Raw genomic sequence first — 43,464 nt, 5'->3', positions numbered from 1 at the left:
GCGCGCGGTCTGCTCCGCAGACACGACGCGCCGCCGCTACGCGGCGGAAGACGACAACGCACTCCGTGCGTTGTTCCCGGACTCCGTCCGGGGTTGCCGGTCCACTCCGTGGCCCGGGCAGTCAACTCCGTTGACTGCGGCCCGGATCGCTCCGCGATCCGGGCGACGGGCCATGCTCCGCACGGCCCTTTGGCTGGCTGGGGGTTAGGATGGTCTTGCTAGGGGTGAGGTGACGGGTCGTGAGGACCGAGGGCTTGCTGCTTGATCCTCTGATCTCTTGAGTCCTTGTCAGGGCGAGTTCAGGAGCGACGGGAACCTCGCTGCGCGGGTTGCATGCTACCGGTTCAGAACACTTCTTCAATCGCTGTGCGTCATTTTTGGACTCCAGATACCTTAGGGAATAGGAGGCGACGTCCTGCCCGCTGTCCCTGGGGTCGTTTGACTGCGTCTGTGTTTTCACTGAAAGCGGCATGTCACTGCATCAGGAATCCAGGTCTCCTCGGAGCTTGGAATATATCTGAAGCGGTTTAGGAGAGGAAGTTTCGGTGACGCTGAAGGAGTTGTTTCCGCATCAGGTGGAGGCGGTCGATGCGGTTCTGAGGGCCTTGCAGACGCCCGCGAGCGGGCATCTGCCGTCTGAGGGGCTGCGGACCCAGGTCATCGCCGCGACCGGCTCCGGGAAGACCCTGATCGCCGTCGCGGCCGCCGAGAAACTCGGCGCGCGGCGTGCCCTGGTCCTGGTTCCGACACTGGACCTGCTCACCCAGACCGCGGCCGCGTGGCGGGAAGGGGGTCGTGCGGGGGCGATGGTCGGGGTGTGCTCGCTACACGGGGAAGACTCCGGTGGTGTGCCATGCACGACCGATCCGGGTGAACTCGTCTCCTGGGTGAGGGATTTGGACCGGGTGACGGTCTTCGCCACGTACGCCGCTGTTGGCCTTGGCATTCTCCAGCGCGCCCATGCTGTCGGCCTTGGTGCGTTTGACCTGATGGTCCTCGACGAGGCGCACCGGACAAGTGGGTACGCCGGGAAGCCGTGGGCTGCGGTGCACGACCAGACGAAGATGCCGGCGACCCGTCGGTTGTATATGTGAGGTTCCCCCGAGATGGGGGGTAGGTGACAGACGGTCAGATGAGTTTCATGAGAGGAGCCTGCGCCGAGGAAGTACCCGCTGGAGTTGCGTGAGCGTGCGGTTCGGATGTACCGGACTGCTGAGCCGAAGCCTGTGATCCGCCGCATGGCCGAGGAACTCGGTGTGCACCACGAGGCTCTGCGCAACTGGCGGGCGTGCGGGCGGCTTCGGCCTCTTCGGGCGAGGGCAGGTCGGGCATGGTCAACGACCGCCCATGAGGAACAGGGCCGACGAAGGGTTGGCGAGGCTCTGGGCCAGCTGCTCGCTGCCGGCCGCGATGGTCCGAAGCTCTGCTGCGGTCGTGGCCACCTCTGACTTCGGGTCGCGGCCCTGCTCCATCGTGACCCTGTCGTTGGCGGCTAGCAGTTCCAGGACGTCGGCGGTCTGCTCGAACGCCTGCGGGAGCCGGTCAACCAACGACTTCAGCGCCTGGGTGGCGCCCGACAGTTCGGGTGCCGACAGGTCCTTCCGGTCGTCCAGCACCACGCGGTTGAACTCTTCGATCAGGTCTCGGGCCTGACGCACTAACGTCGCCGGATCCGTCGCCGCCATGCGCTCGCTCCCCACCGCTGAAATAGTGGCCCCAGTCTCCCCGAGCGAGAACGACGTTCTCCCCCGTTACGGCCGGGGCGGGCGGAGCTGGTGCTTACGTGGTCGGTGCGGCACCGGGTCCCAGGGTCCGGCGCGGGGACGGGGGCGCTGCCGGGCGCGTGCCGAGCACGCCTCGGGCTCGCAGTTCGTCGAGGTCGGACAGACGCTCTTTGGGAAGAGCGTCGAGCAGGTCGGCCTGGGCGGCGCGGATGCTGTGCGCGGGAGCCTGGGGGCCGGAGCCAAGAGCGCGGCGGACGGTCACGCCGGTCATCGTACGGGCAGCCACTCGCCGTGTGCCGCTCCCCGTGGCGGTGGTGTCGGACAGACCATGCGGGCGTTCAGTCGGCGTTCCACTCGTGGGCGTGGCCGCCGCGCCATTCGATGCTGGTCGGCGGGCACCGTGAGCTGACCGGGGCGCCGTGGTACCCGTCCCGTCCCGGTGACCGGGTGATACTCACGCTGGAGGCCACCGAGAACGCGCCGCGCACGACGGAGCTGTACGAGGTCGCCGAGGGCGGCGGGGACGGTATGGAGCTGCGCCTGGTCCACATCGCGCCCGAGGGGGGCTGCGGGAAGCTGGTATGCCGGTCCGCCCGAGGTGTACGGGGCCGACCCAGTCGAGACGCCGTGGAGGGAGGCCGGCCCCGACCGGCTCACCATCCTCGGGGGAACCTCAAGGTCGGTGAGAACCGGCGCTCTGCTGCGGCCGGGGTCTTGTGGATCGCCGACGGATGCCCGGGCCGCCGCGCCAGGTTGAACTTTCGTCGTTGACCGTCGCGACCAATGGCTGATGCTGAGCGGGTTGAGGGGTCTTAACGTAGCCGGGTGACTCGTGTGGAATCTACGGCCCTTAAAATATCGGCTCGCCAGGCACTGACGGCGAGGCTGCGTTCGGCGACCCCGCGGCTGGCCACCCCGGGCAGGGCTCTCTGGGATCCCGGAATGTGGTCTCCCTGGCGCATCGTGGGCGAATCGCTGCTGAGCGTAGCGGTCGGGCTGTTGGGGGCAGGACTCGCGGCCCTGGACAACGGCGGCACCGTAGGGATCGCTGCCACCGGGCTGGCGATCGCAGCGCTGTCACTTTTGCGCCGGACGCTGCCCGCGACCGTGCTGCTGGTGACCGCCGTCGGCTCTGTCCTGTTGGGCGGTCTCGCTCCGTTGGTTCTCGTCGCCGCCTGGTCGGCGGGGCGGCGGATCGACGTGGTCGGCAAGACCGTCGGCATCTTCGCCTTCGCATACATCCTCAACCTCGGCCTGGCAGTCGTGCAGGCGCTTCCATACCTGTCACTGCCCCGCCTGGTCTTCAGCGTCTTGTGGCCGCTGGTCGCGATCATCGTGCCCGGCCTGGCCGGCCGCTACCGGTCTCAGCACCATATGCTGACCGACACGCTCCGGGAGTACGACGCCCAACAGCAACGCGAGCGCGCGATGATCGCCGGACAGGCCCGGGCGCGGGAGCGTCAGCGCATTGCGCAGGACATGCACGACAGCCTCGGCCATCAGCTGGTGCTCATCTCGGTGCACGCGGGCGCGCTGGAGGTGGACCGCGAGCTGACCGGACCGCAGCGGGAGGCAGTGGGGGTGCTGCGCGAGGCGTCGGTGGCCGCGATGCACGAGCTGCGCGAGGTCATACAGGTGATGCGGGACAGCACGGAGGCCCCCCACCAGGACCGCACCACCCCGGGCGTCGCGGCCGCTGCGACAGAGGGGACCACTGCGCTGTCGCGCGGGGTGGCGGGCATCGAGGGCCTGGTGGAAACGTCCCGGAGCGCGGGCGCGGCCGTGGAGCTGCGGCACTCCGGCGAGCCGCGCCCGCTCCTTCCGACCGCCGATCACGCGGCGTACCGCATCGTCCAGGAGGGCCTGACCAACGCCCACAAGCACGCCCCGGGCGCCCCGATCACCGTCGAGCTGCGGTATGAGCCGGACTCGCTGGTCGTGGAGGTCGCCAACGGACCCGCAACCGGGATGACGAGCAACGGGCGGGACGTGGTGAGCGGCGGCCAGGGGCTGACCGGGCTCGGTGAGCGGACCCGGCTCATCGGGGGCATGGCGCACGCGGGCCCGACGGCGGACGGCGGCTTCCGGCTGGCGGGCGTGCTGCCGTACACATCGCCGGAAGACGGTATCCCGAGCCCCGAGCCCGGCAACGTGGCGACGACGTTCGTTGATCCGACAGGCGCCTTTTGGCAGCAGACCCCGGGGGGCTCCTTGGACGAGAGTGATCCCGTCATGAACGGGAACGGTCTGAAGGAGCTGGCCAAGGCAATGAGCAGGAAGAACAGAAGCGGCATAGCCATCGGGTGCGGGATGGTGGTACTGATCCCTCTACTACTGGTGATCGCCGCCGTCGGCGTCGGGGGATACGTCCTCCTGGACAAGGCGGAAAAGGCCAAGATCCAGCCGAAGCAGTACGACGCGGTGAGGGTGGGCCAGTCCGAGGCAGAGATCCGCAAGCAGTTGCCCAAGGAGGACCCCTTCCTGACCGACGGCCTGGAAATGGGCGCGCCGCCCGTGCCCAAGGGGGCGAAATGCCTCAGCCTGACTTCCACGGAGCCCAGCAACAATCCGGACATGGAGCCGGTCTTCCGGTTCTGCTTCAAGGACGGCAAGTTGACCGAGAAGAAGTCCTTCGAGGTGAAGAACTAAGGAGTACCGGGCGCTCGGTCAGGGATGATGGCGAGTGACCGCAGGTAGACACTCAAGGACCGCGCAGGAGAGTCATGATCAGGGTTCTCGTCACGGATGACGAGCCGCTCATCCGGGCAGGCGTCAGGATGATTCTCTCCTCCGCCGACGACATCGAAGTCGTCGCCGAGGCGGTGAACGGCCGTGAGGCGGTCGAACTGGCTCAGACCCGTCGCGTGGACGTCGTGCTGCTCGACATCCAGATGCCGGTCATGGACGGACTGACGGCCCTGGCCGAGCTGCACCGGACCGTGCCTGACACGCGGGTGCTGATCCTGACAACCTTCGGGGAACAGCAGAACGTACTGCGCGCCCTGACGGGGGGCAGCGTGGGTTTTCTGCTCAAGGACTCGGCTCCCGCGGAGCTCATGCGCGCGGTCCGGGCTGCCGCGGCCGGAGACGCGTACCTGTCGCCGGGTGCCACCCGCCGTGTCGTGGACTCGTTGGCGTCCGGCCGGAGCGCCCACCGTGCCGAGCAGGCCCGCCGCCGACTGGAGGCGCTGACCAACCGCGAGCTGGAGGTCCTGGCGCTGCTGGGTGAGGGCCTGTCCAACGCGAACGCCGGTCGGCGGATCCATATGAGCGAGGCCACGGTCAAATCGTATGTGAGCCGGATCCTGACCAAGCTGGGCTGCGAGAACCGGGTGCAAGCCGCATTGCTGGCACGGGACGCCGGCCTGGAGCCTGACCACACCGCTCGCTGACGTTGATGCAGAGCCCGCTGCGGGTGGATCTCAATGGACAGCTCCGAGCCTCACGCGTCCCCCAGACCCTCCCGTCCGCTGATCGTCACCGGCCCTCTTGCCGTTCACCTGGTCGATGACGGCGATGACGCCCCGCCCGAGGACTTGGTGTTGATGCTGATCGACGCCCATCGGTGCGGACAATGCCTTCGTCGTCGTCCAATCCTACGAAGACGCCTCACCGGCCCGCTTGACGCAAGTCTGATTCTTCGTCGGCAGTTTGCCGGTGGCCAGGTACCTGTTGACCTCGTCGTCCACACAGGCGTTGCCGTAGCGCCCGAAGAGGGCGTGTCGGTTGGCGCCCTTGAGGGTGAGCAGCTTGGAGTCGGGCAGTTGCTCGTGCAGGGTCACGCTGCTCTTGTAGGTGGTGCGCGGGTCGCCGGTGGCGGCCACGATCAGTACCGGGGCGTCGCGGCGGACCTGGGTGGGTTCCTCGCGGGGGCGGTCCCAGAAGGCGCAGGGGCCGATGTTGTTGGTCATTGGGCCGAAGACCGGGTGCGCGGCCCGGCTGCGTTCGATGTCGCGCCAGTAGACCTCGGGGTCGCGCGGGGCGGCCACGTCCCCGCAGAGGACCGCGGCCTGGACTCCCGACGGTTCGGCCGCGCCGTGCAGTAGGTACCGGAGCGTCGCGGCGAACTCCGGCGAGAGCGGCGTCGGGGCTGTGCCCCGTGCGGCCCTGCTCAGCACGGCCAGCTGCTCGGCGAGGAACGCCCGGGTCGGGTCGGTGTCGTCCCCGATGCTGGAGTAGAGGAGGACCGGCACCTGGGTGTCGTCGATCCGGAAGGCGTGCGAGCCGGTGCCGACGGTCAGTGGGCCGCGGGCGGACGCCTTGAGGACGCGGTCGACGGTGGTGAGTACTTGGGCGCGGGTGCGGCCGAGGCCGTACGCGGCGTCGCGGTCCGCCGCCCACGCGGCCCAGGCGGACAGCGCCTTTTTGTTCGCGCGCTCGGTGCCCTTCGTCAGGCGGGGGCCGTAGTCGGCGGGGGCGACCGCGCCGTCGAGCACGACGCGGTCGTAGCGGCCGGGGAACATCTGGGTGTAGACCGTGCCCAAGTAGGTGCCGTACGAGTAGCCGAGATAGGAGATCTTCCGCTCGCCGAGCGCGCCGCGGACGACGTCCATGTCACGGGCCGTGTTGCGGGTGCTGATGTACGGCAGCACTGAGGCGTCGGCGGTGCGGCACTTGTCGGCAAGGCTCTTCTGCAGGGCGACCTGGCGGTCGAAGGACGCCCGGCTGGTGCCGGCCGAGAACCAGGACGTGCCGACGGGCCAGCCGCAGTCCAGTGGGGTGCTGCGGCCGACGAAGCGTGGGTCGAAGCCGACGATGTCGTAGCGCGCACCGACGTCCTTCATCGCCTTGCGGACGTCCGGCGGTGACTGGACCGAGGGTCCGCCTGGTCCGCCGTTGTTCAGCAGGATCGAGCCGATGCGGTGGCGGGTGTCGGTAGCCTTGAGCCGGGATATCGCGACGGTGATCGTGCGCCTCGCGGGGTGGGCGTAGTCCAGCGGCACGGTGACGTCTGCGCATTGCACACCGGCTTTGTCCAGATCGCGGCCCGTCGTGTCGGCGGGGCCCGTGACGCAGCTGCCCCAGCCGAGGTGTTGCCGGTAGTACTGGTGGAGCCCGGCTGCGGTGCCGTTCTTGGCGGGGGCCTCCGAAGCTGAGGCCAGGGCGGGGGAAGTGGTGAAGCAGGCGGCGAGGGCGAGGCTCGCGGTGGAGGCGCGCCGCGCGGTGGGGCTGAGGATGGTCACAGGTCTCCTTGGGCTGGTGGGTACGGTCGGTGGTGCGGAAGGCGGTGTCCGGGGTTGAAGTGCTCACTGGCCACCTGAGCTGTTCAGTCAGTACGTCGTGACCCGGTCGGGTTCCGGGGCGGGTGCGTTCGCACGGTGCTGCGGGTGGCCGCCCTTGGTGGGCCGCGGGCGGATCGGCCACCAGATGCTCCGTCCGAGGAGTGCGGTGAGGGCGGGGACCAGCACCAGCGAAAGGGCGAGCGCGGAGAGCAGGATGCCGAGCGTCATCGCGAAGGCGATCTGTTCGTTGCCCGGGGTCGTGGCGAGCGAGGCGAAGGAGCCAGCAAGGACCAGCCCGGCCGTCGCGATGGCCGGTGTCGTGTGCTGTACCGCGCGGGCCACGGCGGCGCGGGCCGGGCCCGGCCGCTGCATCTCCTCCCGGATCCGGTCGCTGATCAGGATGTTGTAGTCGGTGCCCAGGGCCACGACGAACAGGAACAACACAAGGGGGAGGGTGAAGTTGACGCCCGGCTTGCCGAGGCCGTGCTGGAACAGCAGTGTGGCGGCGCCGAGGGTGGCGGCGAAGCCGAGTCCGACGGAGAGCATCAGGACCAGCGGTGCGAGCAGGCTGCGCAGGAGCAGCAGGAGGATGAGAGCGATGAGCGCGGCCGCGACCGGGAAAACGGTCTTCAGGTCGTGGTCGACGGCGGTGGAGATGTCGGCGGAGATCGCCGCTGTTCCGCCCACGTGTGCCGTTGTTCCGGCAGGTGTGTGCTGGGTGACCGCTGCCCGCACGGGTCCGGAGGCCAGGTCGCGGGCCTGCTGGCTCTGTGGGTCCGCGGTGGGATAGAGGTCGATCCGGGCGGCGCGGTGGTCCTTGTTCAGGACGGTCCGTGCGACCTGGCCCACGCCCTTGACCTGGGTAAGTGCACGGGAGAGGCCGTTCAGCCGGTCGATGGTGAGGGTGCCGCCGTCAGTGGTGGTGACGAAGACGCTCGTCGGGTCCGACACTCCGGCCGGCAGCGCGCGGGAGATCTCGGTCGCGGTAGCCGCCGCAGAGGTTTTGGCAGCGGCGTTGCCCTGGCCGTAGTCCATGCGGATCCCCATCAGCCCGGCGGCCAGCGTGGCAAGCAGGGCGACGGAGGCGACCATCATTGTCAGCGGTCGTCGTGCGACCAGAGCTCCGAAGCGGGCGGCACGGCCTTCGCTCGGCTCGTGGCCAAGGGCCTTGGAGGGCCAGAACATCTTGCGCCCTGCGGCCGCGAGGAGCGCCGGGAGCAGGGTGAGGCTGCCGAGCAGCATCACCAGGACCGCGACGGCGATCGCGGGGCCCAGCGAGCGGAACTGCCCGAAGGTCGCCACGCCCAGTGTGGCAAACGCGGCCACGATGGTCAGCGCCGCCGAGGTGATCGCGGTGCCCACCCGGCCAGAGACCTGCCCGGCCGCCTCGCGGGCGGACTGCTCCGGCTGGGCGCGCAGTCGCTCGCGGAAGCGAAACAGCAGGAAGAGCAGGTAGTCGATGCCGATGCCGAGCAGGACCACGCTGATCAGATCAGGGGTGCCCGCGTCGAGCTTGCGCCCGGTGAGTATCGCGGCACCCGCGACGGCTCCCCCCGCCACGCCGATGATCATGGCGACCGCGACCAGCGGCAGCAGGGCCGCCAGCACGCTGCGGAACACCAGCACGTTGATCAGCAGGATGAGCCCCATGAGGAGGGCGCCCCCGACCTTCGCGGCGGTCTCGTGGGCATCGGTGGTGTCGACGGTGTCAGCGAGACTCCCGGTGAAGCCGGTGCGCATCCCCGCCTCGGAGAACTGCGTCCGGGCGGCGTCCCGGAAGGCCCGGTAGACGCCCTGGACCCCCTTGTCCGTACGGTTCCCGATCAGCTCGACGGAGAGCAGTTCGAAACTCCGGTCGGGCGCCACCATCGCCGGGGCGATCCGGGGCGTCTGGGAGCGGTCCGGGACCAGAAACTTCGGCCTGTCGTCCTCCCTGGGCATCATCACCCGGCGCTGCGCCAGCTTCGCCGCCTCGGCCTCGACCCGCTTCTGGTCCGCGGCGCCGAGAGCCTTGCCGTCGGACCGGGCGACCAGCATCGTCACCGTGGTGGCATTGGGGTTCACCCCGAACTGCTCCTCGGCGATCTCCAGCGCGGCGGCCGAGTCGTAGCTCTTGGGCAGGAAATCCCCGGTCTGGTTCTGGGTGACACGGCCGATCAGTGTCGGGGCCAGGGCGCTCAGCACGACACCCAGCACCGCCCAGAGGGCAATGACCTTCCACGGGTGTCTGGTGGAGTATCCGGTCAGGGCGCGGATCACGATGTCCTCCGGCGGACGGACTTGCATGCGGACGTCTGCCGGGGGCTCCCGGCCGGTCTCCAGACCATCACTTGGAGGGGCCGGCAAGCGTCATGGCAGCGGATGATCCGGACCGGGGCCCTGGGGCCTGCCCCGGCCAGGGACCAGGACCCTGGTCCCAGGCCCGGTCCCAGGCCTCCAGGGACCTGCGACTGCCGCGGCCGGTGCTGTGCAACCCTGTCCGGGGGCCGGGAGGCCGGACACAGGGAGAACAGAAATGCCCAGCAGCCGACACATCTGGCCCGGCGATGCCCGAATACCGCTGCACATCGACAGCGCCGAGCCGCCGTGGACCCGTAACGACGCACTCGTGACCGCCGGGGCCTGCGCGATGAACCTGCTCAGCTACGTTTTCTTCGACGACCCCGACGGCCGGCACGACGTGAGCGTGGCCGGGTTCCTCCTCCTCGCCCTGGCGGCCGTGCCGCTGCTCGCCCGGCGAAGCCACCCGGTGGCGGCGCTCGCCACCGTACTGGCACTCGACGCGACGGCCACCCTGACCGTCCCGCTGCCCAGCCACTTCGGTGCCGTCCTGCTGGTCGCCCTGTACTCGGTCGCCAGGGCCTGCACCGGCCGGGTGACGACGGTCGCGGCCGCCGCGACGGTGTCGCTGACGCTGCTGAGCCAGAGCCACGGCCGGATTCCGACCTGGCAGGACGCCATTGCCTCGCCCCTCTCCACCCTGATCGTCGTCGGCACCGCCCTGGCGATCAACCGCTGGCAGCGGGAGGTGGCGGCCAACCGCAGACTCCTTGCCGAACGTGCGGTGGCCGACGAACGTCGCCGCATCGCACGGGAGTTGCACGACATCGTGGCCCACCACATCACCACCATGCAGCTGATGGCCGGCGGAGCCCGGGCCAACCTCGCCGAACCGGACGTGGTCCGGGACGCCCTGGTCACCCTGGAGTCCTCTGGGCGGCTCGCGCTGCGCGAGATGCGCCAGCTCCTCGACGTGCTGCGGGCCGGGGACGAACCGGAGTCCGCGCCGTCGCTGCCCCAGCCCGGCGTCGAAGACCTCGACCGGCTGGTGGCCGAGTCCCGCCTTGCCGGACTGCCGACCGAGTTCAGCGTCCACGGGCCGCAGCGCCCGCTGCCACCGACCGTCGGCCTCACGGTATTCAGGATCGCCCAGGAGGCCCTCACCAACACCCGCAAGTACGCGGGAGCCGCCCGCGCGTCCGTACACCTGACGTACCACCAGGAGCGGGTCACCATCGCGGTACGGGACGACGGCGGGGGCGCACCGCCGCAGGAGGAGGCGTCGGCGGTGGGCTCGGGCGGCTACGGCCTGATGGGCATGCGCGAGCGCGTCGCCCTGCATGGCGGCACCCTCACCGTCGGCCCGCAGACCGACGGGGGGTTCGCAGTGGTGGCGGACCTGCCGCTGACCACGGACGAGGCGGCCGAGGCGGCCGTCCAGCACGAGGGGGCACACCGATGACCGGGACCCGGCCGGACACACCGAGGATCAGGGTGCTGATCGTGGACGACCAGCCGCTGGTCCGGCGCGGCCTGTCGCTGATCCTCTCCCCCGACCCGTCCTTCGAAGTGGTGGGAGAGGCCGAGAACGGCGCCCAGGCCGTTACCCTCGCCTGCCGGCTGCGCCCCGACGTCGTGGTGATGGACATCCGGATGCCCGTCCTCGACGGGGTGGGCGCGACCGGGGAACTCGCCGCCACCGTGCCCGACTGCCGGGTCCTGGCCCTCAGCACCTTCGACATGGACGAGTACGTCGTGGGTGCCCTGCGCGCCGGAGCCTGCGGGTTCCTGCCCAAGGACAGCTCGCCGGAGGACCTGAGCACGGCAATCCGCACCGTCCACGCCGGCGAGGCCGTCGTCGCGCCGCGCCTGCTCACCCGGCTGATCTCCACCTACGTACGGGCCCCTCACGGCGCGTCGCAGCCACTCCCCACCGACCTGGGCGAACTCACACCCCGGGAGGTCGAGGTGTGGCGTCTGATGGCCACCGGTCTCGACAACGCCGCGATCGCCCACGACCTGGACCTCAGCGTCTCCACTGTCAAGAACTACATCACCAGCATCTTCAGCAAGCTCGACGTCCGTGACCGCGCCCAGGCGGTCATCGCGGCCTACGAATCGGGCCTGGTCACCGCCCGCGCAACAGCCGGCAACCCGCCCACGTTCTGCCCCCGCACGCGTCGTTGAGGGCGGCACCGCCTGCCCGGCTCCATGCTTCAGCACCATGCGGGCCGGAATCCGGGTCACCCGCTCGTGAGCGGGGATCCCTGTCTTGTGCCGGGCACCCGCTGGGTGAAGCCGACCTGGGTCTTGAGGAGTGCGCCGCCACCGCCGGCGCCCCGGCCCGCCGAACCCGGTGCGTCGGACACTCAGGAGGGCGCTGGAGAGGCTGTGGTGGTGAGGCTCGGCAACGTGGATCGACAACGCGCGGCGGCGGAGCGACAGGCTCACCGAGCAGCGGCGGGCGGACCTCGATGCGCTCGGATGCGCTGGTAGCGGGTGCCGGTCGGCACGACGTGCAGGGAAGGGTCGGTCCGCAGGGTCCGCCTCTTCCTCTACGTCCGCGTGATCAGGGGTCTGATCCGCCCGGCCAACGGGCCGTCCCATAGTGTTGCCCCGCGCAAGTTCGTGGAGGGTGCCGGAGGACGAGCCTGGACGCGTCGGTTGTGTCAGGCGAATGCGAAATGCGCGGCGGCTTCCGGGGGCGTGGTTGCTTGGCGGCGTCCGGGAACGTCGTGGACGGCGGTTGCGCCCTCGGAGCACAGTTGGTCGGCGGCGGCGTGTCGGGCCATGATCGCGGCGTAGGCGCGGATGTCTGCGGCGGTGATGTCGGTGCGGCCTCGCTTCGCGTGCTGCTGGAGGAGGTCGGCGAGGTCCGGGTTGAATCGCAGTATGGTCACCGGGGCGTTGAAGCGCCTGGCGATGGCGATGAGTCGTGCGCGCGGCTGTGGGGTGACATTGGTGGACTCGGCGACTGCGCTGGTCCGGTCGCGAGCCTGGCGACGATTCTGCGGTCGCGTTCCTCGAAGATCCGAGCGTCCGCCGCGTCGGAGTCCGCTTCAGCGGGTGAGGTGACGAAATGAGGAACATCTGCGATGGCAGGGGTCCTCTCCCGTCGCCGGGCTGCACGGAAAGCTGGTGGGCATGAAGCGGGGTGACATAGAGTCATCTGTGACGCATGGGGGGGCAGGTCGGCGATGACCGGACGTATGGATCCACAACACATCGGTCCGTACACGGTGCTGCGCAGGCTCGGCGGCGGCGGAATGGGTTTGGTGTATCTCGGCGTCGGCGGAACGGGGAGCGCCCACGGGCTCGCGGCCGTGAAGGTGATCCGCCCCGAGTACGCCGAGGACCGGCAGTTCCGGCGCAGGTTCGCCCACGAGGCGCGGGCCTCGGCACGGGTCTCCGGCCCCGGAATCGCGTCAGTGCTGTCCGACGGGGTGGACGAGAATCCGCCGTGGCTGGCTACCGAGTTCGTCCCCGGCCCTTCACTGGGCGAGGCCGTCCGTGCGTACGGGCCGCTGGAGGTGCGCCGGCTCGGTCTTCTCCTGGCGGCGGCCCTGCGGCGGATACATGTGTCCGGGCTGGTGCACCGTGACCTCAAGCCGTCCAACGTGATGATGGGCGGCGACGGCCCGGTGATCATCGACTTCGGGATCGCCCGCGCGTGCGAGGACACCCGGCTGACCCGGACCGGTGTCATCGGTACGTCCGGATACATCGCTCCGGAGTACCTGCAGCACGGCCGGTTCGACGCCCGTTCCGACGTGTTCGCGCTCGGCGCGGTGCTGGCGTTCGCGGCATCGGGGCAGTCGCCGTACGGCACAGGCCACCCGGCGGCCGTCGATGTCCGGGTCCTGTCCGAGGACCCGGACCTGACGGGTATCGATCCGCCCGTGGCCGATCTGTTGCGCGCCTGTCTGGCCCGGGACCCCGCCGAACGCCCCACACCGGCAGGGCTGGAGACCGCGCTGGCCGGTCTGCCCGGCGGTGCGCCGCCCTGGCCCCCGCCCGCGCTCGCCGCGGAGATCGCCCGCCGGACCAGGGAGGCCGCCGAGCAGGTCAGGTATGAGCCGACAGTGGTGGACCCGGCCTCCGATCCGCTGCACGGCGCCCGGACCCGTACCGCAGCACGGCCCGCGCCGCCGGTGCCGCGACCGCAACCGTCGTCGCAGCGGAGTCCTCGGCCGGACCCGCCCCTCCTGCAGCGCTTTTCTCCGCCGGCGGGCTCCGCTCGCCGACGGCTGCCCCGCCGAAAGCTGCTGCTCGGCCTCGCGGCGTTGTCGGCGACCGGAGCCGGGGCCTACACATTGGCCGGAGTCTTCCAGGAGGAGCAGCCGGACCCGCGTCAGAACTGGCGCTTCGCACCGGGGAGCGAGATGGGCAACGCGACGATGGCGGGTGGCACGCTCTATCTCGGGAGTTACAAGAACAGCAACCTGTACGCGGTCGACGCGGCCACCGGCCGCCAACGGTGGGCTTACACCGCAGAGAGCCACATGGCCGACCAACCCGCGGTCCTCGGTGGCACGGTCTTCGCGGCGAGCTCGGAGGGCAAACTCCATGCGGTCGATGTCGCCACCGGCAGCCGCCGCTGGTCCGTACTTCTGGCCAGTCTCGGAGGGGTCTCAGTGGCGGCGGGCGACAAACTCGTTTACGCCCGCGCCACAGACGGCTACCTGTACGGCTTCGACCCCGCCACCGGCCGCCACCGCTGGCGCTTCCAGACGGGGGAGGGCATGCCCACGGGTCGGACCCCCGTCGTGGCAGGCACCGTTTTCGCCATGACCAACAATGGCATGCTGCACGCCGTGGACGGCTCCACGGGCAGGCCCCGATGGAAATTCTCCGGCACCGGCGACACGACCACCGGCTCGCCCGCCGTCCACGGCGGTACGGTCTGCCTGGGCACGGAGGAGCACTGGGTGCACGCCCTGGATACCGCGTCGGGCCGACAGCGCTGGAAGCGCCGACTCGGGGGCAGCATCAATGACGTCCATGTGCAGGGCAACGCCGTCTACGTCCACTGTCAGGACCGGTTTCTCTACGGCCTGGACGCGAGGACGGGCAAACAGCGCTGGCGGTGCGAGATCGGCGCGGGCACCGAGGGAGTCGCCGTCGTCGGGGACACCGTCTACGCGGGGAGGTCCCATCCGAGCAAGCTCCTGGCTCTCGACTCCCGTACGGGAAAACCGCGCTGGGAGGTGCCGCTGAGGGATCCGTCCGCCTTGCCGTGGAGCGAGGACGAAGCCCGGATTTCCTCGGAGATCCACATCAGCGGCCGCAACGCGTACTTCACCGCTCTCGGTCTGTACTCGTTCCGCATCGATTCCTGACTCGCCGCGGCTACGCCGCCCTCCAGGCCTCCGCATCCGTACCGGCCCGTCCCACGCCCCGTGAGCTGACCACCCTGCTATCGCGAGATCATCAGCCGGTTCTGCGTCACCCACGTTCAAGTCACGCCGGGAGCAAGGCGCTTGACTTCCCGCAGGGTGGGGGCGGTCTCAATGCTCTGGATGCCAGGTAGCCGGCTGATGCGCTGGTCGATGTAGTCGTACAGGTCGGCCGGGTCCCGGAAGATGCCGCTGGCTACCAGGTTGGACGTGCCGGTGATGGCTGCGGCGAAAGCGATCTGCGAGTGGGTGGCAAGGGTTTCCCCCACGATGCGCAGGTGCGCGGGGGCAACGTTCAGCCAGATCCGGGTGGCCATGTGGTAGCCGAGGAGCTGCGGATCGAAGTCGACAGAGAGATTCAAGGCACCCTCGCCGCGGAGGCGGTCGAGGTGGCGTTGGACGCTGGACGGGGAGCGGTCGGCGGCCGCGGCGAGTTCGGGCAGCGTTGCACGGCCCTCTCGGGCCAGCTCGGTGAACAGAATGTGATCGGTTGCGTCCAAGCTGAGCGGGGCGACGGTGGATGAGCCGGAATCCACCGCAGCTGCAGTGCCTTCCGGCTCGAACCGGGTGGCGTGCCAGGTGCTGGTCGCACCGACGAAGATGCGCATCATGCAGTGAGCGCTGACGGAGAGCACCCGCGGGGTGCGGGGGAGCTTCTCCAGCAGCAGTACGTTGCGCTCGTCAGCCGTACGGGCGTTGAGCGCGCAGTAGAGCTCGGCACCGCCGGAAGCGAGGGTGACCCAGCTGGTATCGGGACGGCGGGCGAGGGCGTCGGCGATGGTTCCGACGGTGTCCGGGGTGCAGTGCAGGCGCAGCAGCCACCGGCTCAGGCCCAGACGAGAGGAGACGGGCTGGCCGACGATGCGCAGTCCGAGGGCGCGCAGCCGTTGGTATCGGCGGGCAACGGTGCGTTCGGAGACACTGCGGTCTCGCGCAATGCGGCTGAAAGGGGCGCGGCCGTCGAGCTGGAGGGCCCGGAGCAGGTGCTGGTCGAGGTCGTCCATGGTGTCGTGATCCACCGGTACACCTCATTTCTTCGCCGGATGATCCCGAATTCAAGCGTACGGCTTGGGCCGGAACGGGACGGACCTGGATGGTCGACCAGGTCATTGTCCGCCCGGTCCGGGAGTTGGGAATCCATGCGTATCTGGGGTCCGTTGGCCGCCATCTGCCTGGGCACGTTCATGTTGCTCGTCGACGTGACGATCGTGCTGGTGGCACTGCCGGCCATATCGGAGTCGCTGGGCTCGTCACTGTCCCAACTGCAATGGGTAGCCGACGGGTACGCGCTCGCGGTGGCGGCCGCCCTGCTGGGCGCCGGGATGCTGGCCGACCTTCACGGTCGACGCCGGATGTACGCGGGTGGGCTGGTCGTCTTCGCGCTGGCATCGGTTGCCTGTGCACTGTCGCCGGGCATGGCCGTACTCATTGCCGCCCGCATCGTGCAGGGACTGGGTGCTGCGGCGATGTTCACGACCACTCTGTCCCTGATCAGCACCCTGTACTCGGGCCGCCGCCTGTCCCTGGCCTTCAGTACCTGGGCGGCCGTCGCCGCCAGCGCTTCCGCCCTGGGACCGGTCCTGGGCGGCCTGCTCACCCAGACTCTGGACTGGCGATGGATCTTCTACGTCAACGTCCCCGTTACCGTGACCGCCCTGATCACGACCTTCCGATACATCCCCCGCACCGCACCACCGGTGCGGGACACCTCACGGCGCCTGGACGTCCCCGGCCTGGTGCTGTTCGCGATCGGCGCGGGTGGGTCCGTCTACGCCCTGACCGAGGCACATGTTCGAGGGTGGGCATCGGCAGGGACGCTGGTGCCACTGGGAGCAGCGCTGGGCGCTTTCGTCGGCTTCCTGCGAGTGCAACAGCTCCGCCGTCACCCTCTGCTGGACCTGTCGCTGTTCCGCCGGCCCGCGTTTACCGCTGCGATGCTCACCATTGCGGTCGGCGAGGGCACCGTCTACGGGATCATGCCGTACACCTCCCTGTGGCTGCAGTCCGTGCAGCACCTCTCCCCGCTCGCCGCCGGTCTGGTCGTGCTGCCGCACGCGGCGGCCGCCGGTTCGGTGGCGGTGCTGGGTGCAGGCCGGAGACTCAAGCCCTCCCCTCGCCTGGGCGCCGCTCTCGGGCTCGCTCTCGCGGGTCTCGGGGTCGGCGCCGAGGGCTTCCTGGGGCCGGAGTCGGGCTGGCCTGTCCTGGTGGGTGGCCTGGCCCTGAGTGGGGTCGGCATGGGCCTGATCTTCCAGGTCGCCGCAGCTCTCGCGCTGGGCTCCGTCCCGGCTGAGCACGCGGGTACCGCCAGTGGTATGTACAGCACCTTCGAACAGCTCGGCTACGCCCTCGGAGTAGCTGTCTTCGGAGCCCTGGCCGTCTCCGCCATGACCACATCCCTCCACAGCAAGGTTGCCGATCCCCTCGTCACCGCGCAGACCCTCTCCGGCGGCGGCGCCGATAGTCTCCTGGCCCACACCCCGGCCACTCAGCGCGCCGGTCTGGAGCACACACTCCATGCCGTGTTCGCCACCGGGCACAACACCCTTGCGCTCTCGGCCGGTGCCGTGGCCCTGGCCGGAGCCGTTCTCGTGCTGTGGCTGTCCCGACAACCTCAGGAACAACACCCCGCAGCCGCAGGCGAAACCACCACTGGCGCTCAGCCGGCCACCTCCGCCATCGAGTGAGCCCGGCGGCACCGAGTCCCCGCCAGGCGATCTGCGACACAGCGCACGGAGCGCACATCTCCTGACTCACACAGAGATCGCCATATTTCCACCGGCCGTTTCAGCATCACTTTCATCCAGGCCCTGACCATCGACGTCAAAGAAGGACGAACCATGGCCACCACCTCGATTCCCGTCATCGACCTCAGCCGCTGGACGTCGAATCACAGCGCAGACCGGGAGCGGCTCGCCGCTCAGGTCGACCACTCCCTGCAGTCCACCGGCTTCCTGCTGGTGACCGGACACGGCATCGAACCGGATCTGCCAGGCCATGTACGCGCCGCGGCATACGACTTCTTCCACATGCCCCAGGCAGCCAAGAAGCCCTACGACCAGAGCCGACGTGGCTGGATCGGCCGGGAACGGGTGACCACCGCTCGCTCCGAAGGCACCCTCACCCCGCCGGACCTGCTGGAGGTCTGGTCATGTGCCGTCGATTCCTCCGCACGGCCCGGCAACGCACAGCAGATGCCCTGCGACTGGCCCGACGAAGTCCCCACCCTGCGCCCGCTCGTCATCGCATACACCGACCGGATGCGCACCCTGGCCGACACACTTCTCGAAGTCATGGCGACCGCGCTGCGTCAGCCAGCCGACTTCTTCACCCGCCACACCAAGCGCCCGCACTGGGACTTCACGATCAACTGGTACCCGGCAGCCCATGAAACCGGCACCGCCGCTCCCGGCCAGTTCCGCGTCGGACCGCACACCGACTTCGGCCTCATCACCCTCCTGAACCGGCAGCCCGGCAAGGGCGGCCTCCAGATCTACGACGACGAAGTCGGCTGGCAGGACGCGCCCTATGAGCCCAGCGCCTACACGCTCAACATCGGCGATCTCATGGCCCGCTGGAGCGGAGACCGCTGGCGGTCCGGCCGCCACCGCGTTCTGCCGCCGCCCCCCGAGGCCCCACAGGAAGAACTCACCTCGCTGGTCTACTTTCACGCCTGCGCACCCCACACCGATATCACCTCGCTACACCGACGCAGTATCCACCCCTAGCGAGTAGCCGGGAGGGATCTCACCGGCGCTGTCACGTTGTTGGGTGTGTGAGTGCCTGATGGTGTGTCGGGTGTGGTGGGGCCGGGTCCGGCTCCGTGCTCAGGCTGCGGCGGGCAGGTCGGCGACGCCGGTGACCTGGTCCCAGATGGCGAAGCGGATGGTCATCTCGGTGCGGTATTCGGGGGCTGTCATCAGGTGGCGGTGGGGTCGGAAGTGGGGTGAGATGCCGCTGAACGCGGACAGGAACTGCTGGGCTCCGCCGGCGCTACGGAAGCCTTTCATGGCGCGTTCGCGCTGCCGGGTGGGCTGGTGGCTGTTCTCTGCCCGGTTGTTGAGGCCCTTGTGGGAGCGGTGCTCGACGGAGGGCATGACCTCGCGGTGGGCCGCGCCGTAGGAGCGGAGCTTGTCGGTGACGATCACCCTCGGCACCGAGCAGGTTCTCTTGAGCAGTTTGCGGAAGAAGCGCCGGGCCGCGGCCTTGTCCCGGCGGGACTGGACCAGGATGTCGAGCACGTTGCCGTCGGCGTCGACGGCCCGCCACAGGTACTTCGTCTCTCCGTTGATCTTCACGAAGACCTCGTCCAGGTGCCACTTGTCGCCGGGCCGGGGCCGCCTCCGGCGCCGGCCGTTGGCGTAGGCCTGCCCGAACTTCGCACACCAGCGGCGGACCGTCTCGTGGGAGACGGCCACGTCGCGCTCGAGCATCAGCTCCTCGACCTCGCGGAACGACAGCGGGAAGCGGCGGTACAGCCACACACAGTGGGCAATGACCTCGACCGGGTACCGGTGTCCCTTGTACGACGGCGATGCGCTGTCCACGGACGACCCCTCCCAGCATGACCAACCAGAAGATCATCCCACCCGGTCAGTCAACGTGACAGTGCCGGCCACTCTGAAGACGCTCAATCAGCGCGTTTCTGCTGGCGGGTTCGACTTCTTCCCTGCGTCGATGTTGTCTGCGGGGACACGTCCGCGTTCCGGAACGTTGTAGCCGTGATCGCGGGCCCTGGTGCGGACGTCCTGGGTGTGGAGGGTGGTATTTGGTTCGGTGGCGGGGTGGTGCGGCTGCGTGGCCGCGGGTTGGTGGGGGGCTGCCCTGGCGGGTGTGAAGACGGGGCCGTGGTCGAGGAAGTCTTCGGGGAACATGGGGATGGTGGCTCGGCCGCTGAGCACGGTGGTGAGGAAATCGGTGAGGTTGCCGTCGTGGGTGTACCAGCGTGTGCCGCGGGCTTCGTTGACGGCCACGTGCCAGGTGTCGGGCGCGTTGGTGGGGTCGGTGATCCAGAAGAGGTACTCGCCATTGTCGGTGACGCCGATGGCGAACAGGTCCTGCGGGTCACAGGGGGCGGATGGGTCGCCCTGGGCTCGTGTTTGTTCGAGCTGGGTGCGGACGGCGGCGGGCATGGGTCCGGTGAGGCTGACCCATTCTGTTGCCCCTGCGGGGTGGTAGAGATGGAGGTAGCCGCAGAAGGTTCCGGGTCCGTAGGTGTCGGCGATCTCTTTGTAGTCGGAGGGCAGGCGTACTCCGAGGATGCCCTCCACTTCCGGCCAGTTGCTGGGGGGCGGTGTGGTGGAAGGCGGCGGAGAGAGCTGAGTGAGGTTGCTGATAAGGGTCATGGGACTAGTCCTCGGCGGTGTCTCTGCTGCTGGCCATGAGCGGGATTGTCCAGGATTTCATCAATGATGACGTTGCCCTTATATCGAAGGCCTCGAGCTGTATGTATTGGGGGACGGAGTCCTTGGGCGTGCAGATCATTAACTCGTCTTCTTGATCTTGCTTTGATTGTGGTCGGAAGCGAAGAACGTCGTGACGTCGGCTGGTGTGCGGAAGCGGGCGGTGGAGGCATTGATGTGCTGGCCGTGTGCTTCGAGGAGTGGGCGGACTTCCTGACTCGCTCGGCAGATGGTCATGGCAGTGACGCCGAAGAGTTGGCCCAGGAGGTTCATAGTGGCGAGTTTGCGCAAGTGGAGCACGGTGGCCAGGATCCGGTCGGCCGGGGTGAGTTTGGCTTTGGCGCCTGTTCCGGGGGCGACCAGACGCTCGTGGCCGCGACGGCCGCGGAGCACTTCCTCGCGTTGAAGCTCCAGCGCCGGCGTCAGGGTGTCGATGAGTTGGCTGAGTTGTTGACGGGTCATGCCGGTCAGCTCAGGGTCCCGCAGTGAACGCCGCGTGAGGCGATCCGGCCTGTTCGTTGGGGGCTGGTCTGATGTGCTGTTGTTCTCCGTCGCACCCAGAGGATGCTGGGGGTGCAGGGTGTAGTTCCAGTCGCTGTGGAAGCGGTGGCGGGTGATCGGCATAGGGCTGTGGTGCGGGCTGCGACTGATCACCGGCATCCTGCAGGACGCCCGCATCCGGAAGGGAAGCACCCTTGTCGAGTCGTGGCGCTCCGATCCCGAGCGCCGGCAATTCGGTTTGCCGGCACCGTACGCCGAGTTCGTGCGCATCCCGATCGGCTCATGGTGGATGCGGCTGCTGACGCCAGCGACCGTCCTCGGGCTGCTCTTCCTCATGGGCGGCGCGGCGAACATCGGCAGCGCGACCGCGTCGGACGAGCGGCGCTTCTTCATCGGCTTGGCTGTGGTCGCCGCAGCCCTCCTGCTCTCCAGCATCATGCTTCGGCTGGTCGTCGGCCGGCGATCGCCAGCACCCATAACCTACTCAGCGAACTGCAGGGTCCGAAAGCAGCCGAACAAGCCCAGTGATCCACAGGTTGTCGCCTGCGGTGTCGCAGGTGGCTGATCAGCGGGAGGCGACGTGAGACGACGGATCGGACGGACGGCGGCGGCAGGGGCGGTCGCCGTTGCCCTTTTCAGCAGCTTCGGCTGCCAGGTGAGCAGCGTGCCCAAGGAGGGCCCGCTCGACGGCAGGGGCGGCAACTCGTCGTTCAGTCCAGCGGGCGCGGAGAAGATCGCGAGTACACGGAAGGCCCACCTCGACTGGAGCAGCGGCCACCTGCTCAAGTCCGAGGTGGGCCTCGCCTCCGCCGACGACAGCGCCACCTGGGCCTCCACCCACGACCGGCAGCACCCGATCGCGGTCACCATCGATGCACCGCACGGCTCGGTCGCGCTGCGAGCCGACGACATCGCCGTCGAGGACTACCCGGGCGACTCGGAGATCAGGAGCGTCACCCTGCGGCTGCACCCGCGCGACAACGACGCACTCGTGGCGGAGCTGCGCGCCGGCGTCGCGTTGTACGGGCTCGAGGGGGGCGTGGTCGAGAGCTGGATCTCCTCCTTCGCCAACGACCCACAGCGCACCTGCACGCGGCTGGGCTGGTCGACCCGACCGGGCACCAGTACCGGCCTGGACGTCGGCTACACGATCCAGTGCGACTGGGACGGCCCCGAGCAGATCCGGCTGGTCCTGGTCGACGTGGGGCCGAGCTGAGCGGTCGCGGGCGTCAGCTTGAGCACGCGGAGCGACGTCCTGTTCGCGGCGGGCCTCCACGGGCTCCAGGATCTCCGCGAGATCCCGGCCGACCGAGGCATCCTGCCACGGTCGCATTGCCCGCTCCAGGGTGACCAGTTCCCGCCGCATCCTGGCCGACCGGGTCTCTACCGCGATCGTCGCTGCGGCTCGGGCAATCTCCACCGCCTGGTACGGCTCACGCGCAGCTGCCGCAGCTGTCGCCTGGCGGGCCATATATACCCCGCGGTCGCGGCGAGCGGTCTCCGACACGATCTCAAATACCTGTGACCACAGGCGGCCCGCTTCTGCGCCGAGCCCCAGAGGGCATCTGCCCGCGGTACTGCCGGACCGCCCGCTGCCGATTACCCACACCCACGCGCAAAACCTCCAGCTCAGGGGGTGTTGCGACGACCGGTTGAATCCGCCCAATACACGAGCGCCGCGTTCGCCGACGCCTGCGAACGAGCCAGCGCCGCGCGACCAGAAGCATGAGCGCGGTCGGCAGCTCGGCGGACAACGCCGCCGCGGAGAGCTGGAACGCGTCCATGAAGAGGGAGACGCTCAAGGGCGCGAAGGCGTGGCCCACTGCCCGCCACGCCAGGCTCGCGGCCTTCCGCTGGGCCAGCCGCTACAACACCCGACGCCGCCACTCCCGCCTCGGACAACGCTCCCCGATCGCCTACGAGAACACCTTCTTCGAACCCTCAACTACACTTCCCCAAACCGCATATCCCCGTGTCCAACGTCCGGGGTCAAGCCCCCGGATGACAGGGAAACCGTCATGTCCAGCTCGGCGGGAGGCCGCGGAACAGGACCTGCCACGGCAGGCACCTCGCCTCGCGGCCGACCCAACGTCCTGGCTCGCCAGCTCCAGTCACGGCCTGGAGCCTGACCCGCTCCCGCGCAGCTCTCTCGGCGTCGGTCAAGCCCCCGCCCTGCGGATATTTCACCTCATCAGGACTACCGAAGCCACCTGCCTGCTGTCCGACGAACAGCCCGACATCACCCGATCAAGGTCAGTAGCAGAAGGCATCCAGGGGGATGCAGCCGAGCATGAGGCAGATACCGAATCAGAGGCCCGCGACGGTGTTGCCGGGGCGCAGAACGACGGCTTCGCACACCCGTGAGAGCCTAGGACGGTGAAAGCGAAGTGCGCTCCCCTGGGCGATGAGCGGCGCGACCGCGGCCCCGAGCTGCCACCGACCCGCAGCGTCCTGATCACTGGCGGCCTGGTGCGCGTGTCGGGCGCAGCGGCCGTGGGCTGCGGGGCGCTGTTCGGTCTGCTTCCCGTCCTCGCGCTCATCGGCAGACTCGGTCTCCCCGACAACCCGCCAGGTTTCGTGCCGGTGTTCGGCGGCCCGCTCATCGCTGCGGCGCTGGGCATCGCCGTCTTCCTGATCGTGCTCGGCTATGCCCTGACCCTCCATCAGCTGGCGCTCGCCGGCATGTACGCACCAGCTGAGGACTCGTCGGCGCTGAGGAATGCGGTAGAGGTGCGTGGCCGCGTCACACGCACGCCGTTCTTCCCGGCGGTCGTGACGAGCATCGTCATCGGCTTCCTGCTCCTGGCAACGGCCGGCATCCTGCTCGCCGCGTCCGCCTGGCCGACGGTGGCGCTCACCCTGCTCCTCTCAGGCGTGCTCTGCGTCCCGGCCGTACTCGCTCTGATCGCCGCCGACCGACGGTGGAGCCGTACCGCGCCTGAGCGCCTTCCCGCACGGGCCCTGGGCGAACAGGGCCCCGCTCAGCTCCTCCTCGGCGACGCCGACACTGAACTGCGGCGGCAGGTCAAGGCCCGAGAGCGCGCCGAGGCCACCGAACTCGACCATGCGACCAGCCCCGTGCTCGTCACCCTCGCCATCGCGAGCCTCGCCATGATGAGCCCCTCACTCTCACCCACGGCTGCCATCTGGAGACAGGTGCAGCTGGTCGGCGTCGGACTCGGCGTCCTGTGCCTGCTCGTACTGCTCGGCATCAGGGTGCTCCAGATCCGGCGACTGCGACGCACTCTTGTACGGGTGCGCCGCGGGGGCGCGGACGTGTCCGACATCGACCGCGCGCACGCGATCACCGCGACGACGGCCCAGGCGTCCGAGCTGCACGCGGCGACAACCGTCTGGGCTCTGCTCGGCGCCGCAGTGCTCGGCACTGTGGTCCACCGGACCGCGGATGTCGCGCCGGTACTGATCGTCGCCGGCGTCTGGGCGCTCGGCTTCGCCGTGCTCATCGCGCTGTCGATGCGTTCGGACGCTGCCGCCCCAATGCTCCGGGAGGAGTTCGGCTACCGGCTCCCGACCAAGACCTCCGGAAACGACAACACCTGGCACTGAGATGCCGTCGCCAGCCGACGAGCAGCCAGAACAGCTCTCAATTCACGCTCGTGACTCGGCATCGGACCGTGGTTCTGCAGCATCCCGAAGCCGCCCTTGTTCAGTGGGGTACGCGGGGCGCAACTCGCGTTGCGGGCTTCCCTCGTGGAATGCGGGGCGTTCCCGGCACGGCTCGGCGCACACGAACCCTTCAGAGAACTGATCGCGGGAGTAGAGGCCGCACTCGATCTCCGGGCACACCAGGCCGGTACGCTTTCCCGTCACGCCGCCTATCTCCACCAGCGGACCACGGGAAGAATGGGGAGACTGACCCCTCACCACCGCGAAACCCCAGGTCAAAATCACAATCTGAGATCTCTACCGAACCCGGGGCGGTTCAGGGCCTCCTGCGCCAGACCCAGGAGTTCCCGCCCAGGTCCGAGCACCGCGAGGTCTGTCCGGGTCACCGGACGGTGAAGCCGGCTGCCTCGGTGTCCAAGGTCGTGGTGCCGTCCTGCGCGGTGGCCAGGACGGCGACGTGCCAGGCACCGCGCGGGGACGACGCAGCGACGGCACTGGTGACCTTGGCGGTGTAGGTGCAGCGCACGGCGTCCTTCCCGGAGGGCTTGCAATCGGCCGACTCCACTGCGGCCATGTCCTTGGCGGTCAGACCCTTCTTGGCGAAGGACGAGTTCTGCGGCCAGGCCAGTACCTTCACGCTCTTGACACCGGAGGACGCCGTGACTTCGGTGGCGAAGGCCAGCGCGCCGTCCCGGTCCCCGTCGGGAGCGGTGTAGCGGGCGGCGCTGTGCGTCAGCGCCGGAGCCGGCTCTGCGGCCTGGGCGAAGGCGAAGGCACCGGCACCGGCACCGGCTCCACCGAGAAGAACGACACCACCAACAACGGACAGAGCAACACGTCGGGACATGGGATTCTCCGTGACTGTCTCAGCACTGAATCGGGTCGGCGCCGCTCTGATGCGGCGCTGCACCGATACTCCCCGCGCGAGGATTCGCCGGACATGGGCGCGCGTACTCAATCCGACCTGAGTGGTCGGTCAGGGGATTTTGGGGTACGGGCGTGCAGCTCGGCGTGCACGGGGGCGATGGACATCTCCTCGGCGGGCGCGGGGGGCGTTGCGGCGTGGTCTGCCTCTGCGGCTTTTGTTGCCGTGTACTCCTCGGCGCCGGCTGTACGTCTGCGTCGGCCGGTCTGGTCGGTGAGCCGGTGGCGGATCTCCGGTGCGTGGGGGGAGGCCCAGATCTGGATGAGGTGCTGTTCCAGGACGGTGTCGTCCTCCTCGGCGTGGATGTCGCCGACCGCAGATGCGGCGTCGCGTCCCTGGGCGTGGATCCGGAACCTCCACCGCTGGTACGCCTCCTCGTCTCCGAGAAGGGGCGCTTCTGCCAGGTCTTCGGAGAGGGGGTCGCCGACGAGCGGTCCCTCGGTCCGGAAGTACAGGCTGATCTCAACGACTTCGCCCCAGCCTTCCACGCTCAGGGGGGGGCCGGGTAGGCGGTCACGTCGAAGGCGATGTCGACGTGACCGTAGGAGGTCCCGGTCAGGACGGTTGCGTAGGTGGACTCCGCGTTGGTGGAGACGAGCCCGTTGCCCGCGAGAGTGCCGTCGATGTCCTGGCCGGGTTCTTCGGCGTCCGTGTCCAGCAGAACGTACTGGTGGTTCGACACCTGAACACGGGCAGCGCCCTGAACCGTCATCGTCTCTCCGTCCTCTCGGTCCTCCGATCGCCGTGCTGCGGCCCGCCCACCCGGACAAGGTGAGCGAGCCGCGGCACGGCGTGTGCGCTGCGGGTCAGACCGCGACCCAGAAGCCGTCCTTGTTCACGAGACGCTCCTGCTTGTACACGCATCGACGTCCTCGTCAACAACGCCGGCTACGGCTCCTACGGCGCCATGGAGGAGGTCCCCCCGGACGAGGCCCGCGCGCAGATCGACGTCAACCTTTTCGGCCTGGCCCGCATGACCCAGCTCGTCCTGCCCCACATGCGCGCCCAGGGTTCCGGCACCGTCGTGAACATCAGCCCGGTGGGCGGCCGGTTCGCCACCCCGCTGGGGGCCTGGTACCACGCCAGCAAGTACGCCGTCGAGGGCCTCAGCGACGCGCTCCGCCTGGAGCTGAAGCGGTTCGGCATCGACGTCGTCGTCCATGGGCCTGCTCGCCGTCGGCGAACTGCGCGGCGCCGGTCGCGAGGTGGACGCCGAGGCCCTGGCGCGTATCTCCCCGGCCCGCAGCTCGGTGGTCAACTACTACGGCTCCATCACCGTCGACTACGAACACGAGCTCGCCCAGCTCGACGAGCGGGGCCACGGCCCCTGCGAACCGTGGCAGTGGCCGAGCCCGGATCCAGGTTGTAGCGGCAATCAGCCCGCAGAGCCCGGGCCGCCTTGTTTTCCGGTGTCAACCGCTGACGGTCGTCGTGCGCGGGTCGCCTTCTGGGCCCAGGACGCGGCGCGGTTCTCGTATAACTGCCGCAGCCCGACAAGTAACGCTAAGTAACTATCGCTCGACGGCCCGTCTCAGGGCAGCCCCGGGAGGCAAAACAGCCCCGGGGCCAGCCCTGAGGACCGGTCACTTTCGCCAGAACAGATGGTGCGTCACCCCGCTCGGGCTGGGAACGACCTCCAGGTGGAACCGGTCGAGCAGCTCATCGGGGGACTCCCAGAGTCGTACTCCGGATCCGAGCTTCAGCGGCGAGACCGCCACGTGCAGGGTGTCGACGAGGTCGGCGTCGAGGAACTGCCGGATGGTGGTAGCCCCGCCGCCGAGTCGGACGTCCTTGCCCTGCGCCGCCTCCCGGGCCTGTTCGAGGACCGTGGCAGGGTCGCCGTCGACGAAGTGGAACGTGGTGTCGGAGAGAGTGAACGAAGGACGCTTGTGGTGAGTCATGACGAACACCGGGGTGCGGAACGGGGGCTCGTCACCCCACCAGCCGCGCCACTCGTGGTTGTGCCAGGGCCCGCGCTGGGGACCGAACTTGTTGCGGCCCATGATTTCGGCGCCGATGTTGCGGGCGTAGTCCCGCGTGAGGTAGTCGTCGAGACCCCGGCTGCCCCCGGGGTCGGTGCGCATGGGCCAGCTCGCCGTGGCGCCGGCCCAGGCGAACAGCCTCTCGGGCTCGACATGACCGAATGGCCTCTCGAGGGTCTGGTCCTCACCGGCACCGATTCCGTCACTCGAGACGTTGAAGTTCTGGACTCTCAGTAGCTGAGCCACGTGTTCCTCCTGTGATGGCAATAACAATGGTGAGACTTGGATCGTCACCGTGAGGTCGGAGCCGATCGACGGATCTTGACCCGTACCGGCAGAATCATCTGATCTGCTGAACCCGACACCGGCATGTCAAGAGCGGTCGGCCCGCGACGACCACCCGTTGATGGGGCCCGACCGGGCGCCACGACGGTGAGGAGTTGGACATGAAGTTCCTGCTGATCATGCACATCAACCCGGCCATCATGGAGGAACTGACCGAGGCCGAGCGCCAGGAGATCATGGAAGGCCACGGCGAGTTCATGAAGACGCTCCGCGAGTCCGGCGAGATGATCAGCACCGAGGCGCTGGCCGACCCGTCCCAGAGCTCGGTGGTCCGCGTCCGCGACGGGGTGCCGGTCATCACCGACGGTCCCTACCTGGAGGCCAAGGAGTTCCTGGGCGGCTACTACCTGGTCGACGTCGCGAGCAGGGACCGTGCGCTGGAGCTGGCCGCGATGATCCCGGACGCCCGGTTCAACGGCCTGGGCATCGAGGTCCGCCAGGTGATCTTCTCCGGTGGCCCGACCGCGTGAGCGCCGACGCCACCGTCGAGGGCCTGCTGCGCGCGCTCGCGCCACAGGCCCTCGGCGCGCTGTTGCGCCGGTACGGGCAGTTCGACCTGAGCGAGGACGCCGTGCAGGAGGCGCTGCTCGCTGCGGCGACACGCTGGCCGACCGAGGGCGTCCCCGACAACCCGCACGGCTGGCTAACCACGGTCGCCGGCCGCCGCCTGGTCGACCAGATTCGCAGCGAACAGGCCCGGCGCCGACGCGAGGACGAGGTGGCCGCCCGGGAGCCGGACCGGACATCGCCCGGCCCCGGCGAGGACACCCCGGCCAACCGGGACGACACGCTCACCCTGCTATTCCTGTGCTGCCACCCGGCGCTGAGCCCGGCCTCGCAGATCGCGCTGACGCTGCGCGCCGTCGGCGGCCTGACCACCGCGGAGATCGCCCGCGCCTACTTCGTGCCGGAACCGACCATGGCGGCCCGGATCAGCCGGGCCAAGCAGCGGATCAAGGCCACCGGCAGCGAGTTCACCATGCCGGTCGGGCAGGATCGGGCGGAGCGACTGCGGGTCGTGCTGCACGCGCTGTACTTGATCTTCAACGAGGGCTACACCGCCAGCTCCGGCGACCGGCTACGGCGCGACGACCTGGCCGCCGAGGCGATCCGGCTGACCCGCCTGCTGCACCGGCTGCTGCCGGACGAGGGAGCGGTGACCGGCCTGCTGGCCCTGATGCTGCTCACCGACGCCCGCCGGGCCGCCCGCACCGGCCCGCACGGCGAGCTGATCCCGCTCGACGAGCAGGACCGCTCGCGCTGGGACCGCGGTCGCATCGCCGAAGGCGTCGCACTGGTCACCGACGCGATGACCCGCTCGACACTCGGCCCCTACCAGTTACAGGCCGCCATCGCCGCGCTGCACGACGAGGCGCCCAGCACCGACGAGACCGACTGGCGTCAGATCAACACGCTGTACAAGATCCTGGAGCGGCTCTCGCCGAACCCGATGGCCAGCCTCAACCGGGCGGTGGCGGTCGCCATGATTGACGGACCGCAGGCCGGCCTGGCCCTGCTGGACAAGCTGGCCGCGGACGACCGGATCACCGACCACCACCGGCTGCACGCGGTCCGCGCACACCTGCTGGAGATGGCCGGCGATCATCCGGCGGCCCGGGAGTACTACCACCGCGCCGCCCGCGGCACCACAAGCCTGACCGAGTGCCGCTACCTGGAAACCCGCGCCGCCCGACTGGCGCCCCGTCCCGCCTCCGGCTGACTATCCCCGCGCGACCCCGGCCGGGACTGCCACCGCGCCGCCCCGAGGGCCTCAAATGTCCGGAAACAATCGTCTGCCGACACTTCGGTCCGTGATCACGAACCCGCAGGTGGGCAGTGTCGGCAACCCGCGTCGGAAATCAACGTCGGAGAACGGTTCTACGGTGTAGTTTCCGAATACTCATCGGCTACTGCCGCACATCGACGGCCGACCAGAACCCCGATCATCAGATCGACGCACTTCTCTGCCACGGCGTCGACCGTGACAACATCCATGTCGACGTCGCCAGCGGCGCGAAGGCGTCTCGCCCGAAGCTCGACCTCGTCATGCAGCTGCTACGCGAGGGCGACACGCTGAAGGTGACCCGGCTCGACCGACTCTCCCGCTCCGTGGTGCACCTGGTAGCCCTCGGGGCCGAGCTGCGCGAGCGCGGCATCGGGCTGCACGCGATCGAGCAGGGCATCGACACAACCACCATGGAGGGCCGCGCGATGTTCGGGAGGCTGTTCGTGCTCGCCGAGCTCCAGCGCCAACTGATCGTGGCGAACACGAACGACGGGCTCGCCTCCGCCCGCGGCCGGGTTGACGGACGTCGGCCGAAGCTCACCGCCGACCAGGCCGCGCTCGCCCAACGGCTCTGCGACGAGCAGGAGGAGACCGTCCAGCAGATCGCCGACATGTTCGGCGCCCCCGCTCCACGGCGTACGGGCACCTCGACAAAGCCAAGACCGTCCCCCGCCAACCCAAGAAGACCATGGTCATGGAACCCTGACCGTTTGTTTGCGGCTGGTGAACCCACTACTGCTCGATAAAGCCACCTGCCCGTCTGCCCCCGAACGCGACGGACTGCCTGTGGAACTCCGGAAGTTGAGGCGAGGTCAGGACCGCACCTCGTGGAACCGCTTCACCACCTCGCCCGCGCTCACCGCCAGTACCACCACCGCCGTCACGGTATAGAAGGACTGCGGGGTCTGCCAGCCACCATTGACATCGGCCAGAAAGACCGGATTGAACAGCTTCTGCTGGTACAGGACCCACACCAGCGGTAGCGCGAAGGCCGCCTCGGCGACGACGCTCCAGACCGCCAGCGAAGGCGTCCGCACCCGCACGGACCGGATCACGTCGAGCGTCACGAGGCCGGCGAGTCCGGCCAGGATCGGCCAGATCCATCCCGACCACAGATCCGGGGCGAGCACGTCGAGGTGGGTGCCGCCGTCGGTCCGGTACGGCCGCGCGGTGTGCTGCCAGACGATCAGGGCGATCAGCAGCGCGTGCCATGCCACCCGGGCGTAGACCGCCGGGTCGCGCTTCTTCGGCGCGACGTGGTCGGGGAGATCGTCGGGCGTCCAGGTCCTGCCGATCGCGCCGGGCCGCTTGCCGGAGCGCTCGATCAGGGCGAACACCACGGTGAGCCAGGCGAGCATCTGGGCGCCCACGACGAGTACCGCCTCGACGGCCCCGCCGATCACCTCGCCGATGCCTCGGCCGTCCAGCACGTCGAGCACCGCGCCCAGGATGGTGACTGCGGGCAGCACGGTGGACAGCAGGACCGTGAGAAGCCGTGTGTACGTCGGGTAGAGGCCGGCCCCGATCAGTGCCAGCGGTCGGTCCGCGTACCGCGCGGCGAGCCGGATCGGGTCGCCCATCTCGGTGAGCACCTCGCGCTCGACTGTCTCCGGGCCGGCTGGGTCGCGGGCCTCGACGGCGTCGGCGATCGTGGCGCGCAACTCGTCAGCCACGTCGTCGCGTTGGTCGGCCGGTATTCGCCGGACCACCTCCACCACGTAGCGGTCGGTCAGTGTGCCGGTACCGGCCACCTGCGACTTGTTCAACGGTCCCCCTTGGTCAGTCGTGATATCGAGGTGCAGAGGTCCTGCCACTCGCGCAGCAGTCCGGTGCGGACCCGGGCGCCCTCGGGGCTGACCCGGTAGAACTTGCGCGGCCTGGACTCCTCGGTGTTCCACTCGCTGATGAGCAGCCCCTGTTTTTCCAGGCGGCGCAGCAGCGGATAGAGGGTGTTGCCGTCGACGGAGACGCCGGCTTGGCCGAGGGTTTCCAGGAGCGCATAGCCGTATTGCGGCTCCTCCAGGAGTGCCAGGCAGGCCAGGACGACCGTGCCGCGACGCAACTCCTGGGCCTGGCTGAGGATCAGTTCATCGGTGCCCACGCATCAAACGTTACTGTGCGCCGCACACTAATGTCACGTCGCAGTTCCGGAGACGCGGTCGGTGTCGGGGCGGAGCCTCTCGCCGCCCGGTTCGACGGGATCCCGCCGAGCGATGTCGCGTACTGGCACCTCGAACCGGAGGAACACGGCGCCCGGCCGGGCCCCAGACCGGCCCGGCGCGCGCTCAGCCGCTGGGTCTCGACGATCTCTCCGACTCGGTGGAGCTGCTGATCAGCAAGGTGGTGACCAATGCGGTGCGCTACGCGGAGCGGCCGGTGGCGCTGCGGCTGCTGCGCACCGACGTGCTGCGCTGCGAGGTCGGCGACGACTCCCCGCAGCTGCCCCGGCAGCGCCGGGCGCGTGACATGGACGAGGGCGGGCGCGGCCTGTTCTTGATCAACCGGATGGCCAGACGGTGGGGGCGACACGCCTCTCGACCGGCAAGGTGGTCTGGTTCGAGCTGAGCCTGCCATCAGATCAAGTACTTCGGCGCAGTTGATGCGTTGATACACGGGGCCCGGCTCCAGCTGAGCCATCAACTCCCGGTTCACGGCCGCGCTGCGGCAAGGTCTTCGCCACCCTCGGCTCGTTCGGATCGGAGGTCAAGGATGTGCTGCTGTAGCTCCGTAACCTGGCAGGTGAGCGTTTCGACGTCGGCGGGGGCGCCGAGACCGGAGGCCTCCCAAGCCGCCTATTCGACCTGGTGGACCCGGTGGACGCCACCTACCGGCGCCGGATGAACCGCCAGCTCACCGTCCAGGAGTCCCGCCACACCCTGGCCCGCGCGATCTGCCACGGCAAGCGTGGCCACATCCAGCAGGCGTACAGGGAGGGCCAGGAGGACCAGTTGGCCAGCCTCGGGCTGGTGCTGAACGCCGTGGTGCTGTGGAACACCCGCTACCTGGACGCCGCTGTCGAAACCCTGCGGGAGCTGCCCGCCGACCAGCGCGAGCACGACGTCCTGGACGAGGACTTGGCCCGCCTGTCCCCACTCAAAGGGCCACCTGAACGTCCTGGGCCGGTACGCCTTCACCGCCTCTCAGCCGGAGAACGGTCTGCGTCCGTTGCGCGCCAGGAGGCAGGCTTTCTGTCACCGAGGTCGACGGCGGAGGCGGCGTACCAGGCAGGGGTAGCGTTCCGGCATGACGTCAGCGATGCTTCGGTTCCCGTCGTATCCGATCCGTGGCGTGTGTGTCCTGCATCAGAAGCAGAACTGCGCGCCGCATTTCGCGGAGATAGAGGTGGATTTCGAGCCCGCAGCCGAGGGCTTCGCCTTCGAGGTAGCCCAAGAGCTGACGGTGGAGTACGAACCTGCCGAAAGCCTTCCACGCTTTTTCGCCGCTGCCTCTGCGGGGATCGAGGAGCAGCTGAACTTGCCCGAGCACGGAGTTGTGATCGCCACTCGGGTGGTGCTGCGGCGTGCCCGCGCCGATGCGTTCGGCTCTCACGAACTGGCGTTCAAAGTCGCGGGCTACCTTGCCGCCCGCAAAGCTTTGGCGTGCAGGTTTCCCGCGACTCCGAGCTCTGTTCCTCGCGACGGCTGGTAGCTCAACCTCACTGTCAGCCGGAACTCAGTGGTCCGTACGGCCTGCGCCCGCCCGTGGCCGAAGCAGGTCCTCGCGCTCAGGATGGATCCCCATGGCCGGCGAGCCGAGTACTGATCGCCGTCTCAAGCTCAGTCATCGTGCGACAAAAGACGGTCTCCAGATCGACATCAAAGCGGCGGGCCAGGATGAGCACCGACCACAGACAGTCCGCGAGCTCGTGCTCCAGTGCCGCTCGCCCGCCCGGCATGTCCCAGGCTCCCTCTTCGGCCATGACCAGCTTGGCCAGGTCACCGACATCGCCCATGAAGCCGAGCATGAACTCTTCCCGCGTCCAGACCCGCCCCCGTTCACGCAGGTTCAGCCGGTCGTACAGATCATGTACCCGCATGGCCTGCTGCTGCAGTTCATCAAGCCTCATCCACGCCTCCCGACGGTCCGCTCGGAACCTGCCCCAAACCGGGGCGCTCAGCCACACCGATCCAGCCCCGTCTGGGGCCTGCAAATCGGGATTTCAACCAGGGCCCGGCTGCTGGCCACCGGCGGCGACCGCAAGACCGACGCCAAGGATGCCCTCCACGTCGCCCAGGTCGCCCTCTTCCGCCACGACCTGCGCCCCGTCGCGCCGGAAGACCAGACCACGATCCTGCGGCTGCTGACCGAGCGACGAGACGACCTGCTCCACGAGCGCACTCGCGTCCTCAACCGGCTCCACGCCGTCCTGCGCGATTTTCTGCCCGGCGGAGCACGCCGCCGGGCAACACCAGACGACGAGCAGCACATATGACCACCCGTCATACCCGTCTGCTCTGGGGACATGAGGTGGCATCAGCCCCTACCCCTTCTACCGTCGCACCTGAATAAGCGCGTGAGTTCCACTCGTACGCCAGGCAGCCCCGGACCGTTCGAGCGCGTCCAGTGCTCCCTGCTCCAAGCCGACGATGACGTCGGACTTCAGAGTCCGGAGCGCCGCGACGGACCCCGGGAAGTACGCGGTGAGATCCGTGAAGGGCACCATGACGTCCCACAGCTGGTCGCCCACCAAGCGACGGTAGTTGAGGTCTCCCTTCAGGATGGTGAGCGTGGTGCTCTCGAACTCGCCGCGAAGGTCCTCGGGCATCTCCTCGTACGGCAGCGGAGCGCAGAAGAACGAGTGGGTGCGGACCTCCATGCTTCCTGTCGCCATGGCTTTCCATAGCCGGCCGCCGATCCGGCCGGCTTCGCCGGGTGCCTCGATGAGGCGGCGGAGGCAGTCGACGACGTCAGCCGTCATCGCGTCGGAGACGTAATAGGGGTCGGGCTTGACGTGAAGCACGACCTGTTCGGCATGGCGCTGTTCGAGAAGGTGGTCGATGAGGATCAGATCCGGGATGAGCTCTCGCCCCGCGTTGTCCGCCACCACGGCGGCGGTGGAGGACGCTCCGGCGGGCAGAAGCTGCCAGAGCACGGCGCTGTCGTCGGCGACCAGCGCGGATGCAACGGCGTCACCGACCGCCGGCTCCCCCGCCAAGACGCGGAAGCCGAGGTCCGCGCGGTTGCCCCAGAGTGAGGCGTGGAGCAGTGCCGCAGCCCGCTCGTCCGCCGGTGCGCTCGCGAGCGCGTCCAGGGCCCGCAGCTCCTCCTCCACGGAAGCGCCTCGCAGTTCGGCCTGCTTGAACGGCGCGAACGGATCGACTCCCCGCCATGGGCCGGGGCCGAAGTATCCGACCGCGCCGAGGAGCCTGCGGTAGAAGTAGCTCTCCGCCCACAGGAACGGGGCGTCGTACCACGAGCGCCCGAAGTGCTCCTGCCCCCAGTCCGCCCAGCGCTCACGGTCGTGCTCCGTGGGGGCGAGCGGTTCGATGACACCGTTGGTGATCTCGTCCAGCAGGGCGTCGAGGGCCTCGTGCTGTCGGTGGCCGTACGGGAAGGCGTCTCGTAGCTGCTGGATGAGGGCAGGGTGGCGCTTGGCCAGCACGCCTCAGGCGAACGAGCCGGGCACGTTGCTCAGGACGACCGGCGCGCCAGTCACATCGCCCGAGGTGCGGGAGGTCTTCTCTGTCATGGTGTCCAAGCCCTTCGCATTTCACTCACGTGTCCATGATCCTCAAGGACGCGACGTCGACCGAACTTCCCACCAGCAACACGGCCCGTCGCGGGTACGAAGGCTGCGCAGTTCTGGCAAAGAGTTCAGCGCACTCGCTGGCGAAGGAACAGAGCTGATCCGCGACCTGCCGGTACTCGTGCGGATCCTGCACCGTGTTCGGCGTGGCAGCGGCCCACTGCTGCCACAGGCCGCCGGCGACAAGGGTATGGGGCTGCTCGCTCAGTCCCAAGGACGGCATCGAGGTGAAGCAGCGTGCTGAGAGCCTCGCTCTGGTCCCAGCGGAGGTCGGGTTGAGGTAAGTAGCGATCAAGGCAGCGGCACCGAGTCCGGTCACAGCACCAGGGGCAACCACTCCCACCCAGGCGGTTACAAGCTTGACCTGCGTACCCGTGACGAGGGCCGCTGCGTGACCAACTGGATCAAGGCCACCCAGCGCAAGGGCGCCCCGCGGGGCACCGACGCCCGCTGGCACGGCACCCTCAACGGGATCTCCGCCGAGTACGTCTACGAAGTCCCGCGCAGCGGCGGCATCCACTGGGACATCACCCTCATCTAATCCTCGCCCTCGCCCACCGGTGCGGGGCAGCCGCCACCGCACCCTCCCGCTCTCTTCTTCCCGGCTCCCGGGTCGCGCCATGCCTCTGCGCGGCCCGGCCGGGCCCACACGACACGAAATAGGGAACAACGCCGTGAACCGCGCTCCCCGCACTTTCTGGGCCACCCTCACCACGACCGCCCTCGCCGTCGCGGCTTTCGCCACGCTCGGTACGCAGGCCCCTGACACCGCTACCGCCAGCAGCAGTGATCCGGCAGCCTCGGCCGCCCGCTCCGCCGCCCCCGCCGCTCCCGCTTCCCGAAGCCAGCGGCAGTGGCCGACCCTGCGCACCGGCGCCCAGGGCAGCGCGGTCACCGCGCTCCAGCAGCTCCTGACTGCCCACGGCCACTCCCTGACGGCCGACGGGTCCTTCGGAGGCCTTACCGCGGCCGCCGTCCATGCCTTCCAGAAGAGCCAGGGCTTGCAGGCGGACGGGGTTGTCGGTCCTGCTGACCCACAGCACAACAAGGCGTTCGCCCCGCTGCAACAGGGCGAGGCACCAGGGCCAATACCCCCAGCCCGGACCCGCCTGTCCCTGCGGGCGGGTCCGGGTTCGGGGCATTCCAATAGGCCCTACAGCAGGACAGCGCGGGAGACACGGTCCAGGGCGCGCACCAGCTCAGACCTCCGGCCAGGGGGTGTCCTAGGCCGGCACCGCCGAGGACGTCGAGCTGCACACGGTGCTCGGCGCGGCCGGCAGATCCTCGTCGGCTCGGCCACCGGTCCCAAGGGTCCGCCGCGGGGACGGGGGCGCAGCCGGGTTGGATCCGAGCACGCCTCGGGCCCGCAGTTCATCGAGGTCGGACAGGCGCTCTCCGGGAAGAGCATCGAGCAGGTCGGCCTGGGCGGCGCGGATGCTGGGCGCGGGAGCCTGGGGGCCTGCGCCAAGGGCACGGCGAACGGTCACGCCGGTCATCGTACGGGCAGCGCATCACTAGCCGCCCCGGGCCGCCGGGATCGTGGTCCAGGAGCAGCGTGCCGGCCCTGGCCTGCGGTGGTCGGGTCTGTGGTCGGCCTACGCCAGCCTGTGGTCGGGCCACGTCGGCCCGACCACAGATCCGACCACCGGCCGCCTGGGCCCCCGTGACACCGCTCGCCGCCCGCCGCCGTCGCCGGCCCGTACGACAACGTCGAGCGGTTCACCCACATCCACATCGGCATCCCGACCACGTACCGCCCGGCCGCGCGAGCGCTGGCCACCCTCGGGCCAACCAGCTTCATGAAGTCGACCGCGCGGCGCGCCACCAGCTCGGGATCGATCGGCGGCGCGGCCGGGCCGGCGGTGCCGTTCGGAACGAACGTGACACCGACCCTGCCGCCCTCGCACCAGACGCGGTAGATGGCGCCGTCCTCGGGCGTCTTGCCGTGCCAGGTCAAATTCTCCGCCGGGGGCTGCGGGTTCCGCCCTCTCGTACGTGCACCTGGGCGCCGAGCCGCCCGAGCCCCGGGTGCCAGCGGACTTTGCCTGGTCGGTGTAGTACTTCTCCTCGAACTCGATCGGGTTGAGGTAGCCGAGCCGTTTCTGGATGCGGCGGGGGTTGTAGAAGCCGTCGATGTATTCGAAGAGCGTGAGGTTCGCTTCGGCCCTGGTGGCGAGGACGCGGCCGCGGATGCACTCGGTCTTGATGACCATCCACAGGTTCTTCGCCAGGGCGTTGTCGAACGAGTCGCCGACCGAGTCCATGGACGCCTGGATACCGGCCCTGACCAGGCGTGTTGTGAGCTTCACGGACTCAGTTCACCCGCCCACGACCGGGCATCAGGCAGTTCCCCACCAATGAGTACACCAACGACCGACCTGCCCAACCATCACCACAAACACCGTTGTAGTACCAGAACGTCGCCCGATACGTGTCGGGACGAATGGAACGGAAGCGGGGTGGCCCAACCGACGCGTCCCGGCACACTATTCGAGTGACCTTTCGATTGATGCCCGGCGCCGGGCTCGTTCTCCCAGCGAACGCAGGCGTCCTGCGATTCGGCATGACCGAGCATGCGGCGCAGTGGACGGCGTCAACTCTGGCGGACATCCGCGCCGGCGGGTGGACGTGCGGAGCGCACTGGACCTTCTTCTTCGTTCACTGCGACATCCTGGTCACGGCCTATGCCTGCACGGCTTGTGCCGATCAGACCATGAGGCACTTGATCGTCGAGCGGACCGAGCGCGTCCCGGACCGGGCCGCCGACGTTCCGGTCGCCTTCGGCGACTTCGACCTCTTCGGCTACCCCATCCATGAACTGACCGAGGTCCTCGACCCGTCGGACCGCAAACTCCTACTGCCCGCAGACGTCAACCCTCAGAGCACGCACTACCTGTCCGCCGTACGCCTCGACGCCTGTGAAAGCGACCGCTGCTAGGTCGTCAGCTCGGGCTCTGGGTCCGGCGACGGCGCACGATGAAGAGCATGCCCGCGCCCGTGGCCACCGCTGCGGCAGCCGCGCCCGTGATGGGCAGCGTCGAGGAGCCGGTTTCTGCCAGGGTGCCGCCGTTCGTCGTGGTCCCGTCGTCGCCGGCCGTCGACGACCCGCCGCCCGAGCCGCCCGAGACATTGGCCGAGCCGCCCGTCGAGCCAGTCGGTCCCCCACCCGTGACGTCCAGCGTGATGTCGGCCTTGTCGTTGGCCTTGTTGGGGTCGAATGGCCGTGGCTCGGTGCTCAGGGCCACCTGGCCCTTGGCGTTCGCCACCCGCTTGTCGATCTTGAGCTCGAAGGTGTAGGTCTCTTGGCTGCCCTCGTTCAGCGACCGCATGCCGCAGACGTACGCCACGCCCTTGGCCTGGCAGAACTGGCCGCGCTTGACGACCGACGTTCCGGCGGGAGGCGTGATCATGACGCTGACGGACCGTTCCCCCGGTTTGGTCAGGATCCAGGCGGGCCCGGAGTTGATGAACTTCACCTTCATCTTCACCGTGTCACCGACGCTTCCCTTCAGCGCGGCACCCGTCACCTGGTAGTCGGCCGTGTTGACGGAGCTGACGGGCACATTGACAACTCGTGCGGTCCCCTCGCTCCCGGCCTGTCCCTCGACCAGTTTCACCGCCGGCGCGGTTCCCGCCACCGGCTGGGTGCCGTTCTCGTCCGCTCCGGGATCGACGTCCCAGACATTCACTCGCAGCTCGTCGTTGAGCGCTCGGTCCAGTGCCTCGACGCGGAGAGGCATCTCGGGCGTGTAGACGGTGCCCGGCTCCACCACTTGGTCGAACGCGCACACCGCGATCCATCTCTCGGGCATCTCGTCGTAGGACCGGACCTGCTGTGTCCGGCAGTTGGAGGGAACCTCCGCGAAGTCGAGTCCCCGGGTGACGCCGTAGGAGACCCACACCTTCTCGGCCGCCCCGGTGCCCTTGTTCGCCACGGTTGCCGACAGATCGAAGCTGCTCCCAGGTTTCACCCCGTTGACCGGCTCGATGCCTCCAATGACCAACTCGGGTGCGGTTTCATCGCCGAAGGCGGCAGGAGCCGCAGCCAGTGCGATCAGGCCGGCAGCGCTGAGGGTGGCAGCAACGGCGCGGGAGGCGCGACGGTTGTGCGGGGGAATCGGCACTGGAGAGATCCTCTGCTGGGGCGCGGGAAATCGAGCGGTGACTTCCAGGAGAAAAGTTTCCGGTCACTAGACTCTTATCGAACTCGATCGGTTGCGTGGCCGGTGCCGCCTCCGCCTTGCGATCGCATCCACCGGAGCCCGGCCCGATGTCGACACTGACCACCAGCGCGAATCCGGGAGTGCGCTTTCTCCCTTACCCGGAGGCGATCGCCGAGATCACCAGCCTGCTCGCCCCCGGCGACAGCCGGCGCTGATCGTCAAGTGCCGGCGAGACGCCAGAGCGAAGTGACCTCAGCGGCACGGGCGTGTGGAGGAGATCCGCGGTGTCCCCCGCTCGTGGACGCCGCGGCCGAATGAGCACGGCCAAGGGCCGGCGTCCGCCTTCCCCGGCAAGGTGGATCTTGCAGGTCAGACCACCCCGGGAGCGTCCCAGCCCTCGTCGGGGCGGTACTGCCGGGGCGTCGTTCTCTTCCCGGCACCCGTGGGGATCTTCCGCGCGCTCCGGCCGCAGGCCGGTGAGCCCGGTAGGAGGTGGAGTCCACGCTCACCATCGACCAATCGATACGGCCCTCCGTGTCGGCGTCGGCCGGGACAGCCGCGAAGACCTTGCCCCCCGTGCCATCCGCCGACCAGCGCATGCCTCTCGTACATGGTCTTCCACTGGCCGAAACGCGCAGGCAGATCCCGCCAGGGCCCCCGGTGCGCTGCACTCAGGCCACCGGCGGCCTGGTCATTGGCAGCACGACCGCCCCGTTCGGGGGCGGAACAATGCGTCCGGCCGCTTGCACGCTCGTCACGGTGTCCCAGCGGCCTCGGCGTGGAGCAGCTCGATCAGCTGGGGGCGGTGCAGCCTCGCAATGGGTTCCAGCAGGTCAGGATGGCGCAGCAGCGCGCCGGCTTCGGTGTCGTGCGCGCCCGGGTCGACGAGGCGCTGCAGGCCGGCGATTTGGTGGTCAGCGGCCGCGTGGTCCTGGTGTGCTCGGATGGCGAGGGCGCGGTCGGCCAGCAGGCAGGCAGCCCAGCTGACGACGGTCTCGTCCACCCAGGTCCGCCAGGCGGTGCCGTCGCGGTCCGGGTCGCATCCGGTGAGCCAGTCCAGTCGGTCGGCTCCGCCCGGGCCGCACAGGTGGAGCAGCTGTACATCGAGGCCGGTCGGGTAGCGCAGATGGGCGGCGAGAGTGGCGGCCTGCAGGGCCTGGGCCTCGGCCAGGGCGTAGTTGAGGGCGCCTGCGGGCGGCGGGTAGGCGTCGAGGAGCCATCGAGTGCAGGCGGCTATGACGGGTGTCAGATCGTTGGGCACGGCGATCGGTTTCCTGGGGAGGGTGCCGGCGCCCTTCCGTCCGGTCGGGTGCGCGAGCTGGTGCGCGGGGCGGCGCTGCCCCGTTCGTGGCCGACCAGCATAGGTGGCGCCTGCCAGGAAGGCCCATGACCTGGCTCACGCCCTGCCCGTGCGCCCCCGGGGCCGGGCCGCACACCTGCGCGGCCCGGCCCCGGGGGCCTGGGTCAGGATTTGCCGCGGCCGGTGACGAAGTCGCGGGCCCGGTCGACCAGGCCGACACCCGGGGCGAGGAGCTTGCTGGCCATAGGAGTGCTTGGCGCGGAGGGGTGCGGCCGGGTGGGCGCCATGGCTTTGGCCTGGCGGATCTTGTCCCCGAGGTCGTCCAGCTGCTCTGGGGTGCAGGCGCGGCGCAGCATCGGGAAGATGTTGTTCTCCTCGTCCTGGACGTGGGCGGCGACCTCATCCATGAGCTGCTGCAGCATCGTGCTCATCTGCGGGTCGTCGGTGTCTACCCTCTCCAGCTGCTTGAGGATCTTCTCGACCCGGCCGTGGTCGGCGATCTCCTTGTCCGCGAGCCGGTCGCCGCCGTCGATGTGCTGGCGGACCGCCGGGTACAGGTACTGCTCCTCGGCGACCGAGTGCCGCACGAGCTCGATGGTGACCTCGTCCACCTGGTCCCGCAGCTGCCGGCCGCCCGCGGTCATCGCCTGGATACGGCCGAACATCTCCTCGACCTCGCGGTGGTCGGTCATCAGCTCGTCGATCACGTTCCCGCCTTGCCCCATCGCAGATCCGCCTCTCTCATCCGGGGCGGGTTCTCCCGCCCAGCCCATAGGTATTCCCGCCCGGAACGCCGCGCCCGCCCAGCCCGCTGGGGCCTTACCCGATCGGCCCCACCGTGCACGGCCCGGCCCCCGGGCTTGTGCGGGTCCAGTGGGGCCGCGCGGCCCCGTTTGTCCAGCCACCTGGCGGGCAGCCGCCTGGGCGGCTGTTTCGCCTGGCTGGCGCCGGCCCCTGGACGGAGAGCGATCAGATGACCACCAATCCCGGACCGGCCGAAGGACGCCCGCACACGCCGGCTGTTCACGAGAACCCGCACAGCCCCGGACCGCTCCCGACGAACGCGACGCCAGGTCGACGGCCCTGAAGGCCTTCCGGGCCCCCGATCCGGACGCTGACCACAGGCCAGGGTGTGCGCGTCAACGACACCGACCACTCCCTCACCGTCGGCGACCGCGGCCCGCCCTGCTGGAGGAGTTCCATCGGCGCGGAGGCTCACCCACTTCGACCGCGAGCGCACCAAGCGCAACCTCCATGGTCGTTCGAAGATGAATAAGTAAGGAGCTCGAACACCAGTAGGAGGCAGTGATCATGGGCACCGTTCCCGTGCCGCCCGATCCCGACATCACATCGGTCCCGCCGCCTGAACCCCCATCGCCTCCGGGTCCGCCGGAGCCGGTGGAGCCGCCGGAGCCGGTGGAGCCGCCTGTGCCGCCGGATCCTCCGGCGCCGCCCGGGTCGCCCACACCACCGCCTGAGCCACCCCGCCCGGATGGCCCGGAGGTTCCCGGCCCCGAACCGGAGCCGGGGCGGCCGCGCCCATCGGAGCCGCCCGACTGAACGCAGGCAGATTGACGCAGGTGGGCCGGGCGGGCGATGGCAGCTGCGGCGGCGAGCCATGTCGGGGTGGGCTGCGCGACGAACTGACTGCGGGCGCGTTGGGAGCCGACTCGGTCGGCGGGAGTGCCTGGCTGGGGGTGGCCGTCGTCAGGCGCCGGTCAGGGTGAAGAGGGCGCCATGGTGAGGGCGGGTGGGGGCGGTTTGCCTGGGCCGGCACACCGGCCGGCCGAGTTCGTCGAGCGTCTCGGGCGGGTGGGTGGCTGCGAGTCTCGGGAACAGTTCGTGTTCTTCCTCGCGCACGTGGGAGACGACCTCGAACTTCAGCTTCGCGATCGTGTCGTTGAACCGCGGGTCGTCGACGCTCAGGCCTTCGAGGTCCTTGAGCATGCGCTCGGCTCTGGCCTGATCGGCGATTTCCGCGGGACTGCTCGTGCACGGCCGTGATCTGCTGCGTCAGCTCGGCGTCACGCACTGCGCGGGCCGCGGGGTGCCGGTGCGGCAGGCATAGAAGGCGGCTCGCGAGACCTTGAGCAGTTCACACGCACGCTTGACGCTGTGACCTGCTGTTTTCTCCGCCTCGATGAACGGGTGCACCGTCACCGGGTCTCCTTCGCGAAGAAAGCCGCGGTCCGCTTGAGGAGCTCCACGTCCTCCCGCAGCCTGCGGTTCTCCCGCCGCAGTGCGGCCGGTTCATCGCGTTCGCTGCTGGTCAGGCCGTCCCCCTCGCCGGTGTCGACCTCGGCCTGCTTGACCCAGTCCCGCACCGCTGTCTCGGTCAGGTCGAAGTCCTTGGCGACCTGACCGGAGCGGTCACCCCGCCAGCGCAGCTCTACTGTCCCGGCCTTGAACTCCGGCGTGAACGAGCGGCAAGGGCGAGGCCTCTTCTTCCCCATGCTCTCCATGATGGCCATCATCCTTCCGGGGCCGAAGCCCCTGATCTCTGATGTCCGTCAAGGGGAATCAAGCCCAGTCGGCCCATGTCTCTTCGTCAGCTGCGTCCTGGGGAGCATCCTGCCGGGACGCGCCATCGGGTGCGGGCCCGCCGTGCTGTTGGAGCACCTGCAGCAGGGGCTGGAGTTGCTCGCCGGACAGCGGGTCGCCGGCTGCGGTGGCGATGCCGTACCGGTCCTGCAGCCAGATAGCGAAATGCTCACTCGTCGGCTCGGAGTTATAGGCGGCGAGCCAGGCCTGGTAGGCGTCGGCGAGCCGCCCGTCGGCGCTGGCATCGCCCGGTGCAGGTTCGGGCGGCCGTACGACAGCTGCTGAACTCGCCCGGGATGACGGTTTCGGTTCTCCAGCACGCAGCTGTGCGAATTCCAGCTCTTGTGCGGCAGGGGCCTCAAGGGCGGGACTCTGCCTCTGCTTCGGGACCTGAGCGGCCGGGACCTGAGCGGCCTGGGCCGGGGCCTGGGACTGGGCCGGGGGGAGCAGGGCGGGTTCGATGCCCGCGGCGGCGAGGCCGGCCGGGGCGGTCTCGGCCAGCGGGACGCCGTACTTCGCCAGGCGCA

44 protein-coding genes and 10 pseudogenes are annotated in these 43,464 nt (G+C 69.2%); 25 read left to right on the top strand and 29 right to left on the bottom strand.

Features of this window, described 5'->3' with window-relative positions; genetic code table 11:
- The first annotated feature begins 545 nt into the window (after positions 1-545).
- Positions 546-1,094, top strand: a complete 549-nt coding sequence (locus ACIRJP_RS35550) for a DEAD/DEAH box helicase family protein (protein ID WP_404183548.1) — start codon at positions 546-548, stop codon at positions 1,092-1,094.
- 75 nt (positions 1,095-1,169) lie between these two features.
- Positions 1,170-1,448, top strand: a pseudogene (locus tag ACIRJP_RS35545) (transposase); the annotation flags it as partial.
- On the opposite strand, the gene ACIRJP_RS35540 reads toward ACIRJP_RS35545, so the two are convergent.
- On the bottom strand, positions 1,335-1,685 hold the full coding sequence (locus tag ACIRJP_RS35540; RefSeq protein WP_404183545.1) for a hypothetical protein: 351 nt from the start codon (positions 1,683-1,685) through the stop codon (positions 1,335-1,337). The pseudogene ACIRJP_RS35545 and the gene ACIRJP_RS35540 sit on opposite strands and share 114 nt — an antisense overlap.
- 94 nt (positions 1,686-1,779) lie before the next feature.
- Positions 1,780-1,986: a hypothetical protein gene (locus ACIRJP_RS35535; RefSeq protein ID WP_404183542.1), complete on the bottom strand. Its 207-nt coding sequence runs from the start codon at positions 1,984-1,986 to the stop codon at positions 1,780-1,782.
- Positions 1,987-2,666: 680 nt separating this feature from the next.
- Between ACIRJP_RS35535 and ACIRJP_RS35530 the strand changes: the two genes are divergently transcribed.
- Positions 2,667-4,373 carry a sensor histidine kinase gene (locus ACIRJP_RS35530; RefSeq protein WP_404183539.1) on the top strand — a complete coding sequence of 569 codons (1,707 nt, stop codon included), beginning with the start codon at positions 2,667-2,669 and terminating at the stop codon, positions 4,371-4,373.
- A gap of 74 nt (positions 4,374-4,447) precedes the next feature.
- Positions 4,448-5,116, top strand: coding sequence for a response regulator (locus tag ACIRJP_RS35525; RefSeq protein ID WP_404183536.1), 669 nt, complete (start codon positions 4,448-4,450; stop codon positions 5,114-5,116).
- A 204-nt stretch (positions 5,117-5,320) separates the two neighbouring features.
- Here the strand turns inward: ACIRJP_RS35525 and ACIRJP_RS35520 are convergent, their stop codons facing one another.
- Together ACIRJP_RS35520 and ACIRJP_RS35515 are read right to left on the bottom strand one after the other, a co-directional pair.
- Positions 5,321-6,907: an alpha/beta hydrolase gene (locus ACIRJP_RS35520; RefSeq protein WP_404183533.1), complete on the bottom strand. Its 1,587-nt coding sequence runs from the start codon at positions 6,905-6,907 to the stop codon at positions 5,321-5,323.
- An 87-nt stretch (positions 6,908-6,994) separates the two neighbouring features.
- On the bottom strand, positions 6,995-9,232 hold the full coding sequence (locus ACIRJP_RS35515; RefSeq protein WP_404183530.1) for an MMPL family transporter: 2,238 nt from the start codon (positions 9,230-9,232) through the stop codon (positions 6,995-6,997).
- Between the two features lie 229 nt (positions 9,233-9,461).
- Between ACIRJP_RS35515 and ACIRJP_RS35510 the strand changes: the two genes are divergently transcribed.
- Both ACIRJP_RS35510 and ACIRJP_RS35505 read left to right on the top strand, forming a co-directional pair.
- A complete protein-coding gene (locus ACIRJP_RS35510; protein WP_404183527.1) occupies positions 9,462-10,688 on the top strand; it encodes a sensor histidine kinase in 1,227 nt (408 codons plus the stop codon).
- On the top strand, positions 10,685-11,413 hold the full coding sequence (locus ACIRJP_RS35505) for a response regulator (protein ID WP_404183524.1): 729 nt from the start codon (positions 10,685-10,687) through the stop codon (positions 11,411-11,413). The genes ACIRJP_RS35510 and ACIRJP_RS35505 overlap by 4 nt, the downstream gene beginning before the upstream one ends.
- A gap of 482 nt (positions 11,414-11,895) precedes the next feature.
- Here ACIRJP_RS35505 and ACIRJP_RS35500 read toward each other — a convergent pair.
- Positions 11,896-12,174: pseudogene (locus ACIRJP_RS35500) on the bottom strand (ATP-binding protein); the annotation flags it as partial.
- Between the two features lie 249 nt (positions 12,175-12,423).
- Here ACIRJP_RS35500 and ACIRJP_RS35495 point away from each other — a divergent pair.
- Entirely contained in the window at positions 12,424-14,565 is a 2,142-nt protein-coding gene (locus ACIRJP_RS35495; protein ID WP_404183521.1) for a PQQ-binding-like beta-propeller repeat protein, read from the top strand.
- A 116-nt stretch (positions 14,566-14,681) separates the two neighbouring features.
- Here ACIRJP_RS35495 and ACIRJP_RS35490 read toward each other — a convergent pair whose 3' ends face one another.
- Positions 14,682-15,641: an Lrp/AsnC family transcriptional regulator gene (locus tag ACIRJP_RS35490; RefSeq protein WP_404183518.1), complete on the bottom strand. Its 960-nt coding sequence runs from the start codon at positions 15,639-15,641 to the stop codon at positions 14,682-14,684.
- A gap of 24 nt (positions 15,642-15,665) precedes the next feature.
- On the opposite strand from ACIRJP_RS35490, the gene ACIRJP_RS35485 reads away from it, so the two are divergent.
- Both ACIRJP_RS35485 and ACIRJP_RS35480 read left to right on the top strand, forming a co-directional pair.
- On the top strand, positions 15,666-17,306 hold the full coding sequence (locus ACIRJP_RS35485; protein WP_404183515.1) for an MFS transporter: 1,641 nt from the start codon (positions 15,666-15,668) through the stop codon (positions 17,304-17,306).
- A 153-nt stretch (positions 17,307-17,459) separates the two neighbouring features.
- Entirely contained in the window at positions 17,460-18,347 is an 888-nt protein-coding gene (locus ACIRJP_RS35480; protein WP_404183512.1) for an isopenicillin N synthase family dioxygenase, read from the top strand.
- Between the two features lie 99 nt (positions 18,348-18,446).
- On the opposite strand, the gene ACIRJP_RS35475 is transcribed toward ACIRJP_RS35480, so the two are convergent.
- The 3 genes from ACIRJP_RS35475 to ACIRJP_RS35465 all read right to left on the bottom strand — a co-directional run bounded on the left by ACIRJP_RS35475 (position 18,447) and on the right by ACIRJP_RS35465 (position 20,645).
- On the bottom strand, positions 18,447-19,166 hold the full coding sequence (locus ACIRJP_RS35475) for an IS6 family transposase (protein ID WP_404183509.1): 720 nt from the start codon (positions 19,164-19,166) through the stop codon (positions 18,447-18,449).
- An 87-nt stretch (positions 19,167-19,253) separates the two neighbouring features.
- The gene (locus ACIRJP_RS35470; RefSeq protein WP_404183506.1) at positions 19,254-19,964 is read right to left on the bottom strand and encodes an SMI1/KNR4 family protein; all 711 of its coding nucleotides are present in this window, start codon (positions 19,962-19,964) and stop codon (positions 19,254-19,256) included.
- Positions 19,965-20,102: 138 nt separating this feature from the next.
- A complete protein-coding gene (locus ACIRJP_RS35465) occupies positions 20,103-20,645 on the bottom strand; it encodes a transposase family protein (RefSeq protein WP_404183503.1) in 543 nt (180 codons plus the stop codon).
- Here ACIRJP_RS35465 and ACIRJP_RS35460 point away from each other — a divergent pair.
- The 4 genes and pseudogenes from ACIRJP_RS35460 to ACIRJP_RS35445 all read left to right on the top strand — a co-directional run bounded on the left by ACIRJP_RS35460 (position 20,635) and on the right by ACIRJP_RS35445 (position 24,089).
- Positions 20,635-21,087, top strand: coding sequence for a hypothetical protein (locus ACIRJP_RS35460; protein ID WP_404183500.1), 453 nt, complete (start codon positions 20,635-20,637; stop codon positions 21,085-21,087). The two genes, ACIRJP_RS35465 and ACIRJP_RS35460, sit on opposite strands and share 11 nt — an antisense overlap.
- 15 nt (positions 21,088-21,102) lie before the next feature.
- Positions 21,103-21,738, top strand: coding sequence for a hypothetical protein (locus ACIRJP_RS35455; RefSeq protein ID WP_404183497.1), 636 nt, complete (start codon positions 21,103-21,105; stop codon positions 21,736-21,738).
- Positions 21,739-22,179: 441 nt separating this feature from the next.
- Positions 22,180-22,445, top strand: a pseudogene (locus tag ACIRJP_RS35450) (integrase core domain-containing protein); the annotation flags it as partial.
- A gap of 453 nt (positions 22,446-22,898) precedes the next feature.
- Positions 22,899-24,089: a hypothetical protein gene (locus tag ACIRJP_RS35445; RefSeq protein ID WP_404183494.1), complete on the top strand. Its 1,191-nt coding sequence runs from the start codon at positions 22,899-22,901 to the stop codon at positions 24,087-24,089.
- Positions 24,090-24,531: 442 nt separating this feature from the next.
- Here the strand turns inward: ACIRJP_RS35445 and ACIRJP_RS35440 are convergent, their stop codons facing one another.
- The 3 genes from ACIRJP_RS35440 to ACIRJP_RS35430 all read right to left on the bottom strand — a co-directional run bounded on the left by ACIRJP_RS35440 (position 24,532) and on the right by ACIRJP_RS35430 (position 25,786).
- A complete protein-coding gene (locus ACIRJP_RS35440) occupies positions 24,532-24,996 on the bottom strand; it encodes a DUF5707 domain-containing protein (RefSeq protein WP_404183492.1) in 465 nt (154 codons plus the stop codon).
- A gap of 107 nt (positions 24,997-25,103) precedes the next feature.
- Positions 25,104-25,562: a hypothetical protein gene (locus ACIRJP_RS35435; RefSeq protein ID WP_404183489.1), complete on the bottom strand. Its 459-nt coding sequence runs from the start codon at positions 25,560-25,562 to the stop codon at positions 25,104-25,106.
- Positions 25,563-25,564: 2 nt separating this feature from the next.
- Positions 25,565-25,786, bottom strand: coding sequence for a hypothetical protein (locus tag ACIRJP_RS35430; RefSeq protein WP_404183486.1), 222 nt, complete (start codon positions 25,784-25,786; stop codon positions 25,565-25,567).
- A gap of 195 nt (positions 25,787-25,981) precedes the next feature.
- On the opposite strand from ACIRJP_RS35430, the pseudogene ACIRJP_RS35425 reads away from it, so the two are divergent.
- Positions 25,982-26,185 (top strand): annotated as a pseudogene (locus ACIRJP_RS35425) (SDR family NAD(P)-dependent oxidoreductase); the annotation flags it as partial.
- Positions 26,186-26,234: 49 nt separating this feature from the next.
- A complete protein-coding gene (locus ACIRJP_RS35420) occupies positions 26,235-26,585 on the top strand; it encodes a hypothetical protein (protein ID WP_404183554.1) in 351 nt (116 codons plus the stop codon).
- Between the two features lie 72 nt (positions 26,586-26,657).
- Here the strand turns inward: ACIRJP_RS35420 and ACIRJP_RS35415 are convergent, their stop codons facing one another.
- Positions 26,658-27,302 (bottom strand): dihydrofolate reductase family protein, encoded by a 645-nt coding sequence (locus tag ACIRJP_RS35415; protein ID WP_404183483.1) that lies wholly within the window; start codon positions 27,300-27,302, stop codon positions 26,658-26,660.
- 200 nt (positions 27,303-27,502) lie between these two features.
- On the opposite strand from ACIRJP_RS35415, the gene ACIRJP_RS35410 reads away from it, so the two are divergent.
- From ACIRJP_RS35410 to ACIRJP_RS35400, 3 genes are all read left to right on the top strand, one after another.
- The gene (locus tag ACIRJP_RS35410) at positions 27,503-27,871 is read left to right on the top strand and encodes a YciI family protein (protein ID WP_404183480.1); all 369 of its coding nucleotides are present in this window, start codon (positions 27,503-27,505) and stop codon (positions 27,869-27,871) included.
- On the top strand, positions 27,868-29,121 hold the full coding sequence (locus tag ACIRJP_RS35405) for an RNA polymerase sigma factor (RefSeq protein WP_404183477.1): 1,254 nt from the start codon (positions 27,868-27,870) through the stop codon (positions 29,119-29,121). Before ACIRJP_RS35410 ends, ACIRJP_RS35405 begins: the two co-directional genes overlap by 4 nt.
- Before the next feature lie 116 nt (positions 29,122-29,237).
- Positions 29,238-29,933: a recombinase family protein gene (locus tag ACIRJP_RS35400; RefSeq protein WP_404183474.1), complete on the top strand. Its 696-nt coding sequence runs from the start codon at positions 29,238-29,240 to the stop codon at positions 29,931-29,933.
- A 66-nt stretch (positions 29,934-29,999) separates the two neighbouring features.
- Here the strand turns inward: ACIRJP_RS35400 and ACIRJP_RS35395 are convergent, their stop codons facing one another.
- Positions 30,000-30,953 carry an HAAS signaling domain-containing protein gene (locus ACIRJP_RS35395; RefSeq protein ID WP_404183471.1) on the bottom strand — a complete coding sequence of 318 codons (954 nt, stop codon included), beginning with the start codon at positions 30,951-30,953 and terminating at the stop codon, positions 30,000-30,002.
- Positions 30,950-31,288 (bottom strand): PadR family transcriptional regulator, encoded by a 339-nt coding sequence (locus ACIRJP_RS35390; protein ID WP_404183468.1) that lies wholly within the window; start codon positions 31,286-31,288, stop codon positions 30,950-30,952. The genes ACIRJP_RS35395 and ACIRJP_RS35390 overlap by 4 nt, the downstream gene beginning before the upstream one ends.
- Before the next feature lie 78 nt (positions 31,289-31,366).
- On the opposite strand from ACIRJP_RS35390, the pseudogene ACIRJP_RS35385 reads away from it, so the two are divergent.
- The 3 genes and pseudogenes from ACIRJP_RS35385 to ACIRJP_RS35375 all read left to right on the top strand — a co-directional run.
- Positions 31,367-31,787 (top strand): annotated as a pseudogene (locus ACIRJP_RS35385) (ATP-binding protein); the annotation flags it as partial.
- Positions 31,788-31,979: 192 nt separating this feature from the next.
- A pseudogene (locus ACIRJP_RS35380) lies at positions 31,980-32,421 on the top strand (Tn3 family transposase); the annotation flags it as partial.
- A 9-nt stretch (positions 32,422-32,430) separates the two neighbouring features.
- Positions 32,431-32,835, top strand: coding sequence for a hypothetical protein (locus tag ACIRJP_RS35375; protein ID WP_404183465.1), 405 nt, complete (start codon positions 32,431-32,433; stop codon positions 32,833-32,835).
- A gap of 76 nt (positions 32,836-32,911) precedes the next feature.
- Here the strand turns inward: ACIRJP_RS35375 and ACIRJP_RS35370 are convergent, their stop codons facing one another.
- Positions 32,912-33,253, bottom strand: a complete 342-nt coding sequence (locus ACIRJP_RS35370; RefSeq protein ID WP_404183462.1) for a MazG nucleotide pyrophosphohydrolase domain-containing protein — start codon at positions 33,251-33,253, stop codon at positions 32,912-32,914.
- Between ACIRJP_RS35370 and ACIRJP_RS35365 the strand changes: the two genes are divergently transcribed.
- Positions 33,212-33,619: a transposase gene (locus tag ACIRJP_RS35365; RefSeq protein WP_404183459.1), complete on the top strand. Its 408-nt coding sequence runs from the start codon at positions 33,212-33,214 to the stop codon at positions 33,617-33,619. The two genes, ACIRJP_RS35370 and ACIRJP_RS35365, sit on opposite strands and share 42 nt — an antisense overlap.
- Before the next feature lie 57 nt (positions 33,620-33,676).
- Here ACIRJP_RS35365 and ACIRJP_RS35360 read toward each other — a convergent pair whose 3' ends face one another.
- From ACIRJP_RS35360 to ACIRJP_RS35350, 3 genes and pseudogenes are all read right to left on the bottom strand, one after another.
- Positions 33,677-34,789, bottom strand: coding sequence for a damage-control phosphatase ARMT1 family protein (locus ACIRJP_RS35360; protein WP_404183457.1), 1,113 nt, complete (start codon positions 34,787-34,789; stop codon positions 33,677-33,679).
- A gap of 112 nt (positions 34,790-34,901) precedes the next feature.
- On the bottom strand, positions 34,902-35,147 hold the full coding sequence (locus ACIRJP_RS35355) for a hypothetical protein (RefSeq protein ID WP_404183454.1): 246 nt from the start codon (positions 35,145-35,147) through the stop codon (positions 34,902-34,904).
- A gap of 25 nt (positions 35,148-35,172) precedes the next feature.
- A pseudogene (locus tag ACIRJP_RS35350) lies at positions 35,173-35,280 on the bottom strand (hypothetical protein); the annotation flags it as partial.
- A 44-nt stretch (positions 35,281-35,324) separates the two neighbouring features.
- On the opposite strand from ACIRJP_RS35350, the gene ACIRJP_RS35345 reads away from it, so the two are divergent.
- Both ACIRJP_RS35345 and ACIRJP_RS35340 read left to right on the top strand, forming a co-directional pair.
- Positions 35,325-35,474 (top strand): hypothetical protein, encoded by a 150-nt coding sequence (locus ACIRJP_RS35345; protein WP_404183450.1) that lies wholly within the window; start codon positions 35,325-35,327, stop codon positions 35,472-35,474.
- Between the two features lie 79 nt (positions 35,475-35,553).
- A pseudogene (locus ACIRJP_RS35340) lies at positions 35,554-35,952 on the top strand (peptidoglycan-binding protein); the annotation flags it as partial.
- A gap of 204 nt (positions 35,953-36,156) precedes the next feature.
- Here ACIRJP_RS35340 and ACIRJP_RS35335 read toward each other — a convergent pair.
- Both ACIRJP_RS35335 and ACIRJP_RS35330 read right to left on the bottom strand, forming a co-directional pair.
- Positions 36,157-36,420, bottom strand: coding sequence for a hypothetical protein (locus tag ACIRJP_RS35335; protein ID WP_404183551.1), 264 nt, complete (start codon positions 36,418-36,420; stop codon positions 36,157-36,159).
- Between the two features lie 108 nt (positions 36,421-36,528).
- Positions 36,529-37,242 (bottom strand): IS3 family transposase, encoded by a 714-nt coding sequence (locus tag ACIRJP_RS35330; RefSeq protein ID WP_404183447.1) that lies wholly within the window; start codon positions 37,240-37,242, stop codon positions 36,529-36,531.
- 254 nt (positions 37,243-37,496) lie between these two features.
- Here ACIRJP_RS35330 and ACIRJP_RS35325 point away from each other — a divergent pair, with 254 nt between their 5' ends.
- Positions 37,497-37,871, top strand: a complete 375-nt coding sequence (locus tag ACIRJP_RS35325; protein ID WP_404183444.1) for a hypothetical protein — start codon at positions 37,497-37,499, stop codon at positions 37,869-37,871.
- A gap of 4 nt (positions 37,872-37,875) precedes the next feature.
- On the opposite strand, the gene ACIRJP_RS35320 is transcribed toward ACIRJP_RS35325, so the two are convergent.
- From ACIRJP_RS35320 to ACIRJP_RS35285, 8 genes and pseudogenes are all read right to left on the bottom strand, one after another.
- Positions 37,876-39,057: a hypothetical protein gene (locus ACIRJP_RS35320; RefSeq protein WP_404183441.1), complete on the bottom strand. Its 1,182-nt coding sequence runs from the start codon at positions 39,055-39,057 to the stop codon at positions 37,876-37,878.
- A 292-nt stretch (positions 39,058-39,349) separates the two neighbouring features.
- A pseudogene (locus ACIRJP_RS35315) lies at positions 39,350-39,810 on the bottom strand (transposase); the annotation flags it as partial.
- 40 nt (positions 39,811-39,850) lie between these two features.
- Positions 39,851-40,357, bottom strand: coding sequence for a hypothetical protein (locus tag ACIRJP_RS35310; protein ID WP_404183438.1), 507 nt, complete (start codon positions 40,355-40,357; stop codon positions 39,851-39,853).
- 203 nt (positions 40,358-40,560) lie between these two features.
- On the bottom strand, positions 40,561-41,121 hold the full coding sequence (locus ACIRJP_RS35305) for a hemerythrin domain-containing protein (RefSeq protein ID WP_404183435.1): 561 nt from the start codon (positions 41,119-41,121) through the stop codon (positions 40,561-40,563).
- 982 nt (positions 41,122-42,103) lie between these two features.
- Positions 42,104-42,343, bottom strand: coding sequence for a hypothetical protein (locus ACIRJP_RS35300; RefSeq protein WP_404183432.1), 240 nt, complete (start codon positions 42,341-42,343; stop codon positions 42,104-42,106).
- A 66-nt stretch (positions 42,344-42,409) separates the two neighbouring features.
- Positions 42,410-42,556 carry a hypothetical protein gene (locus ACIRJP_RS35295; RefSeq protein WP_404183429.1) on the bottom strand — a complete coding sequence of 49 codons (147 nt, stop codon included), beginning with the start codon at positions 42,554-42,556 and terminating at the stop codon, positions 42,410-42,412.
- Positions 42,553-42,849: a transposase gene (locus tag ACIRJP_RS35290; protein ID WP_404183426.1), complete on the bottom strand. Its 297-nt coding sequence runs from the start codon at positions 42,847-42,849 to the stop codon at positions 42,553-42,555. Before ACIRJP_RS35290 ends, ACIRJP_RS35295 begins: the two co-directional genes overlap by 4 nt.
- A gap of 67 nt (positions 42,850-42,916) precedes the next feature.
- Positions 42,917-43,464: pseudogene (locus ACIRJP_RS35285) on the bottom strand (hypothetical protein); the annotation flags it as partial.

The organism is Streptomyces sp. NPDC102437, from assembly GCF_044765565.1.
Classification (GTDB): domain Bacteria; phylum Actinomycetota; class Actinomycetes; order Streptomycetales; family Streptomycetaceae; genus Streptomyces.
Note: the sequence above shows the minus strand (reverse complement) of the source record. Positions and strands in the feature narration are given on the sequence as shown.

Coding starts and splice junctions, on each gene's coding strand:
- ACIRJP_RS35540 (WP_404183545.1), bottom strand. CDS start 1,685: ATGGCGGCGACGGATCCGGCGACGTTAGTGCGTCAGGCCCGAGACCTG.
- ACIRJP_RS35530 (WP_404183539.1), top strand. CDS start 2,667: ATGTGGTCTCCCTGGCGCATCGTGGGCGAATCGCTGCTGAGCGTAGCG.
- ACIRJP_RS35525 (WP_404183536.1), top strand. CDS start 4,448: ATGATCAGGGTTCTCGTCACGGATGACGAGCCGCTCATCCGGGCAGGC.
- ACIRJP_RS35515 (WP_404183530.1), bottom strand. CDS start 9,232: ATGCAAGTCCGTCCGCCGGAGGACATCGTGATCCGCGCCCTGACCGGA.
- ACIRJP_RS35510 (WP_404183527.1), top strand. CDS start 9,462: ATGCCCAGCAGCCGACACATCTGGCCCGGCGATGCCCGAATACCGCTG.
- ACIRJP_RS35505 (WP_404183524.1), top strand. CDS start 10,685: ATGACCGGGACCCGGCCGGACACACCGAGGATCAGGGTGCTGATCGTG.
- ACIRJP_RS35495 (WP_404183521.1), top strand. CDS start 12,424: ATGACCGGACGTATGGATCCACAACACATCGGTCCGTACACGGTGCTG.
- ACIRJP_RS35485 (WP_404183515.1), top strand. CDS start 15,666: ATGATCCCGAATTCAAGCGTACGGCTTGGGCCGGAACGGGACGGACCT.
- ACIRJP_RS35480 (WP_404183512.1), top strand. CDS start 17,460: ATGGCCACCACCTCGATTCCCGTCATCGACCTCAGCCGCTGGACGTCG.
- ACIRJP_RS35470 (WP_404183506.1), bottom strand. CDS start 19,964: ATGACCCTTATCAGCAACCTCACTCAGCTCTCTCCGCCGCCTTCCACC.
- ACIRJP_RS35465 (WP_404183503.1), bottom strand. CDS start 20,645: ATGCCGATCACCCGCCACCGCTTCCACAGCGACTGGAACTACACCCTG.
- ACIRJP_RS35440 (WP_404183492.1), bottom strand. CDS start 24,996: ATGTCCCGACGTGTTGCTCTGTCCGTTGTTGGTGGTGTCGTTCTTCTC.
- ACIRJP_RS35430 (WP_404183486.1), bottom strand. CDS start 25,786: ATGACGGTTCAGGGCGCTGCCCGTGTTCAGGTGTCGAACCACCAGTAC.
- ACIRJP_RS35420 (WP_404183554.1), top strand. CDS start 26,235: ATGGGCCTGCTCGCCGTCGGCGAACTGCGCGGCGCCGGTCGCGAGGTG.
- ACIRJP_RS35410 (WP_404183480.1), top strand. CDS start 27,503: ATGAAGTTCCTGCTGATCATGCACATCAACCCGGCCATCATGGAGGAA.
- ACIRJP_RS35375 (WP_404183465.1), top strand. CDS start 32,431: ATGACGTCAGCGATGCTTCGGTTCCCGTCGTATCCGATCCGTGGCGTG.
- ACIRJP_RS35365 (WP_404183459.1), top strand. CDS start 33,212: ATGTACCCGCATGGCCTGCTGCTGCAGTTCATCAAGCCTCATCCACGC.
- ACIRJP_RS35370 (WP_404183462.1), bottom strand. CDS start 33,253: ATGAGGCTTGATGAACTGCAGCAGCAGGCCATGCGGGTACATGATCTG.
- ACIRJP_RS35325 (WP_404183444.1), top strand. CDS start 37,497: ATGACCGAGCATGCGGCGCAGTGGACGGCGTCAACTCTGGCGGACATC.
- ACIRJP_RS35305 (WP_404183435.1), bottom strand. CDS start 41,121: ATGGGGCAAGGCGGGAACGTGATCGACGAGCTGATGACCGACCACCGC.
- ACIRJP_RS35300 (WP_404183432.1), bottom strand. CDS start 42,343: ATGCTCAAGGACCTCGAAGGCCTGAGCGTCGACGACCCGCGGTTCAAC.
- ACIRJP_RS35290 (WP_404183426.1), bottom strand. CDS start 42,849: ATGGGGAAGAAGAGGCCTCGCCCTTGCCGCTCGTTCACGCCGGAGTTC.